45 protein-coding genes (1 of these 45 running past the window's edge) are annotated in these 57,671 nt (G+C 66.0%); 27 read left to right on the top strand and 18 right to left on the bottom strand.

Translation table 11 applies throughout. The annotated features are described in order from the left end of the window. From FVD38_RS18860 to FVD38_RS18850, 3 genes are all read right to left on the bottom strand, one after another. Positions 1-2,098 carry the 5' portion of a GH92 family glycosyl hydrolase gene (locus FVD38_RS18860; protein WP_147936249.1) on the bottom strand. 242 nt of this gene lie to the left of the window's left edge, so the window shows 2,098 of its 2,340 coding nt (coding positions 1-2,098); the start codon lies at positions 2,096-2,098; its stop codon lies beyond the left edge, outside the window. Between the two features lie 141 nt (positions 2,099-2,239). Beyond that, positions 2,240-2,641, bottom strand: coding sequence for a RidA family protein (locus FVD38_RS18855; RefSeq protein ID WP_147936248.1), 402 nt, complete (start codon positions 2,639-2,641; stop codon positions 2,240-2,242). Between the two features lie 56 nt (positions 2,642-2,697). After that, positions 2,698-3,600 carry a LysR family transcriptional regulator gene (locus tag FVD38_RS18850; RefSeq protein WP_147936247.1) on the bottom strand — a complete coding sequence of 301 codons (903 nt, stop codon included), beginning with the start codon at positions 3,598-3,600 and terminating at the stop codon, positions 2,698-2,700. Between the two features lie 138 nt (positions 3,601-3,738). Here FVD38_RS18850 and FVD38_RS18845 point away from each other — a divergent pair, with 138 nt between their 5' ends. After that, positions 3,739-5,349: a CehA/McbA family metallohydrolase gene (locus tag FVD38_RS18845; RefSeq protein WP_229493828.1), complete on the top strand. Its 1,611-nt coding sequence runs from the start codon at positions 3,739-3,741 to the stop codon at positions 5,347-5,349. Here the strand turns inward: FVD38_RS18845 and FVD38_RS18840 are convergent. After that, entirely contained in the window at positions 5,346-5,921 is a 576-nt protein-coding gene (locus tag FVD38_RS18840; protein WP_147936246.1) for a TMEM165/GDT1 family protein, read from the bottom strand. The genes FVD38_RS18845 and FVD38_RS18840 overlap by 4 nt on opposite strands. A gap of 184 nt (positions 5,922-6,105) precedes the next feature. On the opposite strand from FVD38_RS18840, the gene FVD38_RS18835 reads away from it, so the two are divergent. Then, complete coding sequence (locus FVD38_RS18835; RefSeq protein ID WP_147936245.1) at positions 6,106-7,962, top strand: M1 family metallopeptidase; 1,857 nt, start codon at positions 6,106-6,108, stop codon at positions 7,960-7,962. Then, on the top strand, positions 7,959-9,572 hold the full coding sequence (locus FVD38_RS18830; RefSeq protein ID WP_147936244.1) for a serine hydrolase: 1,614 nt from the start codon (positions 7,959-7,961) through the stop codon (positions 9,570-9,572). The genes FVD38_RS18835 and FVD38_RS18830 overlap by 4 nt, the downstream gene beginning before the upstream one ends. Positions 9,573-9,623: 51 nt before the next feature. Here the strand turns inward: FVD38_RS18830 and FVD38_RS18825 are convergent, their stop codons facing one another. Continuing rightward, a complete protein-coding gene (locus tag FVD38_RS18825) occupies positions 9,624-11,231 on the bottom strand; it encodes a S1C family serine protease (protein WP_147936243.1) in 1,608 nt (535 codons plus the stop codon). A gap of 120 nt (positions 11,232-11,351) precedes the next feature. Then, complete coding sequence (locus FVD38_RS18820) at positions 11,352-12,137, bottom strand: class I SAM-dependent methyltransferase (RefSeq protein ID WP_147936242.1); 786 nt, start codon at positions 12,135-12,137, stop codon at positions 11,352-11,354. A gap of 330 nt (positions 12,138-12,467) precedes the next feature. Between FVD38_RS18820 and FVD38_RS18815 the strand changes: the two genes are divergently transcribed. The 11 genes from FVD38_RS18815 to FVD38_RS18765 all read left to right on the top strand — a co-directional run bounded on the left by FVD38_RS18815 (position 12,468) and on the right by FVD38_RS18765 (position 26,831). Beyond that, on the top strand, positions 12,468-14,102 hold the full coding sequence (locus FVD38_RS18815) for a TldD/PmbA family protein (RefSeq protein ID WP_147936241.1): 1,635 nt from the start codon (positions 12,468-12,470) through the stop codon (positions 14,100-14,102). A 13-nt stretch (positions 14,103-14,115) separates the two neighbouring features. Continuing rightward, positions 14,116-15,450, top strand: a complete 1,335-nt coding sequence (locus FVD38_RS18810; protein ID WP_147936240.1) for a TldD/PmbA family protein — start codon at positions 14,116-14,118, stop codon at positions 15,448-15,450. Between the two features lie 148 nt (positions 15,451-15,598). Then, positions 15,599-17,236: a TldD/PmbA family protein gene (locus tag FVD38_RS18805; RefSeq protein ID WP_147936239.1), complete on the top strand. Its 1,638-nt coding sequence runs from the start codon at positions 15,599-15,601 to the stop codon at positions 17,234-17,236. Between the two features lie 10 nt (positions 17,237-17,246). Next, on the top strand, positions 17,247-18,584 hold the full coding sequence (locus tag FVD38_RS18800; RefSeq protein ID WP_147936238.1) for a TldD/PmbA family protein: 1,338 nt from the start codon (positions 17,247-17,249) through the stop codon (positions 18,582-18,584). A gap of 19 nt (positions 18,585-18,603) precedes the next feature. Next, positions 18,604-19,227 (top strand): DUF4159 domain-containing protein, encoded by a 624-nt coding sequence (locus FVD38_RS18795; RefSeq protein ID WP_109345447.1) that lies wholly within the window; start codon positions 18,604-18,606, stop codon positions 19,225-19,227. 3 nt (positions 19,228-19,230) lie between these two features. Next, positions 19,231-20,235 carry an AAA family ATPase gene (locus FVD38_RS18790; protein WP_147936237.1) on the top strand — a complete coding sequence of 335 codons (1,005 nt, stop codon included), beginning with the start codon at positions 19,231-19,233 and terminating at the stop codon, positions 20,233-20,235. A gap of 14 nt (positions 20,236-20,249) precedes the next feature. Then, positions 20,250-21,134, top strand: coding sequence for a DUF58 domain-containing protein (locus FVD38_RS18785; RefSeq protein ID WP_147936236.1), 885 nt, complete (start codon positions 20,250-20,252; stop codon positions 21,132-21,134). A 3-nt stretch (positions 21,135-21,137) separates the two neighbouring features. Beyond that, positions 21,138-22,121, top strand: coding sequence for a BatA domain-containing protein (locus tag FVD38_RS18780; RefSeq protein ID WP_147936235.1), 984 nt, complete (start codon positions 21,138-21,140; stop codon positions 22,119-22,121). Further along, a complete protein-coding gene (locus FVD38_RS18775) occupies positions 22,105-24,192 on the top strand; it encodes a DUF4175 domain-containing protein (RefSeq protein ID WP_147936234.1) in 2,088 nt (695 codons plus the stop codon). Before FVD38_RS18780 ends, FVD38_RS18775 begins: the two co-directional genes overlap by 17 nt. Further along, positions 24,189-25,736 (top strand): hypothetical protein, encoded by a 1,548-nt coding sequence (locus FVD38_RS18770; protein WP_147936233.1) that lies wholly within the window; start codon positions 24,189-24,191, stop codon positions 25,734-25,736. The genes FVD38_RS18775 and FVD38_RS18770 overlap by 4 nt, the downstream gene beginning before the upstream one ends. Before the next feature lie 156 nt (positions 25,737-25,892). Further along, positions 25,893-26,831, top strand: coding sequence for an AraC family transcriptional regulator (locus tag FVD38_RS18765; protein WP_147936232.1), 939 nt, complete (start codon positions 25,893-25,895; stop codon positions 26,829-26,831). Here the strand turns inward: FVD38_RS18765 and FVD38_RS18760 are convergent. Beyond that, positions 26,828-29,257: a TonB-dependent receptor plug domain-containing protein gene (locus tag FVD38_RS18760; RefSeq protein ID WP_229493826.1), complete on the bottom strand. Its 2,430-nt coding sequence runs from the start codon at positions 29,255-29,257 to the stop codon at positions 26,828-26,830. The two genes, FVD38_RS18765 and FVD38_RS18760, sit on opposite strands and share 4 nt — an antisense overlap. Before the next feature lie 355 nt (positions 29,258-29,612). Between FVD38_RS18760 and FVD38_RS18755 the strand changes: the two genes are divergently transcribed. Both FVD38_RS18755 and FVD38_RS18750 read left to right on the top strand, forming a co-directional pair. Next, entirely contained in the window at positions 29,613-29,810 is a 198-nt protein-coding gene (locus FVD38_RS18755; protein WP_147936230.1) for a hypothetical protein, read from the top strand. Beyond that, positions 29,811-30,320, top strand: coding sequence for a hypothetical protein (locus FVD38_RS18750; RefSeq protein WP_147936229.1), 510 nt, complete (start codon positions 29,811-29,813; stop codon positions 30,318-30,320). On the opposite strand, the gene FVD38_RS18745 is transcribed toward FVD38_RS18750, so the two are convergent. The 8 genes from FVD38_RS18745 to FVD38_RS18710 form a co-directional block, all read right to left on the bottom strand. Then, positions 30,283-31,053, bottom strand: a complete 771-nt coding sequence (locus FVD38_RS18745; RefSeq protein ID WP_147936228.1) for a spermine/spermidine synthase domain-containing protein — start codon at positions 31,051-31,053, stop codon at positions 30,283-30,285. The two genes, FVD38_RS18750 and FVD38_RS18745, sit on opposite strands and share 38 nt — an antisense overlap. Before the next feature lie 50 nt (positions 31,054-31,103). After that, a complete protein-coding gene (locus tag FVD38_RS18740) occupies positions 31,104-32,474 on the bottom strand; it encodes a sensor histidine kinase (protein ID WP_147936227.1) in 1,371 nt (456 codons plus the stop codon). Beyond that, on the bottom strand, positions 32,471-33,802 hold the full coding sequence (locus FVD38_RS18735; RefSeq protein ID WP_147936226.1) for a sigma-54-dependent transcriptional regulator: 1,332 nt from the start codon (positions 33,800-33,802) through the stop codon (positions 32,471-32,473). The genes FVD38_RS18740 and FVD38_RS18735 overlap by 4 nt, the downstream gene beginning before the upstream one ends. A gap of 25 nt (positions 33,803-33,827) precedes the next feature. Next, positions 33,828-35,060 (bottom strand): ABC transporter permease, encoded by a 1,233-nt coding sequence (locus tag FVD38_RS18730; RefSeq protein WP_147936225.1) that lies wholly within the window; start codon positions 35,058-35,060, stop codon positions 33,828-33,830. Between the two features lie 31 nt (positions 35,061-35,091). Beyond that, positions 35,092-36,399 carry an ABC transporter permease gene (locus tag FVD38_RS18725; protein ID WP_147936224.1) on the bottom strand — a complete coding sequence of 436 codons (1,308 nt, stop codon included), beginning with the start codon at positions 36,397-36,399 and terminating at the stop codon, positions 35,092-35,094. A gap of 9 nt (positions 36,400-36,408) precedes the next feature. Next, a complete protein-coding gene (locus FVD38_RS18720) occupies positions 36,409-37,122 on the bottom strand; it encodes an ABC transporter ATP-binding protein (protein WP_147936223.1) in 714 nt (237 codons plus the stop codon). 27 nt (positions 37,123-37,149) lie between these two features. Next, positions 37,150-38,418 carry an efflux RND transporter periplasmic adaptor subunit gene (locus FVD38_RS18715; RefSeq protein ID WP_147936222.1) on the bottom strand — a complete coding sequence of 423 codons (1,269 nt, stop codon included), beginning with the start codon at positions 38,416-38,418 and terminating at the stop codon, positions 37,150-37,152. A 171-nt stretch (positions 38,419-38,589) separates the two neighbouring features. Further along, positions 38,590-40,368, bottom strand: a complete 1,779-nt coding sequence (locus tag FVD38_RS18710) for a YbhB/YbcL family Raf kinase inhibitor-like protein (protein WP_147936221.1) — start codon at positions 40,366-40,368, stop codon at positions 38,590-38,592. Positions 40,369-40,590: 222 nt separating this feature from the next. On the opposite strand from FVD38_RS18710, the gene FVD38_RS18705 reads away from it, so the two are divergent. Beyond that, positions 40,591-42,189, top strand: coding sequence for a MutS-related protein (locus tag FVD38_RS18705; RefSeq protein WP_229493824.1), 1,599 nt, complete (start codon positions 40,591-40,593; stop codon positions 42,187-42,189). On the opposite strand, the gene FVD38_RS18700 is transcribed toward FVD38_RS18705, so the two are convergent. Together FVD38_RS18700 and FVD38_RS18695 are read right to left on the bottom strand one after the other, a co-directional pair. Further along, on the bottom strand, positions 42,135-43,964 hold the full coding sequence (locus tag FVD38_RS18700) for a phytase (RefSeq protein WP_147936219.1): 1,830 nt from the start codon (positions 43,962-43,964) through the stop codon (positions 42,135-42,137). The two genes, FVD38_RS18705 and FVD38_RS18700, sit on opposite strands and share 55 nt — an antisense overlap. Beyond that, positions 43,964-46,486, bottom strand: a complete 2,523-nt coding sequence (locus FVD38_RS18695) for a TonB-dependent receptor (protein ID WP_147936218.1) — start codon at positions 46,484-46,486, stop codon at positions 43,964-43,966. Before FVD38_RS18695 ends, FVD38_RS18700 begins: the two co-directional genes overlap by 1 nt. A gap of 290 nt (positions 46,487-46,776) precedes the next feature. Between FVD38_RS18695 and FVD38_RS18690 the strand changes: the two genes are divergently transcribed. The 5 genes from FVD38_RS18690 (at position 46,777) to FVD38_RS18670 (ending at position 50,476) form a co-directional block, all read left to right on the top strand. Beyond that, positions 46,777-47,640 carry a GGDEF domain-containing protein gene (locus tag FVD38_RS18690; RefSeq protein WP_147936217.1) on the top strand — a complete coding sequence of 288 codons (864 nt, stop codon included), beginning with the start codon at positions 46,777-46,779 and terminating at the stop codon, positions 47,638-47,640. Continuing rightward, positions 47,637-48,686, top strand: a complete 1,050-nt coding sequence (locus FVD38_RS18685) for an AraC family transcriptional regulator (RefSeq protein ID WP_147936216.1) — start codon at positions 47,637-47,639, stop codon at positions 48,684-48,686. The genes FVD38_RS18690 and FVD38_RS18685 overlap by 4 nt, the downstream gene beginning before the upstream one ends. 143 nt (positions 48,687-48,829) lie before the next feature. After that, positions 48,830-49,258, top strand: a complete 429-nt coding sequence (locus FVD38_RS18680) for a hypothetical protein (RefSeq protein WP_147936215.1) — start codon at positions 48,830-48,832, stop codon at positions 49,256-49,258. 22 nt (positions 49,259-49,280) lie between these two features. Beyond that, positions 49,281-49,517 (top strand): hypothetical protein, encoded by a 237-nt coding sequence (locus tag FVD38_RS18675; RefSeq protein WP_147936214.1) that lies wholly within the window; start codon positions 49,281-49,283, stop codon positions 49,515-49,517. Next, complete coding sequence (locus FVD38_RS18670) at positions 49,514-50,476, top strand: alpha/beta hydrolase (RefSeq protein ID WP_147936213.1); 963 nt, start codon at positions 49,514-49,516, stop codon at positions 50,474-50,476. Before FVD38_RS18675 ends, FVD38_RS18670 begins: the two co-directional genes overlap by 4 nt. A gap of 3 nt (positions 50,477-50,479) precedes the next feature. Here the strand turns inward: FVD38_RS18670 and metE are convergent, their stop codons facing one another. Then, positions 50,480-52,771 carry a 5-methyltetrahydropteroyltriglutamate--homocysteine S-methyltransferase gene (metE, locus tag FVD38_RS18665; RefSeq protein ID WP_147936212.1) on the bottom strand — a complete coding sequence of 764 codons (2,292 nt, stop codon included), beginning with the start codon at positions 52,769-52,771 and terminating at the stop codon, positions 50,480-50,482. A 104-nt stretch (positions 52,772-52,875) separates the two neighbouring features. Between metE and FVD38_RS18660 the strand changes: the two genes are divergently transcribed. The 5 genes from FVD38_RS18660 to FVD38_RS18640 form a co-directional block, all read left to right on the top strand. Further along, positions 52,876-53,757 carry a LysR family transcriptional regulator gene (locus FVD38_RS18660; protein WP_147936211.1) on the top strand — a complete coding sequence of 294 codons (882 nt, stop codon included), beginning with the start codon at positions 52,876-52,878 and terminating at the stop codon, positions 53,755-53,757. Positions 53,758-54,032: 275 nt separating this feature from the next. After that, positions 54,033-54,416: a 30S ribosomal protein S12 gene (gene rpsL / locus FVD38_RS18655; RefSeq protein WP_005663517.1), complete on the top strand. Its 384-nt coding sequence runs from the start codon at positions 54,033-54,035 to the stop codon at positions 54,414-54,416. Between the two features lie 136 nt (positions 54,417-54,552). Beyond that, complete coding sequence (gene rpsG / locus FVD38_RS18650) at positions 54,553-55,023, top strand: 30S ribosomal protein S7 (protein WP_137172371.1); 471 nt, start codon at positions 54,553-54,555, stop codon at positions 55,021-55,023. 129 nt (positions 55,024-55,152) lie between these two features. After that, positions 55,153-57,258 carry an elongation factor G gene (gene fusA, locus FVD38_RS18645; protein ID WP_147936210.1) on the top strand — a complete coding sequence of 702 codons (2,106 nt, stop codon included), beginning with the start codon at positions 55,153-55,155 and terminating at the stop codon, positions 57,256-57,258. Positions 57,259-57,333: 75 nt separating this feature from the next. Further along, the coding region (locus FVD38_RS18640) for a GTP-binding protein (protein WP_229493822.1) at positions 57,334-57,671 on the top strand (338 nt) is incomplete at its 3' end.

The raw sequence follows: 57,671 nt of genomic DNA, 5'->3' as shown, positions 1-57,671 counted from the left end.
GGAAGGGGCGGCCGATCACGTACTCGTTGCTGCCCGGCGCCACCGGATAGAAGCCGAGCGCGGTGAAGGCGTACCAGGCCGACATCTGGCCCAGGTCGTCGTTGCCCGACAGGCCGTCCGGCTTGTCGCTGTACTGGCTGGCCATGATGTTGGCCAGGCGTTCCTGGGTGCGCCATGGCGCGCCGGCGTAGTTGTACAGGTAGGCCACGTGGTGCGAAGGCTCGTTGCCGTGGGCGTAGTGGCCGATCAGGCCCGAGATGTCTTCCATGTGGGCGTACACGGTTTCGTCGACCTTGGCGTCGAACACCTGATCGATCTTGCTCACCAGGCCGGCGTCGCCGCCCAGCAGGGAGATCAGGCCGGCGTTATCGTGCGGCATATACCAGGAATACTGCCAGGCGCTGCCTTCGGTGTAATCGCTGCCGAAGTTCGACAGCTCCGGATTGAACGGGGTGCGGAATTCGCCGGTGGACTTACGGGCGCGGATGAAGCCGGTCTCCTTGTCGAACACGTTGCGGTAGTTCTGGGCGCGCTTGTAGTAGCGCGCCGCGATGTCCTTCTTGCCCATCTTCTCGGCCATGCGCGCGATGGTCCAGTCGTCGAAGGCGTATTCGACGGTCTTGGATGCGGCCTCTTTCTCGAGGTCGATCGGCACGTAGCCCAGCTTCATATAGTGTTCCAGGCCGCCGTAGGGACCGTATTCGGCGCTGGCCGTCATCGCCGCCAGGGCCTTGTCGGCGTCGAAGCCGCGGATGCCCTTCATATAGGCGTCGGCGATCACCGGCACCGCGTGGTAGCCGATCATGCACCAGGTTTCCAGGCCGTGGAACTGCCATACCGGCAGGATGCCGTAGGGGCTGTGCTGCTGCGAGGCGATCAGCGAATTGACGAAGTCGGCGTTGCGCTGCTCGGGCGCGACGATGGTGAGCAGCGGGTGCAGCGCACGGTAGGTGTCCCACAGCGAGAAGGTCGAGTGGAAGCGGAAGTTCTTCGCCTTGTGCACCTGGTTGTCCGGGCCGCGGTAGCTGCCGTCGATGTCCATGAACAGCGACGGCGCCAGCATGGTGTGGTACAGGGCGGTGTAGAACTTGGTGCGCATCGGGCCTTCTGCCTCGACCTTCACTGCGCCCAGCGCGTCGTTCCAGGCCTTGCCGGCGCGCTCGCGCTCCTGGTCGAAGTCCCAGCCCGGCATCTCGGCCAGGTTGGCGATCGCATTGTCTTCGCTCACCGCCGACAGGGCGACCTTGACCAGCAGCGTGCCGTCGTTCGGTACGCCGAAGTTGAAGTCGGCCATCAGCTGCTTGCCTTCGACCAGCGCTTTGTCTCCAGGCGTTTTACCCGGCGGGGCGAAGCCGCGGTAGGGGATCGCCTCTTCGCGGTTCAGGAGCTGGCGGGTATCGATCGGGCGCGAGAACTGGATCGCGAAGTGCACCTGGCGGCCGGGCGCCCAGCCGCGCGTCTCGCGCATGCCGGTGATGGTGGTGCTGTTGCGCACGCGCAGGCGCGCCCACAGGTTCTTCTCGTCGTAGTTATAGATGCTGGTGCGCAGGTCGAGCAGCACCTTGGCCGGCTCGCCGGCCTTGAATTTATAACGGTGCAGGCCCACGCGCTCGCTGGCGGTCAGCTCGACGTCGACCTCATGGTCCTTCAGGCGCACGGCGTAGTAGCCCGGTTCGGCCTTTTCCTGGTCGTGCGAGAAGCGCGAACGGTAGCCCGAGAACGGACGCTCGGGATAGCCCGGCTCCAGTTTGGTCTCGCCGCTGTAGGGCATCAGGAGCAAGTCGCCCAGGTCGGAGTGGCCGCTGCCCGAGAAGTGGGTGTGCGAGAAGCCGAGGATCGAGCTGTCGGTGTAGTTGTAGCCCGAGGCCCAGGGATAGCTCTGGCGGAAGTGGCGGTGCTGGGTGTCGGGGCTGAGCTGCACCATGCCGAAGGGGCGGCTGGCGCCGGGGAAGGTGTGGCCGTCGCCGCCGGTGCCGATGAAGACGTCCACGGCTTCGGCCGGGCTGCCCGGCGGGGCGGCCAGGGCGGGTGCCGCACTAAACAGGAATGCCGCACCGGCGGCGATCGAGAGTTGTCCGAAATTGAGTCTGGCCGTCATGAGGTCTCCACGCGTGGCGGCAGCGATGGGCGCCGCCTGTTTTTTTGCACTATACCCAAATGCAACTTATATGTGGAGACTGGTTTCCGGGCAATCCTTACCGTGTTTCAACCCATCTGTTTAGCCGGTTTACTAAACATTTTAAGCGCGGCGCCTGGCTACCGCCTCGATTTCGACCAGGGTGTCGGGCGACGCCAGCGAGGCCACGCCGATGCCGGTCAGGGCGGGGCGCGGCAGGCCGAGGTGACGCACCAGGATCGGCGCCACGGTCTCCAGGTGCTCGCCGATCTCGCCGCGCACGTAGACGCGCAGCTGCAGGATGTGCTCGACCGAGGACCCGGCGGCCTCCAGCACCGCGATCAGGTTGCGCGCCGCGCCTTCGGTCTGTTCGGCCAGGGTGGTGTGCCTGACCTGGTACTCGCGGTCCCAGTCGACCTGGCCCGACACGAATACCAGGCCGGTGTCATGGTCGATGGTCGCGTGGGACAGGCCATGCGGGGCGCCGTCGTACAGTGCGGGGGGATTGATGCGTTCGATGCTCATGCGGGTTCCTTTGCGTTGAAAGACGCCAGCTTAGGCATGCGCACCCGCCGCCGCAATCAAGCGCGGCTTGTAGCGGATACAAGGCCGGATTCGACCCGCTCCAGCACCCAGGTGATGAAAACATCGTTTTGCGCATTCGGATGGTGGGCGGCCACGACCTGGTAGCCGGGCGGGTACTTGGGCAGCGCGATCTCGAATAATCCCTCACAGGGCAGCAGGCGCGAAGGCATGAAGGCGACCAGGTCCGATCCCTTCAGGTATTCCAGCGCCATGAAGAAGGACGGCGCCGACGCCACCACCCGGCGCTGCAATCCCTGGCGCGCGAACCAGCCGTCGGCCGATCCCGTGAAACTGGCCATGCCCGGATTGGTGATGATGAAGTCGTGCTCCACCAGCTGCTCGAGCGGCATGACGCCGCCGCCGGCCAGTGCGCGGCTGCCGGTGACGCAGCGGTACTGCTCGAGGAATAGCGGCCGCGTCACCAGGCCGGGCGCGACGTAACCGTCCACCGTGAAAATCAGATCGATATCGCCCTGGTGCAGCTTGCGGGTGAGGGCGCTGACCTCGATGTCGACCACCGCCACCTTCACCTTCGGCGCCTCGCGCCGCAGCATGCGCACCAGGTCGGCCACGATCACCTTCTGGGTGTAGTCGGTACCCGAGACCACCAGCGTGCGCTCGGCCTGCTCGGGGCGGACCGCGAAGGGCAGGGGAATGGCGTTCAGCTGGGCCAGCACCTGGCCGATGTGGGGCGCGATCAGTTTCGCATAGGGCGTCGGCGCCATGCCCTGGCCGGTGCGCACGAACAGCGGGTCGCCCAGGATGGCGCGGATCTTCTTCAACTGCAGGCTGACCGCCTGTTGCGAGACGTCCAGGTGCTCGGCCGCCGCCGAGATGGTGTCGAAGCGGCTCAGGGCGTCGAGCGTGCGCAGGTGGGTAATTTCGAGCTTGTCGATCATGAGGCTGCCAACATAAACGGCTATCCCGTCCGTTGCAAGTTGTCATGATTGAAATCCATCAAAGCTAATGGACGAAATGACAATTTTTATGGGAGGCTGGTCAATATGAATGAGGCATGAAATTGCAAAAATTGCATCATGAAAACCTCACTCCTGCCCCCACTTCTAGCCCTGTCGCTGTGCTGCAGCCTGGCGCAAGCCGCCCCCGCAGAACACCAGGAATTCGAAGCCACCCTGCTCGCGCCGTTCCAGGCCGGCGCGGCCCAGGGGCGGACCTTCACGCTGCAGTTTGCCTATCCCGGCCTGGCGCGCGCGGACACCGTCGACTGGCGGGTGGAACTGGTCCGCCCCGACGGCCGCGTCGCCCTGCGCTGGCGCGGCGCGGCGCCGTTCACGGGCGATGAAACGACGGTCGCCGTGCCCTGGTCCGGCCGCCTGGGATTGTCCCCGGCGCCGAGCGGCATCTACCGCGTCCGGCTGCGCGCGACAGTGCGCGGCGATGCGCATGAGGAAATCGAGCAGGACTGGGAGATCGCGGTCGGTGCGCCGCTGCTGCCTGCCATGCCGGCATTCTCGCCGCTGCCGCGCGCCTTCGAGCCGGCGGCCGTCGCCGCGCCGGGCGCGCTGCCCTACACGGTCTATCTCGGCAACCTGCACAGCCAGACCAACCACAGCGACGGCGGCGCCGACATCGCCGAGTGCAAGGGCGCGCAGTCGCCCCTGAAGGCGCCGCACGGGCCGGACCACGCTTTCGCCTATGCGCGCGGCCGCGGCCTCGACATCCTGGTCGCCTCGGAACACAATCACATGTACGACGGATCGGAAGGCAGCGCGCCGGATGCCGACCCCGCCGCCGCCAAGGCCCTGTACCGCGCCGGCCTGGAGAGCGCCGCCGGCTTCTCCAAAAAGAACCCGGATTTCCTCGCCGTGTACGGCCTGGAATGGGGCGTCATCAACAACGGCGGCCATATCAATATCTTCAACAGCGACGAGTTGCTGGGCTGGGAGACCAATGCCAAAGGCGAGCTGATGGCCGACACGCGCACGCCCAAGGGCGACTACGCGGCCCTGTACACGCTGATGCGCGAGCGCGGCTGGGTGGGGCAGTTCAACCATCCGGCACACTCGGGCCAGTTCCAGGTCGATGGCGTGCCGCTTGCCTATACCGAGGATGGCGGCGAGGCGATGGCCTTGTGCGAAGTGATGAACAGCGCCGCGTTCTCGACCAACGTCAGCGAGACCGAAACTCGCCGCAGCAATTTCGAAGGCGCCTGCAACCGGCTGCTGGAGGCGGGCTATCGCCTGGCCTTCAGCACCAACCAGGACAACCACTGTGCCAACTGGGGCGCGTCGTTTACCAATCGCACCGGCGTGCTGCTGCCGAACGGCACGGCGCTGAACCGCGCATCGTTCGTCGAGGCGCTCAAGGCGCGCCGAGTGTTCGCGACGATGGACAAGGATTCGCAGCTGGTCCTGACCGCGAACGGCCGCCTGATGGGCGAGCGCTTCACCAATCGCGGGCCGCTCGCGCTAGTGGCCAACTTCGCCAGTTCAACCGGCAAAAAGGCGGCTTCGGTCGCGATCATGGAAGGCGTCCCTGGCCGCAAGGGCACGGTCACGCAGATGTCGGACCAGGCCGAGACGACCTTCATCCCGAGTCCGGGAGCCCACTTCTATTATGCGAAGGTGACCCAGGACGACGGCAACGTGCTGTGGTCGGCGCCGGTATGGGTTATGCAGGAAGATTAAAACCCCAGGCCTTCGCCCATCCCCAGCAGGGTGGCGATGCCGAGCACCGCGAAGATCAGCGCCGCGATGCCATGCACGAGCCTGAGCGGCACGCGGTTCGCGATGCGTTCGCCGAAGTACACGGCCGGCACGTTGGCCAGCATCATGCCGAAGGTGGTGCCGGCCACGATGGCGGCCATCGATTCATAGCGCGCGGCCAGCGCCACGGTGGCGACCTGCGTCTTGTCGCCCATCTCGGCAACGAAGAAGGCGATCAGGGTAGTCAGGAACACCCCGTATTTCGCCAGCTGCGCTTCCTCGGCGTCGATCTCGTCCGGGATCATCGTCCATGCGGCCATGGCGAGGAACGACAGGCCCAGCACCCAGCGCATTACGCCAGCGCCCAGCAGCTGGCTGACCAGCGCGCCGACGGCGGCGGCGAAGGCGTGGTTGGCCACCGTCGCGACGAAGATGCCGAGCACGATCGGCAGGGGACGGCGAAAGCGCGCGGCGAGCAGGAAGGCCAGCAACTGGGTCTTGTCGCCGATCTCGGCGAGGCCCACGATGCCGGTCGAGACGAGAAAGGCGTCCATCAGTCGGGTGTTTACACAGCAGGAGGAAGGCCGCGATCATAGCAGAGCCAGCCCCGTTTTCGCCGGTCCGCACGCGTATTTATCGGGCGTGGTGCCGGCGCCGGCCCGCTTTCGCTGCCCAGGCGTGCATGCTATCCTGCACCCGCCCCCGGCCTGCCGGGCACACCTTCCCCTGCGAGAGACCATGAACCAAAGCACCCTGCTGCGCGCGAGTACCGCCGCCTTCCTGAGCGCCTGGAGCGCCTACGCCTTCGCCCTCGATCCCCTCAGCTACGCCAAGTACGACCAGGTCAAGACCACGGCCCTGCACCTGGACCTGAAGGCCGATTTCGCGAAGAAAAGCCTGGACGGCTACGCCGAGCTGACCCTCGACTGGCTGGACAAGAAGGCCACCACGCTCGACCTGGACACGCGCGAGCTGACGATCTCGAAGATCGAGGCGCAGGATGCGAACGGCGCATGGCGCAAGGCCGACTACTCGCTCGGCAAGTTCGACGAAGAGAAGGGCCAGCCGCTGCACGTCAAGCTGCCGGGCCAGCAGAAGAAGGTACGCATCCACTACCGCACCGCGCCGACCGCCACCGCGCTGCAGTGGCTGCAGCCACTGCAGACGATGTCGGGCAAGTACCCGTTCATGTTCAGCCAGTCGCAGGCGATCAATGCCCGCTCCTGGGTGCCGATCCAGGATACGCCGGCGGTGCGCTTCACCTATAGCGCGCGCATCGAGGCGCCGCAAGGCCTGCGCGTGGTGATGAGCGCCGATAACGACATGAAGGCCACCGGCAAGGGTGGCTGGAAGTTCAATATGCCGCAGCCGATTCCTTCCTACCTGCTGGCGATCGGCATCGGCGAGCTCGAAGCCGCCACGCTGGGCGGGCGCACCGGCGTCTACGCCGAGCCGCAACGGATCAAGGCCGCCGAATACGAGCTGGCCGATACCGAGAAGATGGTCGAGGCGGCCGAGAAGCTGTACGGCCCGTATCGCTGGGGACGCTACGATATGCTGATCCTGCCGCCATCGTTCCCGATCGGCGGCATGGAAAACCCGCGCCTGACCTTCCTGACCCCGACCATGATCGCGGGCGACCGCAGCCTGGTCGACCTGATCGCCCACGAACTGGCGCACAGCTGGTCGGGCAACCTGGTGACCAACTCATCGTGGAAGCACTGGTGGCTCAACGAGGGTTTCACCACCTACGTCACCACCCGCATCCTGGAGGAGATCTACGGCAAGGAAGTCGCCCTGATGAACCTGCAGCTGGAGCAGGAAGAGGCGCTGGAGATGCTGAAGGACCTGCCGCCCGCCAAGCAGGCGCTCGTCTCGCGCCAGCCGGATACCTCGGCCGACTATTACCCGGACACCTCGCTGGCCTATCCGAAGGGCGCCTGGTTCCTGCACACGCTCGAGCAGCGCGCCGGCCGCGCCGCCTTCGACACCTTCCTGCGCGGCTGGTTCGACGGCCACGCCTTCCAGAGCGTGACCAACGACCAGTTCCTGGACTACCTGCGCAAGAACCTGCTGGCCAAGAATCCGAAGATCATGAGCGAGGCCGAGCTGGATGAGTGGATCTACGGTCCGGGCATCCCGCAAAGCGGGAAGCAGGCCGTGTCGCAGCGCCTGGCGCAGCTGAACGCCTCGATCGACGGTTGGGTCAACGGGTCGGTGTCGACCGAGCAGCTCAAGGCCAAGGACTGGAACGCCGCCGAGTGGATGAAGTTCCTGAACGATATCGACAACAAGGCCGATGCGAACAAGCTCGCAGAGCTGGACCGCGTCTATGACCTGGCCAACACGAAGAACAATGAAGTCGCGTTCCGCTTCTACCGCGCCTCGGTGCACGCCGGCTACCGCGCCGTGCGTCCGCAGCTCGAAGCCTTCCTGATGAGCGTGGGCCGCCAGAAGTTCGTGGTGCCGCTGTACGCCGCGCTACGCGAGAAACCGGAAGACCGCGCCTGGGCCGAAGGCATCTACAAGAAGGCGCGCGAGCGTTACCACCCGGAGACGCAATCGAGCGTCGACAAAGCAATGGGCAAGCAATGATGACTATGCATCGACTCGCCGGTGCAGTGCTGCTTGCGCTCTGCAGCATCGGCGCCGCAGTGGCGCAAACCGCCGCCGCACCAACGGCCAGCGCCGCCGCACCAGCGTATAACCTCGAAGCCGACGTCAACCGTGTGTTGAAAACCTTCGACGTTCCCGGCATCGCCATCGCCGTGGTCAAGGACGGCAAGGTCGTCGTGACCCAGGGCTTCGGCGTGCGCAAGCTGGGCGACCCGACGCCGGTCGATGGCAAGACCATCTTCGAGATCGCGTCCAACTCCAAGGCCTTCACGGCGGCGGGGCTGGCGATGCTGGTCGACCAGGGCAAGCTGGAGTGGGACGACCCGGTCATCAAGCACCTGCCGGACTTCCGCATGTACGATTCTTACGTGACGGCCGAGATGACGGTGCGCGACCTGCTCACCCACCGCAGCGGCCTGGGACTGGGCGCCGGTGACCTGATGTGGTGGCCGACCACCACCTTCAGCACCGACGAGATCATCCACAATCTCCGCTACATCAAGCCGGCGACGAGCTTCCGCAACAGCTACGCCTACGACAACCTGCTGTACATCGTGGCCGGAAAGATCATCGCCCAGAAGTCCGGCAAGGACTGGGGCACGACCATGCGCGAGTGGATCCTCGATCCGGTCGGCATGGGGGCCACCACCACCAGCCTGGACCAGCACAAGCCGGGCATGAACGTGTCGGCGCCGCACAGCAAGATCGACGGCAAGGCAGCGGTGGTGAAACCGATGCCGGTGGCGAACGCCATTGGCGCGGTGGGCATCAACACCAATGCCGAGGACATCGCGCGCTGGATGAACGTGCTGCTTGACCAGGGCCGCATCCCGCAGGCTGCGGGCGGCAAGGAAGTGCGCCTGTGGTCCGAGAAACAGGCGCGCGAGATGTGGACCGCGCAGACGCCGATGAAGATCAACGAACCGCGTCCGCCGCTGGCGGCGACCAAGCCGAATTTCTTCGCCTATGGCCTGGGCTTCCAGCTGCGCGACTACCAGGGCAAGCTGGTGGCGATGCACGGCGGCGCCCTGCAGGGCTTCTATTCGCGCGTGCTGCTGGTGCCGGAAGCGAAGCTGGGCATCGCGATCTTCACCAACGCCGAAAGCGGCCCGTCGCTCAATGCGCTGCAATACCGCCTGCTGGACCAGTACCTGGGCGTGGCGCCGACCGACTGGATCGGCCGCATCGCCGACGTCGCCGAAGAAGCGAGCCAGAAGGAAGCGGCGCGCGTGAAGACCGAGACCGCCAGCCGCGCCAAGGCCTCGAAGCCGTCGCTGCCGCTGTGGGACTACGAAGGCGAGTACGAGGACGCCTGGTATGGCAAGGCGATCGTCAAGCGCCAGGGCAGCAAGCTGGTGATGACGTTCTCGCGCACCCCCGACCTGACCGGCGAGATGGAGCACTTCCAGCACGACACCTTCATCGTGCGCTGGAAGGAGCGCAACTTCAACGCCGACGCCTATGCGACCTTCTCGCTGGACCATGACGGCTCGATCGAGCGGATGCGGATGAAGCCGGTGTCGACCGAGACCGACTTCAGCTACGACTTCCAGGACTTGCTGTTCACGCCCGTGAAAAAGGCGAAGTAAGACCAACGAAAAACGCCCGCATGTTCGCGGGCGTTTTTCATGGAGGGGAGCTTATTTGCGCTCCCACACCTTCATCATGTCTTCCGACCCCTGCGTCCTGATCCCGTTATCCGACAGGATCGACTCGGTCGCCGCCAGTGTCGCCTGGCGCGGCAGAATCATGGTCTCGCCGTAGCGCTGGTCGAAGCGCAGCACCACCTGCTCGTCCTTCAGGTCGCGCAGCAGTTCCACCAGGTGGCGCAGGCTGCGCACCGGTTGGCCGTTCACCGATTCGATCACCGAGCCGAAGCGGTTGTTGTAGCCGCTCACCAGCTTGTGCGGGAAAAACGGCGCGCTGATCACCACCAGCTCTTCGCGCTCCGGCGTCGGCGAATCGCCGCGCTGCGTGACCAGGGGGCTGGCGTTGAAGGCATAGGCGTTCATCCCGGGCGCGCTGCCGGCGACAAAGCTCATGAATTCGCTGGTAGCGCGCGAGAAGGTGATCGGGCCGTAGATGAAGTAGGACGGATAGCCGCCGTCCAGGTCCGAGATCAATAGCGGACGCGGACCGGTGGCCGGCACCTCGACCTTCATCTGCTTGCCGCCGCGGATGATCGTCATCGGCACCTTGCCGTTCTTCGCCACCTGCTGGATGCGGTACTGGAAGCGCACGCGCAGGTTCGAGCCCAGCTTGACCATGCCCTGGTTGTCGACCGCGTACTCGCCGATATGGGTGATCACGTCCCATTCCTTCAGCGGCCAGCTGGCGTCGACCCGGTAGGGGCGGTGCACCACCGCGCCTTCAACCGATTTGTCGAGCTTGAGGAACTGGCGCAACGCCGGGTTCTCCAGCGTCTGCACGCTGTCGTGCAGCAGCGGCTTGCCGTCGTAGCGGCCGTCGGCCACGTCGCGCAGGAACAGTTCGATTTCCTCGTTGGGGATCACATAGCCGATGTTCTGGGCGTTGGTCGCGCCGGCGAAGGCCAGGCCGACCATGCGCTCGCCCGAGATCACCGGGCCGCCGCTGTTGCCGGGATTGATCGGGGCGTCGATCTGGATCCGCAGGCCCGAGCTGAAGGCGCCGTAGTTGACGAACTCCACCCGCGAGACGATGCCGGTGGTGGTCGACAGCGAGTTGCCGCCGACCGGATAGCCGTAGGCGAACACCTGCTGGCGCACGTCGGGCAGCACGGGCGCCCTCGGCACCGGTGGACGCTTGTCGAAGAAGGACGGGTCTTCCAGTTCCAGCACGGCCAGGTCGATGCCGCGCGCCAGCGCGATCACCTTGGCCGCCACCTTGTCGCCCGACTGGCTGGCCTGCACCTCGACCTGGCTCGCATAGCCGACCACGTGGGCATTGGTCAGGATGCGCTTGCCCTCGATGATGACGCCGGAACCGGTGACCGAGGCTGGCGCCGCCTTGGTCCAGGGTTTATAGGGTTCGGGGCGGCGGATCGTGGCGAAGATCTTCACCACCGAGTTCTCGACCGCGGGCAGGACCGGCGCGGGCACGGCGCTCTTGGCGGCAGGGGGCGCAACCGCGGGAGCCACGGCGGGCGCCGGGGCCGGAGCGGGGGCCGGCATGGCCTGGGCTTCGGGCGGCACGGTATCCTGGGCGTGCGCGGCGCCGCAGACGGCTAGGGCGAGGGCGGCCAGGCGCAAAGTCGGCAGAGTCTTCATGGTTTCCTTCGGTGGACGATGCAGGATGCAACTGGAAGAATAACCACAGGCGGCGCAAAAGGAAATACAAGAATCGTCGCGGAGAGAGGCGTGGCCTTCCTCCGCGACCGGGGTTCCCCGTTACTGCTTGACGAACTTGAGCGTCATGCGGTCGCTCTCGCCGATGGCGAGGTACTTTTCGCGGTCCTTGTCCTTGTTGGTCAGTACCGGCGGCAGGCTCCACACGCCTTTTTCATGGTCGGCGGTGTCCTTCGGATTGGCGTTCACCTCCGACTTGGCGGCCAGCTTGAAGCCGGCGCGTTCGGCCATGCGGATCACATACGCCTCGTGCATATAGCCGCTCGAGGCCTTGGCATCCTGCTCCATCTTGGCCGGCAGGCGATGCTCGACCACGCCCAGCACGCCGCCCGGTTTCAAGACCTTGTGCGCTTCTTTCAGGACGGTGAGCACGGCGTCGTCGCCATTGCCCAGCCAGTTGTGCAGGTTGCGGAAGGTGACCACCATGTCGACGCTGTTCGGGGCGCCCAGCGCGATGCTGCCAGGTGGCGCGAACTGGACCGGGGTCACCTTGCCGTACACGGCGCCATTGGCCGCCAGCCTGTCGCGGAAGGCCTTGCCGCCGCGGCTCTCGGCGTCCGGCACGGCGCCATACAGCTTGCCCTGGTCGCGCAGGTAGGGCGCCAGGATCTCGGTGTACCAGCCGCCGCCCGGCGACAGCTCGATCACCGTCATGGTCGGCTTGATGCCGAAGAAGGTCAGGGTTTCGTAAGGATGGCGGTAGGTGTCGCGGGCCTTGTTGGCGGCGGCGCGGTGTTCGCCGGCGATGGCGGATTTGAGGGCGTCGTCGGCGTGCGCGGCGCCGGCAAGGCCGGTTGCCAGCATCGCGGCCAGGATCAGTCGTTTCATCGTGCGAGGTCTCCGTGGTAGGTCGGACGGCAGGCGGTTCGCCGCCGTCAACCCGAAGATGATCGAACAGGCAACGTCCATAGTCAAGCGTTCCCCGTATATGCATATACGAGGAATGTTCATCGTACAGACAGTGCCTTGCACAGGCAGAGAACGTTGCATTGAGGTGGCACAAAGATTGCCTATTCAAAACGTTAAGTCGATGCTATCGTTGAGAGGTTTGCCGCGTGGCACGCAGGCAAATCCACAACAATAGCGATGTACATACAAGAGCGGCGCCGAGCTGTTTTGCGGAACCGCTGCCCGGAAGTAGGTCATTCAGGAGAACACATGGAACGCCGTACCTTTCTCAATCTCAGCAGCCTGGCCGCCGCCTCGATGCTGCTGCCATTCGGTCGCGCGATCGCTGCTGAGGAACTGGTCAGCACGATGCCCGTCGCTGCCAAGAAGGCCCTGGCCGACGTCGCGCTGAACGCCGCCACCAAGGCTGGCGCCAGCTACGCCGACGTGCGCATCGGCCGCTATCTCAACCAGTTCATCACCACCCGCGACCTGAACGTCGAGAATGTGGCCAATACCGAATCGGCCGGCGTCGGCGTGCGCGTGATCGTGAACGGCGCCTACGGCTTCGCCGCCACCTCGGACATGTCGAGCGACGGCATCGCCAACGCGGCGCGCCAGGCCGTGGCGATCGCGAAAGCCAACGCCAGGCTGCAGACCGAACCGGTGCAGCTTGCACCAGTCAAGGGCGTCGGTGAGGTTTCGTGGAGCACGCCGTACACCAAGGACTGGCGCACGGTGCCGATCGCCGAGAAGACCGACATGCTGATCGCCGCCAACAAGGCGGGCATGGAAGGCGGCGCCAACTTCATGCGCACGATGCTGTTCCAGGTGAACCAGCAGAAGTACTTCGCATCGACCGACGGCTCGTATATCGATCAGGACGTGCATCGCCTGTGGGCGCCGCTGTCGGCCACCGCGGTCGACAAGGCCACCGGCAAGTTCCGCTCGCGCGACGGCCTGAGCTCCCCGGTGGGCAAGGGCTATGAATACTTCGACGCCCGCCCTGAGCACAAGATCAAGGCCGCCGGCGGCGTCGCCACCCTGTACACCGAGACCTACGACATCGTCGAGGACGCGCGCGCCGCGGGCCGCGACGCCAAGCGCAAGCTGACCGCCAAGTCGGTCCAGCCGGGCAAGTACGACCTGATGCTGTCGCCGGAACACCTGTGGCTGACCATCCACGAGAACGTCGGCCACCCGACCGAACTCGATCGCGTGCTGGGCTACGAGGCCAACTACGCCGGCACCAGCTTCGCCACGGTCGACAAGCTCAAGTCCAAGACCTTCAAGTACGGCGCCCCGATCGTCAACCTCTACGCCGACAAGACCACCCCGGGTTCGCTGGGCGCGATCGGCTTCGACGACGAAGGCGTCAAGACCAAGCGCTGGGACATCATCAAGGACGGCATCCTGGTCAACTTCCAGGCCACGCGCGACCAGGCCCACATCATCGGCGAGAAGGAATCGCACGGCTGCTCGTACGCGGACGGCTGGAACACGGTGCAATTCCAGCGCATGCCGAACGTGTCGCTGGCGCCGGGCAAGGCCAAGCTGACCCCGGACGAGATGGTCAAGGGCATCAAGAAGGGCATCTACATCATCGGCGACGGTTCGTTCTCGATCGACCAGCAGCGCTACAACTCGCAGTTCGGCGGCCAGCTGTTCTTCGAGATCAAGGACGGCAAGATCGGCCAGATGCTGGAAGACGTGGCCTACCAGTCGAACACCCAGGAATTCTGGGGCGGCTGCAGCGCCATCTGCGACGAGCGCGACTGGCGCATGGGCGGCTCCTTCTTCGACGGTAAGGGACAGCCGCCGCAGATCAGCATCGTCTCGCACGGTTCGTCGACCGCGCGCTTCAACGGCATCAACGTGATCAACACCGCTCGCAAGATCGGCTAAGGCAGGAACGCACATGAGCATCTTGACCCAGGAACAAACGAAAAAGATCAGCGACCGCGTGATGTCGCTGTCCAAGGCCGACGAGTGCATCGTCAACATCGAAGGCAGCCGCATCGGCAATATCCGCTTCGCCCGTAACGCCGTCTCGACCGCCGGCCTGGCCGACGACACCCGCGTGCAAGTGCAGGTCGCCTTCGGCAAGAAGCAGGGCACGGCCACCATCAACGAGTTCGACGACAAGTCGATCGAGCGCGCCGTGCGCCGCGCCGAAGACCTGGCCAAGCTGGCGCCGGACAATCCGGAGTTCATCCCGGCGATCGCCAAGACCGCCTATAAACCGTCGGACACCTTCGTCCAGAAGACCGCCGACATCGATCCGGAATACCGCGCGCAAGCCGCCGCCTACGCCATCGAAGGTTGCCGCAAGCGCGGCCTGGTCTCGGCCGGCTTCTTCACCGACCGCACCAGTTTCGAGACCATCGCCAACTCGAACGGCCTGTTCGGCCACCAGGATTCGAGCTCGCTCGACTTCACCCTGACCGTGCGTACCGAAGACGGCCGCGGTTCGGGCTGGGTCAAGCGTTCCGCGCGCGACGTCACCAAGTTCGATCCGCGCGAAGCAGCCGAGATCGCGATCGAGAAAGCACTGCGCTCGGTCGACGCCAAGGCGCTGGAGCCGGGCCGCTACACCGTGATCATGGAGCCGGCCGCGACCTCAGACCTGCTGTCCTTCATGCTGGGCGGCTTCGACGCGCGCCGCGCCGACGAGGGCCGCAGCTTCCTGTCCAAGGCAGGCGGCAAGAACCGCCTGGGCGACAAGCTGTTCGACAGCCAGGTCAATATCTGGTCCGACCCGTGGGACAAGGACGTCGCCGTGCTGCCGTGGGACGACAATATGCTGCCGCGCGAACGCGTCGAACTGGTCAAGGACGGCAAGATCAATGCCCTCGACTACTCGCGCTTCTGGGCGCAGCAAAAGAACCAGCGCGCGGTGGGCGCGGCCGGCAACATCATCATGGCCGGTACCAACAAGACCACCGAAGAGCTGATCGCCAACACCAAGAAGGGCGTGCTGGTCACCCGCACCTGGTACATCCGCATGGTGGACCCGCAATCGGTGCTGCTGACCGGCCTGACGCGCGACGGCACCTTCTACGTCGAAAACGGCAAGATCAAGCATCCGATCAAGAACTTCCGTTTCAACGAGAGCCCGGTCTCGATGCTGAACAATATCGAGGAAATCGGCAAGCCGGCAGTGATCGGGGCCGACGAAGCGCGTTACTCGATGCTGATCCCGGCGATGAAGATCCGCGACTTCAACTTCACGTCGCTGTCGGACGCCGTCTAAGACCGCGCCCTCGGCACACCGTCTTTCCCGCGCAGGCGGGAACCCAAGTTTCTCAGCGCAGTGGCCGCTCATGCAAACTTAGGTTCCCGCCTCCGCGGGAACGACGGGTACACGCTAACAATTAGTGTGAACGCAAACGGATAACATAATGGAACGTCGTAAATTCCTGCAGATCGGCGCCGGCACTGCCGGCGCCATGCTCATTCCGGTCTTCGGCAACGCGATCGCGGCCGAAGACCTGCTCAAACCAATGGCGGCAAGCGCCAAGAAGGTCCTGGCCGATACCGCGATGGGCGCGGCCACGCAAGCCGGCGCGTCGTACTGCGACGTGCGCATCGGCCGCTACCTGAACCAGTTCATCATCACGCGCGACCTGAACGTCGAGAGCATCAACAACACCGAATCGAGGGGTGTCGGCATCCGCGTGATCGCCGACGGCGCCTACGGTTTTGCTTCGACCAACAGCATGACCGCGGACGGCATCGCCCAGGCCGCGCGCCAGGCGGTGGCGATCGCCAAGGCCAACGCCAGGCTGCAGACCGAGCCGGTACGCCTGGCGCCGGTGAAGGGCGTCGGCGAAGTGGCGTGGGCCACGCCGATCAAGAAGGATTGGCGCACCTTGCCGGTCAAGGAAAAGGCCGACATGCTGATCGCCGCCAACAAGGCCGGCCTGGATGCGGGCGCGAACTTCATGACCGCCTCGCTGTTCCAGATCAACCAGCAAAAATACTTCGCATCGACCGACGGCTCCTACATCGACCAGGACGTGCACCGCCTGTGGGCCCCGATCAATGCCACCGCGGTCGACAAGGCCACCGGCAAGTTCCGCTCGCGCGGCGGCCTGGGCGCCCCGGCCTCGATGGGCTATGAATATTTCGACGCCCGCGCCGAGGACAAGGTGCGCGCCGCCGGCGGCGTCACCACGCTGTACACCAAGTCCTACGACATCATCGAGGATGCGCGCCTGGCCGGCAAGCAGGCACGCGAGAAGCTCAGCGCCAAGTCGGTCGAGCCGGGCAAGTACGACCTGGTGCTCTCGCCCGAACACCTGTTCCTGACCATTCACGAGAACGTCGGCCACCCGACGGAACTGGACCGCGTGCTCGGCTATGAGGCCAACTATGCCGGCACCAGCTTCGTGGGTCTCGACAAGTGGCAGAGCAAGAAATTCAAGTATGGCGCCGAGCGCGTCAACTTCGTGGCAGACCGCACCACGCCGGGCTCGCTGGGCCTGATCGGTTACGACGACGAGGGCGTGCCGGCCAAGCAGTGGGACATCATCCGCGACGGCATCCTGGTCAACTACCAGGCCACGCGCGACCAGGCCCACATCATCGGCGAGAAGGAATCGCACGGCTGCTCGTATGCCGACAGCTGGAGCACGGTGCAGTTCCAGCGCATGCCGAACGTGTCGCTGGAGCCGGGCAAAGCCAGGTTGACACCAGATGAGATGGTCAAGGACGTCAAGAAGGGCATCTACATCCTGGGCCGCGGCTCCTACTCGATCGACCAGCAGCGCTACAACTTCCAGTTCGGCGGTACGCTGTACTACGAGATCAAGAACGGCAAGATCACCGGCCCGCTCGAAGACGTGGCCTACCAGGCGAACACCCAGGAATTCTGGAACGCCTGCTCGGCCATCTGCGACGAGCGCGATTGGCGCATGGGCGGCTCCTTCTTCGACGGCAAGGGCCAGCCGAGCCAGGTGAGCGCGGTGTCGCACGGATCGAGCACCACCCGCTTCAACGGCATCAACGTCATCAATACCGCACGCAAGATCGGATAAGGAGACCAGGATGAAAACCCTGAACCAGGAACAAGCAAAGAAAATCACCGATCGCGTGCTGTCGCTGTCGAAAGCCGACGAGTGCACGGTGCAGATCGGCGGCAGCCGGGTTGGCAATGTGCGCTTCGCGCGCAATAGCGTGTCGACCGCCGGCCTGACCGAAGACATGCAGCTGGTGGTGCGCGTGGCCTTCGGCAAGCGCAGCGGCACTGCCGTGATCAACGAATTCGATGACAAGTCGCTCGAGCGGGCGGTACGCCGCGCCGAGGAGCTGGCCAAGCTGGCGCCGGAAAATCCGGAATTCATGCCGGCCATCGCCAAGCAGGAGTACCGCGCCACCAATACCTTCGTCACCAAGACCGCGGCTATCGATCCGGACTTCCGGGCCGATGTCGCGGCGACCGCCATCGAACTGGCGCGCAAGAACAAGCTCGTCACCGCGGGCTTCTTCACCGACCGCACGAGCTTTACGACCATCGCCAACTCGAACGGCGTGTTCGGCCACCAGGACTTCACCGACCTGTCGTTCAGCCTCACCGCGCGCACCGAAGACGGCCGCGGTTCGGGCTGGGTGACCCGCTCGGCGGTCGATGCGGCGCGTTTCGATGCGCGTGAAGCGTCGGAAGTCGCGATCGAGAAGGCGCTGCGTTCGGTCGAGGCGCGTGCGCTGGAACCGGGCCGCTACACCGTGATCCTGGAACCTGCGGCGACCTCGGAAATCCTCGGCAATATGTTCAGTGCCTTCGACGCGCGCTCGGCCGACGAGGGCCGCAGCTTCCTGTCGAAAGCGGGCGGCAAGAACCGCCTGGGCGACAAGCTGTTCGACAGCCAGGTAAATGTCTGGGCCGATCCGTGGGACAAGGACGTGCCGGTCTCGCCATGGGATGAGGAATCGCTGCTGGCGCGCGAGCGCACCCAGTTGATCAAGGATGGCCGCATCGCCTCGCTCGACTACTCGCGCTACTGGGCCCAGAAGATGGGCAAGCGCGCCACCGCGGGCCACGGCAATATGATCATGGAAGGCGGCACCAAGTCGCTGGAAGAGCTGATCGCGGGCACCAAGAAGGGCATCGTGGTCACTCGCACCTGGTATATCCGCATGGTCGATCCACAGTCGCTGCTGCTCACGGGCCTGACCCGCGACGGCACCTTCTATGTCGAGAACGGCAAGATCAAGTACCCGCTCAAGAACTTCCGCTTCAACGAGAGCCCGGTCACGATCCTGAACAATATCGACGAACTGGGCAAGCCGCAGATCATCGGTGGCGACGAAGTGCCGTTCCAGATGGTGCTGCCGCCGATGAAGGTGCGCGACTTCAACTTCACCTCGCTGTCCGACGCGGTCTAACGACCAAGCGTTTATTTACATGGCAAGTTACGACTTCTACTTCACACGCCTGATGTATGAATCGGGCAACTGGGACGTAGATATCCGCATGCCCAGCAACGTGCTGAACTCCCTGGTGGAGTACACCACGTTGCGGGTGGATACGACCGAGCGCATGGTGGCCCTGTCGGATCCGAAGATGCTGCAGGCCCCGTTCTGCTACCTGGCCGGTCACAAGCTGGTGCAGTTCACCCCGGCGGAACGGAGCAATTTCGAGAAGTACGTGCGCGGCGGCGGCTTCGTCTTCGTGGACGACTGCAACCACGACATCGACGGCCTGTTCGCCAAGTCGTTCGAGGCAGAGATGGCGAAGATCTTCGGCGCCCAGGCGCTCAAGAAGATCCCGAACAACCATCCGCTGTACTCGTGCTTCTTCAAGTTCGAGGATGGGCCACCGACGACGTCGATGGAACTCAACGGCTGGGGCGACGACCTGGTGCACGAGTACCTGAAGGCGATCGAGATCGGTGGCCGCGTGCGCGTGCTGTACTCGAACAAGGACTATGGCTGCGAGTGGGATTACGACTTCCGCAACAAGCGTTTTCTCGCGGTCGACAACACCCGCTTCGCGGTGAACATCATTCAATATGCGTTGGGAGCATGACCAGTGTCGCAACAAGATGCAGTAGCGTGGAATGAACAGGATATCGCCGCCCTGACGGCGAAAGTGGGTGCGCTGAAGGCCAGCATGGCGCGTGTGATCATCGGCCAGGAAGAGGTGGTCGACCTGCTCGTGACCTGCCTGCTGGCAGGCGGCCACGCGCTGGTCGAAGGCGTGCCGGGGCTGGGCAAGACCCTGCTCGTCAAGTCGCTGTCGCAAGCCACCGACATGCAGTTCCGCCGGGTGCAGTTCACGCCCGACCTGATGCCGTCGGATATCGTCGGCACCGAGATCCTGGAAGAAGACGCGAACACCCGCCAGCGCGTGTTCCGCTTCCAGCCCGGACCGGTATTCACCCAGGTGCTGCTGGCCGACGAGATCAACCGCGCCCCGCCCAAGACCCAGTCGGCGCTGCTGGAGGCGATGCAGGAACGCTCGGTGACCTTCGCCGGCCAGACCCACAAGCTGCCGCGCCCCTTCTTCGTGCTGGCGACGCAGAACCCGATCGAGCAGGCCGGCACCTATCCGCTGCCCGAGGCCCAGCTCGACCGCTTTTTGCTGCGCATCGACGTGGTCTATCCGACCGAGGACGAAGAAGTGCTGATGGTCTCGCGCACCACTCACGCGGGCCTCTCGGACGCCGAACCGGTGATGGACGTCGAGACGCTGCTGCGCCTGCAGCAGCTGGTGCGCGACATCGAGATCGGCGACCACCTGGTGCGCTATGCGACGCGCCTGGTACGCGCAACGCGCCCGAGCGAGACCACGGTCGACGCGGTGAAAAAGCACATCGGCTGGGGTGCCGGCCCGCGCGCCGGCCAGGCGCTGGTGCTGGCATCCAAGGCGCGCGCGCTGATGCAAGGCCGCCTGGCGGTGACCCGCGACGACATCGGGGCCATGCTGCTGCCGGTGCTGGCGCACCGCGTGCTGCGCAACTTCGAGGCCGAAGCCGACGGCATCGCCATCGCCGACGTGCTGCAGGCCCTGCGCAACGAAGTCAAGGTGCCGTAAGCGGCTTTCGTACCATGTCGCTTGCGAACACCGCGCTGATCGCGCATACAAGGAAGCTCGACCTCGTCATCCGCCACGTGCTGGCCGGCCTGGGCCACGGCATCCACGCCGGGCGCGAACGCGGGGCGGGTGTCGAGTTCTCGGAGTACCGCGCCTATGTGCCCGGCGACGAGTGGCGCCGCGTCGACTGGAAACTGGCAGGGCGCGCCGACCGCTACTTCGTGCGCGAGGCCGAGCGCGACAGCCATGTGGCGGTCTGGCTGGTGCTCGATGCCAGCGCTTCGATGGCCGAACCAAGCCGCAGCGCCCCCGGCCTCGACAAGCTCGCCTACGCGCGCATGCTGCTCGGCTGCGTCGCCGCGATCGCGCAGCGCCAGGGAGATGCCTTCGGCCTGGTGGTGCTCGGCGGCGGCAAAGCGGCGTTTACGCCGGCCCTGCGCGGACCGCGCCACCTGCAGCGCGTGCTGTCCCAACTCCAGCGCGCCGAACCGGATGGCGAGTTGCCGGACACCGCGACCCTGAAGGCGAGCCTGCACTTCGCCCAGTCGCCGAGCGCGATCTATGCGGCCAGTGATCTGCTCGACTGGCCGTCGCCGCTGTCGGTGGCCCTGACGCGGCTGCGCCAGATGCGCCACGACGTGCGCGTGCTGGGCCTGCAGACCCAGGCCGAGGTCGACGCCAGCTTTTCCAGCGAGCTGGCCTATCGCGACCCGGAACGTCAAGAGGGCGTGTTCCGCTTCGGCGCCGACCTGAAGGAAGGCTACCGCCGCAACCGCGAAGCCCACTTCGGCGCCGTCACGGCGCAGTGCCGCAAGAACGATATGCCGCTGACGCTGGCCGCGATCGAGCAGTCGCCGATCGAGGTGTTGCGGCGCTGGTTGCGGCGTCCCGGAAGGTAACTCATGAATGCACTCTGGTGGCTCGCGCTGCCTGTCCTCCTTTTGCCGATCTGGTGGCACCGCAAGAAGCGCGTGCAGAACCAGGCGGCGCCGATGGCGACCGCGCGCTTCCTGCCTCGCACCGAGCCGCGCCAGACCCGCGTCTGGCGTTGGAGCGATCCTCTGTTGCTGTTGCTTCGTTGTCTGTTGTTGGCCACTCTCATCGCCTGGCTGGCCGACCCGGTCTATCCGTGGCGCGGCGATACGGTCGTGGTGACGCAAGGCGCCGACCCGGCGTGGGTCGAGCGCGAAGCAACGCAAGCCGGCCTGGCGAACGCCGAGCGCGTCACGCTGCCCGCCGCACAGGCCCTGGGCTGGGTGCATACGCACGAGCGTGAGTGGCAGTCGGACGCGCGCCTGCTGGTGCTGGGCGACGTGCCGATGCCGGCGGCGAAGCCGGCGTTCGGCCGTGCGGTCGAGGTGCGTACCCAGGCCGCCGCGCCAGTCAAGATCGAACGCCACGTCTACATCGCCAGCGAGCGTGCGGCCGAGTGGCGCCGCATGTTCGCGGCGCAGGGTGGTCCCGAGACCGTCATCGTCGATGACGCGCCGGGCGCCGCAACCTCGCTGATCGTCTGGGACCGTGCCGAAGCGCCGCCCGCCGCGCTGCGCGCGCCGTTGTGGTGGGTGACGCAGCCGTCGGTCTTCCCCGAGCTGGCCAAGTCAGGCGCAGTCGACGGCCTGCGCTACGCCGACAGCGCGCGCGGCCGCTTGTGGCATCATGCCGATTGGCCCCCACATGACGCGGATGCCGCGCGTGCGCTGCTCGACGATTGGCAGCAGCTGCACCTAGGTCCGCGCCACTTTACGCTGGCGCCGCAGACGTTCGCGGCGGTCGATGGCGCCAACGCACCTGCACCGAGCGGCGCGCTGCGCAGTGTCCTGCTGGCCATCCTGGCCGCACTTTTTGTACTGGAAAGGAGTCTCACGCATGCACGGAGGCGTTGAGATCACCAAACGGGTATGGCGCGCAGCCCAGCTGCGCCGCCTGCCGCTGTGGATACTGGGCGCGCTGCCATGGCTGGCGATTCCTTCGGGACCGGGCCTGCTGGCCTGGGCCGGCTGGTGCGCGCTGGACTGGGTCAAGCTGCGCCGCCGCGTCACCTTCGAGTGGACCGCCTGGCTGGACGGCGCCGTGCCCGAGATGGAAGACAGCGCGGCCCTGCTCGAGGCGGCCGATTCCCCGATCGCCCGCCTGCAGCAGCAACGCCTGTTCGACCGCCTGGACGCCGTCATCTCGCCGGCCCAGCTGCGCCAGATTGTCGCGCGCTATGTGTCAAGCGGGTATCCGATCATCCTGGTCAGCGCGGTGCTGGCAGGGATGGTGTGGTATGCAACCACCAGGCCGTCGGATGGCTCGGCCCCTGTGGCGCCGAGCCCGGTCGGCAGCGCGACCGCGGCCACGCTGGCCGGGCTCACGATCAAGCTGGCGCCGCCGGCCTATACCGGCGTCAAACCATCCGAATCCAGCCCGGGCGACCTGCAGGCGCCGGAACAGACCGTCGTCAGCTGGTGCCTGAAGGACGGCACGGCGGGCAACAACAAGATTGAGCTGGGCAATGGCCAGGTTCTGGAACCGGGCAAGGAGTGCGCACGCTGGACCGCCACCGAGTCGGTGGTGTGGCGCTGGCGCGGAAATCGTCACACACTGCGAGTCGTCCCCGACCAGCCGCCCGAGATCACGATCGCTGCGCCAACCCAGATGATCCAGGACCTGCGCGAGAACGCGACCGGCACCGCGATGGCGATCCAGATCCGCGACGACTACGCGATCCGGCGCGCCACCCTGCACATGACGCTGGCGCGCGGCAGCGGCGAGAACGTCAAGTTCACCGACCGCGAGATGCCGCTGCCGGCCTCCAGCGATCCGAAGCGGCGCGACTGGTCGAAGCAGTGGTCGCTCACCGAACTGGAAATGGAACCGGGCGACGAGCTGTATTTCTTCGTGCGCGCGACCGACAACGCCGGCCGTCCCCAGACCGTGCAGTCGCCTACCTACACCGTGCGCCGGCCTGCGCCGGAACAGGAGGCGGAAGAAGAGAGCGCGGCGATGCCGTCGCTGGTCAAGCCGGCTTCGCTGCGCAGCCAGCGCCAGATCATCATCGACACCGAACAGCTGATCGCCGATATGCGCGGCACGAAGATGGCAGCCGATGACGTGCGCGACCGCAGCGAACGCATCGCCAACGACCAGGCGCAACTGCGCCGGCGCTATGGCCAGTTCCTGGGCGAGGAATCGTCGCTGTTCGCCGACAACGCCAGCTCCGGCATGGCCGGCGCGCAAAAAGCGGACGACCATGACGATCACGAAGGCCATGACCATGGCCCGGGCGAGCATCCGCACGAGGAAGGCCACGACCACGGCAGCGCCAACACCCGCAAGAGCGCGATCCGCAACGAAACCCAGCACATCCTGGAAACCTACGGCCACGCCCACGACGAGGCCGAGAACGCGACGATGTACGATGAAGGCACCAAGAAGGTGCTGCGCCGCGCGCTGGTGGCGATGTGGGATGCCGAGAAGTCGCTGCGCGCCATCGTACCGAAGACCGCCTTGCCGCCCGAGCACAAGGCACTGGAAGCGATCAAGGAGTTGCAGCAGGCCGAACGCATCTACCTGCACAAGACCGCCTTCATCCCGCCGCCGATCAAGGAAGAAAAACGCATGACCGGCGAGATGGTGGGCGCCGCCAGCTACCGCCGTGAACAGGCCGGGGAGGGTTCGCCGTTGCCGGAAGAGCTGCGCGCATTGGTGGCCACCCTGTCCGGCGAAGCCGCATTGCCGTCGCTGTGGATGCGCACCGCCAACGACTGGGTGCGTACGCGCCTGAAAGACGACGAACAGCGCCTGGCCGCCCAGCGCGCGATCCAGGACGTGGCCGACGGCTGCATCGCCTGCCGGCCGGTGCTGCGCGCCTGGCTGCGCACCGGCGCCGGCGAGGGCCAGGTGCTGCTGCAGGCCAGCAGCAAGGTGGAGACCCCGTTCGCGCGTCACTGGCGCGAGGCGGGCGCGCCATGAACCAGACCCTGCTCATTGACCCCATCATCGGCCTGATCGCCCTGGCCGGCATCGTCAGCGCCGCGCTCTACCTGCGCCGCAGCCAGTGGCTGGACGCGCTGCTGATCGTCGTCGCGGCCACCGCCCTAGGCCTGTTCGCGGCCGACCTGCGCGTGCCGGGCGAGGCCGGCCGCACGCTTGCTGTCGACCCGGCCGCACCACCGCGATCGCTGGAAGGGGTGAATGCCTTGCGCCTCGAAGGTGATGGCCTGCGCGCCGCCGCATGGAACGATCTGCCGGCCCTGCCGCTCGCCTGGCAGGCGCCGAAGGGCGGTGCGCTGCGCCTCGACTTCCCGAGCCAGGTGGCCCTGGGCCGCCTGTTCACCCTGACGGTCGAGCGCGAAGACAAGACCGAAGCCCGCCTGGAACTGCTGGCCGAGAACGGTCAGCCGATCGCGCGGGCGCGCGGTGCGGGCAAGCTGACCGTCGAGTGGATGCCGCCGGTGGCCGAGCGCGTCGTCCTCAGGGCGCGCCTGCTGGATGCGAAGGACAAGGTGATCGCCGAAGGCCCGGTGCCGTTCACCGTGCATGAGCCGGTCCAGTTGCAAGTCGTCGGCCGCTTCGGCGCGCCATCGTTCGACCTGCGCGTGCTGAACGACTTGATGGCCGGCAGCGGCGCGCTGCTCGACTGGCAGGTCACGCTGGGCCGCGACGTCACCCGCACCGAGGCGCCGCGCGAAGAGATGACTGCGCCGAACCTGATGGTGATCGATGCCGCCCGCTTCGAGCGCATGGGCGCCGGCGAACGCGCGTCCCTCCTCAAGCGCGTGGCCGACGGCATGCCGTTGCTGGTGCTGGGCGGGAATGCGAACGATCCGGGCGTCTGGTCGCGCACCCTGCAATTGCCGCTGCGCGTGCAGCCGCTGGGCGGCATGCTCGATGCGCCGCTGGAGATGCCGCTGGCGCCGATGCTGCCGACGGCGCGCGACGCCGGACCCTGGACCGGATCCGACGACAAGGTCTGGACCCGCGACTGGCAAAAGGGGCGCATCGCCTGGCTGGGCGTGAGCGAATGGCATCGCCACGCGATCGCCGAACCGCGCAAGCTGGCGCTGTGGTGGCAGGGTGTGCTTGACCGCGTCGGCGTCGAGCGCCGTCAGGAGACCGAATGGCTGGCTCCCGCCGAGATGCCACTGCCCGGACAGCGCCTGGAAGTCTGCGCCCGCGGCGTCGATGGCGAGGTCGCTTTCCCCCAACTGAAGCAGGCCTTGCGCTGGCAGGCCCGCGCCGATCGCATCGATGCTTCCTGCGTTGCACTGTGGCCGCAGAAGTCCGGCTGGCTACAGATCGCGGACCGCAAGGCGGGCGCGCATGCCGTCTACGTATATGCTGCGAACGACTGGCCGCAATGGCAGGCCATGCAACAGCGCGATGCGACGGCTCGTTACGCTGCCCGCACGCCGCTCACTGCCCAGGAAGGACCAACACGCCCGATGCCGGCCTGGCCGTTCGCCCTGGCCTTTGCCGTGGCGATGCTGTCGCTGTGGTGGCGCGAGCGCCGCTGATACGCCCTGGAGTCGCCCACGCGCGACTCCGTTGTTTCTCCTGCCAGGTTGGAGGATCAGGCAGGAACTCCAGAGGAACAGGCATTCGTGCCGGATCGGCCCACGTCTACCATCTGCGGAGCTCGATCCTGATTTTTTCGACTGGACCTGACTCCCATGCCCCGAACCCTGAACGCATTGCGGCAACAGCTGGTCGAGTGCCTGCTCCGCGCGACGTCCGGCGACGGCCTGCACGTGACAAAGGTGCCGAAACTGAAGCTGGTCCGCGTCTCCGGCCCGACCGCCCTGGGCCAGGTGCTGTACCAGCCCGGTTTGTGCCTGCTGGCGCAGGGATCGAAACAGCTGCTCGTGGGCGATACCCGCATCGTCCACGACAGCGCACGCCATATGGTGTTCGCGCACGACGTCCGGGTGTCGGGGCAGGTGGCCCAGGCGTCGCCCGAGAAACCGTATCTGTGCGTCTGGCTCGACATCGATCCCACGGTGATCGCGAGCCTGCTGCTGGAAGATGCGCAGCAGGCCGCGCCGTTGCCGGTGGGCGTGGATGCCACCTTCGGCATCCATACCGCCAGCACCGACGACGACCTGCTCGACGCCGTGCTGCGCTTGTGCCGGCTGCTCGAGACGCCGCGCCATATTCGCCAGCTGGCGCCCCTGGTCTACCGTGAAATCATGTATCGCCTCCTGATCGGCGAAGGGGGCTGGCAGCTGGCGCATTTCATGACGCCCGGCACCCAGCCGCACCGCATCCGGCTGGCGGCCCAGCAGATCACGCTGCGCTACAGGGAGCCGCTGCGCATGGAAGAGATCGCGCAGGCGGCGAATATGAGCCAGTCGTCGCTGCATCATCACTTCAAGCTGGCCACCAGGATGACGCCCCTGCAATACCAGAAGCAGCTGCGCCTGCAGGAGGCGCGCCGTTTACTGGTGTTCGAGGCGGCCACCGTGGCCAGCGCGGCGCACCGGGTCGGCTACGAAAGCGCCTCGCAATTCAGCCGCGAGTACACGCGCGCCTTCGGCATCAGTCCCTCGCAGGACGTGCGCGAGCTGCGTTCCTTCCTGTTGCAGCCCGCGTCCGGCGCGCCGGACGGCTAGAACGTATAGTCCGCCTTCACGTAGGCCGAGCGCCCGTTCATGCCGAACGGGCAGGTCTCCCAGCAGTGCGTGAAGCCCATCTGCGGGAAGGGCGCCGCGCGCTCGGGATTCCAGCGCGTCGGATAGGTGTCGAAAAGGTTGTTCAAGCCCGCCGACAGCGCCAGGTTCTTGTTGAAGGCATAGCGACCGGTCAGGTCGACGATCCACTTCGCTTCCCAGGTCTGCACGAACGGCGCAGTAAAGCCCTGGCCCTGCACCTCGCCGAAGTAGTTGGCGCGCGCCGTCAGGTTCCACGGTCCCGTGGTGTAGTCGGCCGACACCACGTGGTGCTTGCGCGGCTGGCCGCGTTCGATCAGCGTCACCTGGGCGTCGTCGAACAGCTGGGCGCCGGTGAGCACCGGCGACTGCGAGTGACGGTCGTCGACCTCGGTCTTGTTGAAGCCCAACTGGCCGGACAGCACCAGGGTCGAGCCCTGACCCTTGATGGTCTGCTGCGCCACCAGATCCAGGCCGGTGGTGGTGGTGTCGATCGCATTGGTGAAGAACTGGGCCTGGCCCACGCGTAGCGGGTCGAGGATGTTGCGGATCGGGCAGGCGGCCGGCGTCGCGCAGGGGCCGGACTCGGGCGCGATATTGCTGGAGAAGACGATGCGGTCGTCGATCCTGGTGCGATACACGTCGGCCGTGAGCGAGAAGCCCTGGGTCGGGCGCAGGATCATGCCGATGCTGGCGCTTTTCGAGGTTTCTTCCTGCAGCGGCGCGATGCCGAAGGCGCGCGTGACGGCACTGTCTTCGCGCGCGGTCAGGGTCTCGGTCAGCACGCCGGCGGCGTTCAGGTTGGTCGAGACCGAGCTGTAGAACTTCTGCTGCACGCCCGGCGCGCGAAAGCCGGTCGAGGCGCTGCCGCGGATGCCGACCGTACGGCTCGGATCCCAGCGCAGGCTCAGTTTGCCGATGGTGGTGTTGCCGAAGTCCGAGTAGCGTTCGTGGCGCGCCGCGGCGCCGAGCGTGACGTTGGCGCCGAACTTGCGCTCCAGGTCCAGGTAGTAGGCGGTGTTGTGGCGGCCCTCGTCGACCGCCGTGCTCGGGGTGTAGCCGGGGAAGCCCTGGATGCCCGAGGCGGCGATGCCGCCGTTCTGGTCGCGGATGATGATGGCGGGATTGTTGGTGCGGCCGTACTGGTACGAGACCGGATCGCCGGCCTCGATCTCGTAGTTATCGCGCCGCCATTCGAAGCCGGCGGCCACGAACAGCTCGCCGCCCAGCACGTTCACCGGGCCCTTGAAATCGAGGTTGAAGGTGGTCTGCTCGAACTTGAGCGTGCCGGTGTCGGCCGACGTCGGCGACTCGCCGTTCTCGTACCAGTAGCTGACGTTGATCGAGTTCCGTTCGTGGAACTTGAGCTGGCTGCGGCCGTGGTTGACGCTGGCGTCGGCGTTCCAGCCGTTCGGCAGGTCGTGGCGGTAGCCGACGGCGAGCGAGGCATCCTGCACCGTGGTCACGATATTCGGCAGGAAGCCGTTCGGATAGATCTCGGGCACGTTGCGCGAGTCTTCGGCCGGGCGGAAGAAGCCGCCCGAATCGCCCTTGCGCTTGGAGGCGCCGCCGAAGGCATACAGTTCGCCGCCGGCGGTCGGGATGGCCGAATTCAGCCACAGATAATAGTCTTTCGCGTTGCTGTCGCCGAGGCGCTGGGTCACGCGCGGCGGGCTGACGCGCAGGGTGTCCGGGCCGGCGCGATTGGTCTCGTCGCGCTTGCGCGCCTCGACCGACAGGTTCAGGTAGCCGCCGTCTGCCCCCAGCGCGAAACCGCGGTTGGCGCTGGCCGAATAGGTGTCGCCGTCGCCTTCGTCGGTGGTGCCGGCGCTAGCGCTCAGGGTGCCGTTGCCGGCGCCCTTCTTGAGGATAATGTTGATGACGCCTGCGATCGCGTCCGAGCCGTACTGCGCCGCGGCGCCGTCGCGCAGCACCTCGATCGACTGGATCGCCGACAGCGGGATCGCATTGATGTCGGTGCCGGCCGAGCCGCGGCCGATGGTCTGCTGCACGTTGACCAGGGCTTGCTGGTGGCGGCGCTTGCCGTTGATGAGCACCAGCAGCTGGTCCGGGCCCAGGCCGCGCAGGGTGGCGGGGCGGATGATGTCGGTGCCGTCGCTCACGAAGGTGCTGGTGAAGTTGAACGAGGGGTCGAGGTCTTGCAGCACCTTGCCCAGTTCGAGCGTGCCGGCGGACTGGATGTCCTTGCTGTTGATGAGGCCCACCGGGACCGCGGTATCGAGCGCGGTCTTGGCCTGGGTGCGCGAGCCGAGCACCACGACTTGCGACATGCTGCTGTCCGTCTCCTGGGCGCTAACGGGCGCCAGTGCCGCCATCAGTGCCGACGCCAGCAGGGCGCGTTGCCGCAGTATTTTCTTGTTCAACTTCATGGTCATCCTCTACCCCCTGCAATGAGTTTTGTCATGTCATCCGCTTGTTCGGATGTCATTTGATGTTAGCAATGGGATATGTCCGTACACTACGAAGATATTGAAATAAGTAAATACGAAGGTGAATAAGCGGGATGTCCGTGGTGCAAAAGAGACGTACTCCTGCAGTTCACGACATTTTCATGAGTGTCGGGTAATGCATTGAGAATAAAGAAGTTTTTGATGAGAAATGTTGTAGAAAAGAGTTTGCTGGATTGTTACGTTCTCTAACAAGATTTCCAGTGGTGTGCTGCCGAGGGGCTTTAGCATAGGTCTCAAGACGGCGCTTTCGCCGCACTTCGTAGGCAGCCACATCATGATCCAACGACGAATCGACGAGCGGTCCGCGCTCGCTACCGAATATGCGTTGTTCCTGGCCGAGACGCGTGGCGTGTCGGCGGGGCTGGTGTACCTCGAGAGCTGCAATGTCTCACAAGAGATCCTGCTGCGCGCCATGCAGGATCCCGCCGCCCGCCGCAACCGCGAGCGGCGCCAACGGCAACGGAACGACTAGATGAATATCACCCAGCTATGCAAGCGCTACGGCCTGGAACACCACGGCAGCCTCGAAAGCGCCTGGGACGCCCACGGGCCGACCGGCATCGTGCTGATGCAGCTCTGGCACGCTCCCAACCAGAAGATCGATGATCATCCACTGCCCGGCGCGCAACTGCGGGTGCGCTGCATGGATGCCGGCCAGGACGGGGAAGCGGATGAAGAGGCGCATGCCGCCCGCGTGCGCAGCATCGCGGCGGTCGAGAAGGGCGCGCGCGGCTTTGCCGCTATGTCGATCCCGCCGAGCCAGTCGCGTGGCGCCGGCGCCTGGGCCAAGTATGCCAACCTCGAACGGGTATTCCCGGTGCTGGGGCTGGAGCGCGAACCCTGTGGCGCGGTGTTCGCGGTGCTCGGCGCGCCGGTGCCGGCGTCCGAACTGGGCGTCAGCGGCCACCTGCCGGGCCGCCGCCCGCCCACGCCGCGCCACAAGATCACGAGTGGTCGCGCATCCACTCTTTCAGGCCGTTGACCCAGTCCTTGGCCGGCAGGTTCAGGCGTCGCTTGATCTCGCCGGCGCGCTCGTACAGGACCGCGAAGTCGATCTCGGGCGCATCCTTGAAGGCCAGCACCACCACATTGGCGTCGTGCACCTCGGGCAGCCAGGCGACGGCGTCGAAGACCTGCTCCATGTTGAGGAAGTTCTTGTCGTAGTTGCTGAAGTCGCCGAACACATTGGCGGTCATGAGGCCGCCCGGCGCCAGGCAATCGCGGCAGCCCTGGTAGAACTCGACCGAGTCGAGCACCGGGCCGCGCGCGTCCTGGTCGTACAGGTCGACCTGCAGCACGTCGAACTTGCCGTGGTTGCCGCGATCGAGCACGAAGTCCAGCGCATTCATTTCGCGCACGTCCAGGCGGGCATCGTTGTCGGGCAGGCCGAACAGCGCGCGGCAGATTGCGATCACATTGGGATTGAGTTCGACCGCCGTGACCTTCGCCTCGGGAATGCGCTGGTAGCAGAACTTGGTGAGCGCGGCGCTGCCCAGCCCGAGCTGGGCGATGCGGCGCGGTGCGCGCTGGAACAGCGTCCACATCATCATCATCTGCACGTATTCGAGCTCGATCGTGTCCGGCTTGGCGATGCGCATCGCGCCCTGCACCCAGGAGGTGCCGAGGTGCAGGAAGCGCACGCCTTCGAATTCGTCGATGGTGGCGGGCGGATGGCCGGGCTGGGCGAAGCGGGGATCGATGGTGGACGGCGGCATGGTCGAGCGGCTGGAAAATCAAAGCCGATCTTACCAGAGCGCGCCGGGCTTCAGCCGGATGGCGGGGCGGATAGCGCCGGCAGGAACAGTGTCACCGCCAGCCCGCCGCCGTCGCGGTTGGCGAGCAGGATGCGTCCGCCGTGCGCTTCGGCGATCTCGCGCGCCAGCGCCAGCCCCAGGCCGGTGCCGCTGCGCTTGGTCGAATAGAAGGGCACCAGGGCCTGAGTCAGGACCGCCTCGCTCATGCCGCTGCCGCGATCGAGCACGTCGATGCGCAGCTGGTCCTGCACGCGCCGCACCTGCAGCCCGACGTCTTCCGGCTTCGAGCCCGATTCATGCGCGTTCTTGAGCAGGTTCAGGAGCGCCTGTTCGAATTGGGCGGCATCGACCCAGGCAGGGTCTGGCGGCAGCTCGCCTTCGACCGAAAAATCGACCTGGCCGGCCAGGCGCGCGACCAGGTCCGGCCATGGGCAGGCTTCCAGGCGCGGCGTGGGCAGCTTGGCGAAGCGCGCATAGCCGAGGATGAAGCTCTCCAGGTGGCGGGTGCGCTCGCCGATGGTCGAGAGGATCTGCGGCAGGCGCTCGACCTGTCCGCGCCGTACCAGTTCGGCGCCGGAGTGGGCCAGCGAGGCGAGCGGCGCCAGCGAGTTGTTGAGTTCATGGCTGATCACGCGGATCACCTTCTTCCAGGTCTGCACTTCCTGGCGCCGCAGTTCGGCCGTCAGCTGGCGCAGCAGCAGCAGCTCGTGGCGGCGCCCGTTCAGGTTGAAGGTGCTGCGCGCCAGGTGATAGACCTCTTCGTCCTCGCCCTGGCCGGCGCTGAACAGGCCGTCGCCGCCGCGCGCCAGCGCTTCGCGCAGGGCCGGCGCCGCCTCGTCGAGCATGGCGCGCAGGGCGTTGCCCTCGAGCTTGCGGCCATGCGCCAGCAACTGGCGCGCGGCGACGTTGGCGTAGACGATGACACCTGCGTGCTCACCCGCGTGGGCGGAGGAATCGGCCACCAGCAGCATCGCCACCGGCGTGTTCTGCACCATCGAGTCGAGCAGCAGTTCGCGCTGCACCAGGCCCAGGCGCTGCTCGCGCAGCACGGCGCCCAGCCGGTTATGGGCCGCGATCAGGTCGCTCAGCTCGTCGTTGTGCGGCCAATGCAGGCTGAAGGAAAAGTCGCCGTCGCGGTAGCTGTCCACCGTGCCTTCCAGCGCGCGAAACAGCGACAGGATGGGCTGGACTTGCGCGCGCAGGGTGATGATCGCCACCGGCAGCAGTCCAAGCAGGCACAGGCCCGCGACCAGCAGCGGGCGGCCGGGGAACAGGGCGTCGAGGCCGAGCGCGGCCAGCATGGCCAGCACGAGCAGGGTGCCGACCAGCGCCGACAGGCGCGTGACCAGCGAAAACCTGGTCCGGGTCGGCGCCTGGCTCATGGCCGTGCGATTCCCAACCGTTCCATGCGGCGGTACAGCGCCTGGCGCGACAGGCCAAGTTCGTTCGCCGCCTGCGCCACCACGCCGCCGGCGCGCGCCAGCGCCCCCACGATGGCGTCGCGGTCGGGTTCCGTGTCCTGGGCCGGCAGGCTGGTCGCCGGCAGGCCGAGGTCCGCCACCGCGATGGTGTCGCCGCCCGACAGCAGGTTGGCGCGCGCCATCACGTTCTTCAGTTCGCGCACATTGCCGGGCCATGGATGGGCCAGCAGCGCCGCTTCGGCCGACGGATGCAGGGTCTTGCCATGCGCCAGGAAGGATTGCGCCAGCGGCAGGATGTCGCCCGGACGGCTCGCGAGCGGCGGCAGGCGCAGCTCGATCACGTTCAGGCGGTAGTACAGGTCTTCGCGGAAGGTCCCGGCGCGGATCATCGCGGAGAGATCGGCATTGGTGGCGCTGATCACGCGCACCTTCACCTGCCGCTCGTGGTTCGAGCCGAGCCGCTCGAAGCGGCCGGTTTCCAGCACCCGCAACAGTTTCATCTGCCCGGCCAGCGGCAGGTTGCCGATTTCGTCGAGGAACAGGGTGCCGCCGTCGGCGGCCTCGAACTTGCCTTCGCGCGCCTTCGAGGCGCCGGTATAGGCGCCGGCATCGGCGCCGAACAGCTCGGCCTCGATCAGTTCGGATGGCAGCGCGCCGCAGTTGAGCACCACGAAGGGGCCGTGGGCCACCGTCGAATTGGCCTTGATGATTTCGGCGATGCGCTCCTTGCCGGTGCCGTTGGGGCCCGTGATCAAGACCGGTACCTCCGCGCGCGCCACCTGGCAGGCCAGGTGCAGCACGCGTTCAGTGGCCGGATCCTGCCACACCAGGCCGCGCAGGTCGAAGTTCAGTTCGAGCTCGCGCTTGGCCTTGCGTTCGCGTTGCAGGCGGCCGCCGAGCGCGCGGTTGGCCTGGCCCAGTTCGATCAGGTTGCCGACCGTGGCCAGCAGGCGTTCGTCATTCCATGGTTTGGAAAGATAGTCGGCGGCGCCAAGCTTGACCAGGTCGACCGCCGCGTCCAGGTGGGTCCAGGCGGTGAGCAGGATCACCGGCAGGTCGGGATGGCGCAGGCGGATCTCGCGAAATAGGGCCACGCCTTCTTCGCCCGACGTGGTGTCGGCCGTGAAGTTCATGTCCTGGATCACCAGGTCGACCGGCTCACGGCCGAGGAGGTCCAGGCCCTCCTCGGGCGAGGCCGCGCGCAGCGCCGCGATGTCGTGCAGCGAGAACAGCACCTCGAGCGCCATGGCGACGGCGGCATTGTCGTCAATGATGAGAACTGTGGGCATGGCCGCCAGCATAGCACTCTCCGGCTTAGGTGCTGCGGGTGGCCAGCGCCGGCGAGGTGCTGGCTGCGCGCCACGCCGGACCGTAGGCTGCCAGGATGCCGATCGCCCAGAACAGCAGGGCGCCGGCGATCAGGTAGGGCAGCGGCAGGCGCGTCATTTCCAGCTTGCTCACCAGGAGCTGGTTCAGTCCCACGCCCAGCAGCACCCCGCCGAACACACCGGCGCTGGTGATCAGGACGTTCTCCAGGATGAAGTAGCGCAGGATGTCGATCTTGCGCGCGCCGAGGGCACGGCGCACGCCGATCTGCTTGCGGCGCTGGGTCACCCACAGGCTGGCCATGCCGACGATGCCGCTGCAGGTCACCAGCAGCAGCAGCGCGCTCACCGTCACCAGCATCCACGACAGCGCCACGTCGGCGCGATAGCGGTCCTTGCGATCGCCCTCGACCGTCTTGATGCGCAGGATCATCGGCGTGGCCGACGATTTGCGCAGCGCCTGTTCGGCTTCGCGCATCACGCGGTCGCGCTGGCCCGGCTCGGCGCGCATGGCGTACAGCGTGCCCGGACGGCCATACGAGAACTCGGGCATCACGACCGAATACTCGCCATCCATGCCCACCTCGGCATGCACGCTCTGCAGGCGCTCGACCACGCCGACCACCTGGGCCCCGCGCGCTTCGTTGCCGGTGCCGAAGTACATGATCTTGCCGACCGCTGGCGCGCCCGGCCACAGTTTCTCGGCCAGGTCACGGGTCATGAGGACGGTTTGCGGCGCCCTGTTCTCAGCCGCCTGGTTGACCTCGGGGATTTCATGCGGCAGGAAGTCGCGGCCCTCGACCAGCTTCAGGCCGAAGGTCTTGACCATCGCGCCATCCGTGGCGTAGATCGAGGCGTAGGCGCTCTCGCGCTCCTGGCGCGGATCGGCCGAGATGCTGGTGGTGCTGCCGCTTTGCGCCATCGGCATCTGGGACACCTGGCCCGCCGATACCATGCCCGGCACCGAGCGCAGCACCTCCAGCTCGCGCTTGATGGTGGCCAGCATCTGGTCCGGCGTGTTCTGGTTCAGGTTGCGCACCACGAAGTAGAAGGTCGCGGCTTCGTCGGCCAGGCCGGAAGGGCGCGCCGCCACTTCTCGCCGTTCGTTCACGATGTGCAGGGCATTGGCCAGGATCGCCAGGCTCAGGGCGACCTGCATCGCCACCAGGATCGGGCCGGTCTTGTTGCGCAACAGCGCGGACAGGATAGGTCGGATTTCCATATTCATTGCTCCCGGGTTGATACGCTGATGATCATTGCGATTTGAGCTGGATGGCCGGCGTCACCTGGCAGGCGCGCCAGGTCGGCAGCAGGCCGGCGATCAGCGAGGCGCAGATCGACAGCACGAAGGTCAAGGCCAGCATCTGCCAGTCCATGCGCGCCACGGCTGCCATGCTCTTGCTTTCCATGCCGATCAGGGCCAGGGCGCCGAAGGCCAGCGCCAGTCCCAGTACGCCGCCGGCCATGCCAACCACGCCGGTCTCGATCAGGAACTGGCGGAAGATGTCGCGCCGCGAGGCGCCCAGCGCGCGGCGGATGCCGACCTCGGAGGCGCGCACCGAGAACTTCGCCAGCAGCAGGCCGACAGTGTTGACCAGGCACAGGAGCAGGAAGCCGAACGCCAGCCAGGCCGACAGCCGGGTATCGTTGCCCACCACCTTCTGCTTTTCCATCCATTCCATCACGTTGTACAGCTCGACCGGGGCCTGGCGCTTCAGGCGGCCCAGCTTACGCTGCTCGCTCGCGTAGTTCTCGAGGAAGGCGTGCAGGTCGGCGCGGTCCATGCCCGAGCGGGTTTCGAGCCAGAGCTGGATCCAGGTGCATTCCGAGGCCAGCAGGGAGGCATAGCCGGAATCGCGCTGTTCGCTGCAGCTCACGCTGCCGTAGGCCGGCATCTCGCGCCGCACCGCGGTGGTGAAGGGAATCATGAAGTCCTCGCCGGTGGCCTGGCCGCTGCCGATCAGTTTGTAGTAGCGCGGCATCGGATTCCATTCGTCGAGCACGCCCACCACGGTGAACGGCTCGCCGCCCATGCGCAAGCGCTGGCCGACCGGGCTGGCGTCGCCGAACAGCTTCTCTGCCACCGTACGGCTCAGCACCACGACGTTGGCGCCGCCCGCCTCTTCCTCGGCGCTCCAGGCCTGGCCATGCAGGAAGGGCACGTCGAACATGGCGAAGAAATCGCGCGTCGGCGCCAGCCCATAGCCGCTGAAGGCCGGGATGTCGGTGCGCGGCGGCTCGATCGGCATGCCGGTGCCGAACATCGCCGTGCCGCGGTCGCCCGGCTTGGCGCGCAGCAGGTTCATCGCGTCCTTGTAGCTCATCTGCATGTCGATGTGCTCGGAACCCGGGATGTAGCCTTCGGGCTGGGCGTTGTCGATGAAGGGTACGAACAGGCGGTCGCTCTTGGAGGGGATCGGATCGCCCGACATCGCGTGCAGGATGGCGAGCGTCGAGACGCTGGCGGCCACGCCGATGGCCAGGGTCAGCACCATCAGGGAGGTCAGGTAGCGGTTGCGGCGCAGGCTGCGCACGCCGAGCTTGAAGTAATAGCCGAACATGACCACTCCTCAGGCTGGGACGGAGGCAGGGGTATCGACCAGCGACGGCCCGCGCCGCACCAGGTCGGATACCTGGCCGTCGATGATGTGCACATTGCGGTGGGTGCGCACCGCCAGCTCCGGATCGTGGGTCACCATCAGGATCGTGGTGCCGGCGGCGTTGATCTCTTCCAGCAGTTCCATCACGCCGCGCGCCATCTGCGTATCCAGGTTACCGGTCGGTTCATCAGCCAGCAGCAGCTTGGGCGAGCCGGCCAGCGCGCGCGCGATCGCCACGCGCTGCTGCTGGCCGCCCGACAGCTCGGCCGGGTAATGCTTCATGCGCGAGGCCAGGCCGACCTTGGCCAGCGCGTCCTCGATGCGCTCCTTGCGCTCGCGCGCATTGAAGCCGCGATAGCGCAGCGGCACGTCGACGTTGTCGAACAGGTTCAGGTCGGGGATCAGGTTGAAGCCCTGGAAGATGAAACCCAGCTTCTCGTTGCGCAGGCGCGAGCGCGCCGCGTCGTCCAGGCCTTTGACGTTGACGCCGTCCAGCACGTATTCGCCCGAGGTGAACTCCTCCAGCAGGCCGGCGATGTTCAAAAAGCTGGTCTTGCCGGAGCCGGACGGTCCGGTCACGGTGACGAATTCGCCCTGGCTGACGTGGATCTCGAAGCCGCGCAGCGCGTGGGTCTCGATCATGTGGGTGCGGTACACCTTGCTCAGGTTGGTCATGCGCAGCATGGTTGGCTCCTTGTTGGACGATGTTGTTTATTGGTTGATGGAGACGCTGGCGGCACTCTCGAAGGCGTCGGTGCCGGCCACGACGACCCGGTCGCCGGCCTTCAGGCCTGACACGATCTCGACCGCCGAGATGCTGGTGGCGCCGACCTGGATCGGGGTGCGCACGGCGATCCCGTCGCGCATCACGTAGGCATGGCGGCCGCCTTCGTTTTCCAGGAACGGGCCGCGCTGCACCATCAGGACGTTCTGCTTTTCTTCGATCAGCAGGCGCGCGCTGACGCGCTGGCTCTGGCGCAGGCCCTTGGGCTGCTCGCCGTCGAAGCGCACCCGCGCCAGCACCTGGTTCTTGACCACCTCGGGCGACAACGCCGACAGCTTGCCGGTGGCGCGGCCCGAGGGCAGGGTGATTTCGGCGCTCATGCCCAGGCCCAGGTCGCCGGCATAGGTCTCGGGCACCTCGACCTCGACTTCGAGCTTGGACAGGTCAACCAGCGTCATCAGCGGTGCATTGGCGATGACCACCATGCGGTTCTGCACGTTCAGGGTGCCGATGAAGCCGTCCACCGGCGCGCGCACGGTCAGCTCGTCGACCCTGCGCTGGGCGTTGGCCATCGACAGGCGCGCGCGCTCCATCTCGTTGGTCTTGGTGCGGATCGCCAGCTGGACGTCGTCGCCTTCGAGGTTGGCCGCCTGCGCCGCGTGCTTGGCGCGGATGCCTGCCGAGTTGAGGGCGTCCTGGGCCTTCTGGTAGTCGATCTTGGCGATGATGCCGACCACGCCCACGCTGTCGTAGCGCTCCACCGTGCGCTGGGCCGACAGGCGCTCGATCTCGGCGGTATCGGCTTCGCGCTTGGCCAGCAGTTGCTGCTTGCGCGCCAGGATCTGCTGGCGCGCCACTTCGGCCTTGAGCTGTTCGTAGGTCGAGACTTCGCGCTTGAGGGCGTCGCTCAGGTCGGGCGACTCCAGTACCGCCAGCACGTCGCCCTTCTTGACGGTGTCGCCGGCGGCGACCTTCAGGTTGACGGTGGCGGGGGCGGTGGAATACAGGGTGGGGCTGACGGCAGCGACCACGCGGCCGTTGACGGCGGCGTCGCGCACCAGGGTGCCGCGCTGGACTTCGGCGATGCGCACGCGGCTGCCTGAGACCGAATGTTCGCTGCCGCTCCAGGCGGCGAACACGGCGACGCTGGCGGCCAGCAGGGCGGCGGCGATACCGATCAGCAGCGCGGGGCGCTTGAACTTGTGGGACGCCGGCGTGGCGACGACGGCGTCTTGTTGGGATGTATCGCGGATCATGTTGTGTCCAGTAACGACGAGTTTCCTGTCGTTATTGCACGATCCGTGCCAGCGCTTATTTCATTGTTAAGTTATTGATTCATAAAGGAGTGGCCGGCGGACGCCGCTGTCCGCGGTGTCCGTCCGGCCTCTGCGCGGTCGTTCGCGGACAGAACCGTCCGCGCTGGCCGCTTACTTCTGCGGCTGCTGCTTCTGCCCGTACTTGCCCACGATCTCGCCCTTGGCCAGCACATGGCCCTTCATCGCCGCCAGCACCTGGTCGCGGTCGGCGCCGAATGGCACGTCGAGCATCTTGTCCAGTGCATAGACCTGGAAGTGGTAGCGATGCGCCGCCTCGCCGACCGGCGGCCTTGGCCCGTAATAGCCGGGCGCGCCGCGCGTGGTGCGGCCCTGCAGCACGCCGTCCGGGTCGGACAGGCGCGGCTGCTCCTGCACGCCTTCCGGCACGCTGGTGATGGTGGCCGGGATATTCCACATCACCCAGTGCACGAAGGGCGTGACCGGTTTGGCGTCCGGGTCTTCCATGATGACCGCGTACGATTTCGCGCCCGCCACGGCTTTCCAGGACAGCGCCGGCGAGACGCCGTCCGCATACTCGGTGTAGCGATCGTCCATCGTCCCGTTGGCGCTGAAGCTCGACGACGTCACGCTCAGTTGGCCCTTGGCCTCGGTCTCGGGGCGCTTGTTCGCCAGCGGGACCTTGTTGCCCTTGTTGACCTGCTGCTCCATGGGGCCGGCCGGCGCCTTCGGCGGCGTGGCCGCTGCCGCCTTGCCGCCGGTGTAAGCGATGCGGTAGATCACGCCGTTGGCGTCGTCCGCCATCAGCAGCGCGCCGTCCTTGGCCAGCGCCAGGCCGACCGGGCGCGCGATATGGGTCTTGCCGCCATCGGTCAGGAAGCCGGTGACGAAAGGCTCGACCGACTTCGGCTGGCCGTCCTGGTAGCGCACGCGCACGATCTCGTAGCCCGACGCCGGCACCCGGTTCCACGAACCGCGCATGGTGACGAAGGCGTCGCCCTGGTAGTCGGCCGGGAAGGCGCTGCCGGCGCCCCAGACCCACTGCATCGGCGCCGCGTGGGCGGTATAGCCCAGCACCATCGGCGTGCTGCGTTCCTTCCACTGTTCCTTGGTGATCTCGCCCTGCGGCGTGCTTTGCGGGTAGATCTCGCCGGCCCCGTAGACGTGCGGCCAGCCGTACTGCTTGCCCAGCTCGATCTTGTTGATCTCTTCTGGCTGGACGTCGTCGCCCAGGAAGTCGATGCCGTGGTCGAAGCCCCACAGCTCGCCCGTGGCCGGATGCCAGCCGAAGCCGATCAGGTTGCGCAGGCCGCTGGCAAAGATGGTGCGGCTCTTGCCGTCGGGGGAAACGCGCAGCAGGGTGGCGTTTTCCACATTGCTTTCGTTGCAGGTATTGCAGGTGCTGCCGACGCTCAGGTACAGCATGCCGTCCGGGCCGAAGGCCATGGTGCGGTTCGGGTGTTGGCCCGAATCGGGCAGGTCGCCGATCAGCATGGTGAGTTCGCCCAGGCGGCCGTCGGGCTTGATGTCGGCCACGAACAACTCCTTGACGGTGACCAGGTACAGCTTGTTGTCGCGGATCGCCAGGCCGTGGGCGCCGGCGCGGTTGGCCACCGTGACCGGCGCGCCGTCGGCGCGGCCGTCGCCGTTGGCGTCGCGCAGCAGCAGCACGTCGCCCTGGTCGCGCCGGCTCAGGTAGACGTCGCCGTTCGGCGCCACCGCAATGATGCGCGCGTTCTTGAGGCCGGTCGCGAAGGCGCTGACCGTGAAGCCCGGCGGCGCCTTCAGGGCAGCGATGCGCTCCGGCGTGGCCTCCACCTTATTGGGTTTCCAGACGTTGATCTTGGTGGAGAACATGGTGCCGTCGCCCTGCTGGGCGGTAGCGGAGCCGAACACCATGCACAGCGCGGCTGCGAGCGAAGCGCGTTTCATTGGGGCCTGCCTTTCTTGGTCGTTGTTGGTGGGAGCCTTGCGCCAATGATCGTGCCAGCGATTCGGAACGCGGTATGTTTGGAAACGTACATTGTCGGATTCAATGTTGAACATGCGCCACGGGTAATTTCAGCCCATAAATGTTTTCGATCTTGCAAGATGGCAATCGATCCGTATATTGGACTGGCACCCGGCGCCGCCGGTTCTCCAGAAAGTTCATCAGTGTCGTTGTTCGACCGCCTGCAAGACCTGTTGCGCAGCCTTGCGCTCGCCCCACCCGCCCCTCCGCAACGCCATTTCTTCATCCCGGACGAAGTCGAGCGCCTGTACCGCCTCGATGGCGCCGCCGGCATCGACGACCAGACCTGGAACGACTTGCTGCTCGAATCGTACGAAGAGAAACTGGCGCCCCGGGCCAGCATCTTCGCGCGCCAGGTGCTGCACCGGCGCCTGCGGGCCGGCATCGACGATGCGGCATGCGTCGCGCAGCGCGCGCGCCTGCAGGCGCTGATGGATGACCCGGCGCGGCTGGATGCGATCGACGCCAGCCTGTCTCCCTTGCGCCATGCCGATGCCGAGGTGGCCGGCCTGCTGTTCCAGGATACGGCGCCGACCATCCCGTGGTGGCCGCGCTGGCTATGGCTGCTGCCGCTCGCGCTGCTGCTGTCGCTGGCCGCCCTGGCGACCCTGCCGCTGGGCTGGATGTTGACCCTGGCGGCGCTGACGCCCCTGATGGCGCTGCAGATGCGCCTGCACCGCCCGCTCGAGGAATGGGCCGCCACCATCCGCGCGCTGCACGCGCTGCTGCGCGCGACCAGCCTGCTGGGTGGGCAGGGCGGGCAACTGCTGGAACCTTTCGTGGCTGCGCGCCCGCGAGCGGAACGCCTGCACCTGCGCCTGGCGCGCTCGCTGAGCCTGCGCATGATTCCGGGCGCGATCCAGTACGCCGACTGGTTCGCGGCGGCCAATGTGACGTTTTACTTCAAGACGCTGCGCATCGTGCACGCCGAGCGCGCCTTGCTGCGCGAATGCTACCTGGCCTGCGCCAACCTGGAGGCCGACGTGGCCCTGGTGCGCCACCTGGCATCGATCGGGCGCTGGTGCTGGGTCGAGCGCGGCGACGCGCGCACGTTGGTGCTGGAGGGCGGCATCCACCCGTTGATGGAAAGGCCGGTCGCGCTGTCGGTGGCCCTGGAGGGAAAAGGCGCCTTCGTCTCGGGCCAGAATGCCTCGGGCAAGAGCACCTTCCTGCGCATGGTGGGCCTGAACGCAATCGCAGCGCGCGCTTTCGGGTTTTGCTATGCCACGCGGGCCTGCCTGCCGGCGGTTCCGGTGCGCGCCAGCATGCAGAACGAGGATTCGCTGCTGGGCGGCGAGAGCCTGTATATGGCGGAACTGCGGAGGGCGAAGGAATTGCTGGATGCAGCCGGCCAGCCGCCGGGCATCTGCCTGATCGACGAGGTATTCCGCGGCACCAACCACCTGGAGTCGGTATCGGCGGCGTGCGCCGTGCTGGAACAGCTGGCCGGTCGCGACCTGGTGCTGGTGTCCTCGCACAACCTGGTGCTGGCGCCGCTGCTGCGCGAGCCGCTGGCGCCGTTCTTCATCGACACCGCCAGCGGCCAGCCGGTGCTGGCGCCGGGCGTGCTGCGCAACCCGAACGGCATCGCGCTGCTGGCGAGCCAGGGTTTTGGAGCGGAGATTGAAAGCAGGGCGGCCGAGGTGGCGCGCTGGTTGAGCAGCCACCTCGTGGAACCCGCCCCGCCTCAATCTTCCAGCTTCAAGGCCTTGGCGACGTCGTCCCAGGCCACCGCCTTGTAGTTCTGGGCTGCGTCCGGCATGCGCTTGAAGCCGTCGTGCACCACCAGCATGCCGCGCGCGTACGGACCACCGAAGTTGGCCGAGCTCACTTCCAGGCCGTCGGTCTCGGATGCACCGTCGATGCCGGCCACCGGGTCCATGCCGATGCGGAAGGCGCCACGCACCTTGAACGGCGGGGCCGCATCGAACACCACGTAGCTGCTATTGCCCTGGCTCGACACCACCAGGTAGCTCTGCTTGTCGCCGTGGTAGATGCCCATGCCTTCGATGTCGTCGTGCAGCCACTCGCCCACCGGCATCACCATCTTGAGCGTGGCCGGCTGGTCGGCCTTGGCCGACGTCACCCACAGCGCCTTGTCTTCTTCGCCCACGAACAGCAGGCCGCTGCGGTCGTCCGCCACGCAGCCTTCGGGTTGCGTGGCGACCTTGAACTGGCGCGCGAGCGTGGCGCCGAACTTGCCGCCCTTGCGGGTGATCTGCCAGTGCTCGTAGCGGCCGTCCTTGTCGTTGACGAAGGCATCCAGGCCGCCCGCCGCGGTGCGGTAGGTGCAGGTGCCGTAGATGTCATTCAGGCCGGTCGGCAGGCGCGCGGCTTCCGCCAGAGTGCCCCTGGCGTCGATCGTGAACAGCACCATCGCATTCTCGTCGCGCTGGGTGGCCAGGGCCAGGTCGAAGCGCTCGTCGCCGAAGCGCAGGTCCTGGCGCACATCGACGTTGTTCAGGCGGCCCGCCGGCAGGAACTGGGTTTCCTTGCCCTGCAGGTCGTACACCAGCATGCCCTGCTTCTTGTTGGTGCCGAGGATGCGCGACTGGGTCGCGTCCTTCGGGTTGACCCAGATCGCCGGATCGTCGGCGGCGTCACCCAGTTGCGCGACCGGCGCGGTCTGCATGCGCGGCATCACGATTGGCAGCGCGCGCGGCGGCGGGGTGCCGGCCTTCCATGCCAGCGCCGGCGCCTGCCAGCCTTTCTTCGTCTGCACCAGAAGCGAGGCGCCGTCCAGCGCCACCAGCTGCTTGCCGCCCAGCGCGCGCGCCGGCAGCGCAGTCCAGGCCGCGCCGGCGCGGCGCCAGCTCAGCAGGTCGCCCTTCTCGTCCAGGACGGCCACGCCGCCCGGCAGCACGGCCAGGCCCTCGATCTCGCCGGCCAGCTTGCCGTACGGCGCGCGCAGCGCCACCGGCACGCGCGCCGACGGACCTTCGGCATCGGCGCCATAGGCCCACAGGCCCATGCCTTCCTCGGCCACGAACAGCGTGGCGTGGGCGTCGTCGACGCGGCAATGGGTGACCGCGGTCGGCAGCGCCAGGCGGCGCACCAGGCGATAGCCGCCCTGCGCCTCGCTGCCCAGCAGCCACTGCTGCGCCTGGCCGTCCGGGCCGACCATGAACACATGGTCCAGGCCCTGGGCGTCGCGGTACATGCAGGCCGCTTCCAGGCCGAAGCCGGCTTCCGGCATCGGCGGCAAGGCTTTCAGTGCGCCGGCCGCAAGGTCGACCCGCACCGGTTGCACGCGCTCGGTGTTGGAATCCATGATCACGGCCAGCACGCCGCCTTCGACCGGGCGCAGGTCGAGCTGCTCGGCGCGGATGGCCAGGCTGGCGCGTTCGCTGCCGTCGGCGCCGACCAGGCGCAGGGCATTTTTGTCGAGCGCCAGCCAGGCGCCGCCCGGCAGCGCGGCCAGGGCTTCGGTCTTGGCCAGCGAGGCCGGTACTTGCGGCGCAGCGGCGGCCGCCGCATGCAGGGTGGCGAGGAGTACCAGGGATACGATTTTTTTCATTAGAAGATGCTCGCTTTCAGGCCGATCTTGAAGGTGCGGCCGTATTGTTCATGTTGCGCGTTGCGGGACTTGTCGCCCATGTACACGTAGTATTTTTCGTTGTTCAGGTTGCTGGCATCGAAGGTCAGCTGCCAGCGCTTGTCCAGCTTGAACGACATCGAGAAGTCCAGCTGCTTCTGGGCGTCGACGTAGCGGTCCTGGCTGGCATCGAGCACGTCCTCGCCCAGTTCGAGCAGGTAGGGCGATTTGTAGTTCATCGCCAGGCGGGCGCTGAACGGACCGGACTCGTAGCCGACCATCAGGTTGCCGATGCGGTTCGACTGGCCCGGCATGCGAATGCTGCGCGACGCCACGCCTCCATCGCCGTCGGCGCTGTCGATGTCGGCCCGCGAGTGGGTGATGGCGCCGTTGATGCCGATCAGCAGGCCGTTGAACGGCGCCGGCAGCATGCGCAGCGGCTGCTGCCAGGCCAGTTCGATGCCGCGCACGCGGGCTTTTTCGCCGTTGGCGTACGAGATCGCGCTATTGAAGTCGACCCAGTCTCCGCGCCCGGCCAGGTCGGTGGCGTAGGTGAAGTCCTTGATATCCTTGGTGAACACATAGGCCGACACCACGCCGTCGCCGCCGATGGTGCGCTCGATGCCCAGGTCCAGGTTGTGCGAGCGCAGCGGATTCAGGTCCGGGTTGCCGATCGTGGCTTCGTCGTCGCCATCCAGGCTGACGCCCGGCGCCAGCTGGGCGAAGTTGGCGCGCACCACCGAGTTGCTCCATGCCGCGCGCAGGCTGGTGTGCTGGTCCATGTCATAGCGCAGGTGCATGCCCGGCAGCCAGTTGGTGTAGGAGCGCGAAGCGCCGCGCGGCGTGATCTCGTCTTCGTCCGTCACCTGCGAGCCATCTGCCTTGAAGCGGGTGCGCTCGGCGCGCACGCCCGCCAGCAGCGACCAGGCGCCACTACGCAGGCTGGCCTGCACGTAGGCGGCGTCGATGTCTTCCTGCAGCTTGAAGTCGTCCAGCGCCGAGTCGACGATCGCGCGTGCGCCGTCGCGGTTCAGGCCGGCCAGGCGGGCGCGTACCAGGTTCGGGTCGAGCGTGTAGCCCAGGTTGCCGAACGGGTAGTCGATGCGGGTGCCATTGACGAAGGCGGCCATCGAGGTAGGGCCGGCGCCCCAGTAGTCGCCATCGCCGGGATCGTCGCTGCCGAATTCCCAGGCGTCGGTGTCGGTGCGCTTGTCGCGGCGGGTGGCCTTGGCGCCGAATTTGAACGCGCCGCTCCAGTCGCCGGCGTCGAATTCGCGCTGCAGGTCGAGGCGCAGCTGGTGGCTGGTGTCCTTGGCGTAGGCGCGTTCGATCGCGAACGAATCGAGTTCGTAGTTGGCAGCGTCGGCCACGCCGGCGGGGGCGATCAGGTGCGGAGCGCGGGTGTTGGTGAAGCCGACGCCCTCGAAGCTCTCGATGTTGGTGAAGCGCGCGTCGCTGATCGCGTTCGGCGTCTTGTCGGTGGCGCGGCTGGTGGCGGCCTCCAGGTGCATCTTCCAGGCGTCGCCGAAGCGGCGGTCCATCGAGCCGGTGAGCGAGCGGATCTCTTGCGTGTACTTGCGCTGGCGCAGGCGGCGTTCGACGGTGGCGGGAGCCAGTTCGCCCTCGGCCACGCTCTCGTCGTCGTTCTCGAAGTCGCCCACCGTCATGCGGTCGCGCGACTCTTCGTCCGAGAAGCGGCTCAAGAAGCCGCGCAGGGCGTAGCTGGTGCTGGCGTCCGGGCGGTAATCGAGGTTGAAGGCGCCGGCGCGGCGCTCGCGCGTGGGCAGGTAGTCGCGCATCTCGAAGCCTTCGAGGCGCTTGCCGTCCCATGCGCCGCCGGTTTCCACGTTGTCCGAGCCGAACTTGCGCTTCTCGCCCGACAGGCCGGCGGCGATGCCCAGCTTGCCGTCCATGAAGCGCTGGGCCCACAGCAGGTTGGCGCTGGGGCTGTTCTGGTCGGTATTGGTGTCGTGGCTGGCGGCCACGCCGACGCTGAGCAGCTTGCCCGGCAGGTCGAACGCCGACAGGGTCTTGACCTCGACCGTGCCGCCCAGCGAGTTGGCGTCCTGGTCGGGCGTGGCCGACTTGGTCACTTCCAGCGAGCGCACCAGGCCGGCCGGCAGCACGTCCAGCGCCACCGCGCGGCGCGTCGCTTCCGGCGAGGGCACCATGGCGCCGTTGATGGTCACGCTGTTGTAGTCGGCGTCCAGGCCGCGCACCACCACGTAGCGGCCTTCGCCCTGGTCGCGCTGGACCGAGATCCCCGGCACGCGCGCCAGCGCCTCGGCGGCGTTCTTGTCCGGCAGGTGGCCGATGTCGTCGCTGCTGATGACGCTGACGATGTTGTCGGCCTGTTCCTGGGCGGCGATGGCGCGCGCCAGGCTGGCGCGCTGGCCGGTGACGACCACGCTGGATTCGACGGCCGGCGCGGATGCAGGGGCAGCGTGGACGCCGGCAGCGGCCAGCAGGCTGGCAGTGATGGCGGGGAGGGCGAGATAGCGCATGGGGGCAAGGAGATAGTTGGAGTGGGGCGGATTCTGGTGCCTGAATGTGACGAAATGGTGACGACTTCCGGTCGGTCCGACGCCGTGGGCCCCGGGCCTGCTCCGGATGAGCCGAATTGACCCGGCGCCGGCCATGGGCTGCCTGCGACGGGCATGGCTGCGCACGGGGTGCGGCTGGATCGGCTGAGCCGTTCGGACCCTGTGCCGGGGCGAGACAGTTTTGCCATCCTGTCATCCTGCGGTCATCTGGCTGCGCTATGTTCCGGCGATCCACCTCGAACGCTGCCTCCATGTCCAACGTTATCCGCCATGCCTTGCTGATCGGTGCGCTGCTCGGCGCCTTCGCCTTCCTGTTTGTCGGCGCCGGGACGACGATCCCGATGGCCGAATGGGACTGGGTCGATATCGCGAGCGAGGGCGGCACCTCGCTGCTGGCGGTGCTGTGGTGCCTGACCGTGCTGTCCAGCCGGCCGGACGGATTGGTCACGCGGCTGCTGGCCGGCGGCCTGGCCTGCATCATGCTTGGCTCCTGGGCCGATTGCCTGGACGAGGTGGTCGACATCGACAAGGCGGCGCTGTGGGACAACGCGCTGGAGTCGCTGCTGCCGCTCGGGATGCTGATCCTTACCGTCGGCATGTATTACTGGAAGCTGGAGCAGGCCACGCTGTCCGACCACATGCGCAAGCGCGAGCGGCTGTTTCGCAATCACCGTCCGTTCGACCGCATCACCCAGCTGGCCGACGCCGTCTACCTGCGCGAGCAGCTGCGCCTGGAGAGCCGTCGCAATGAAGGCGAAGGCGTCAGCGCACTGGTGCTGTTCGACATCGACGAATTCCACCGCATTAACCGCGAACACGGCCAGGCGGAGGGCGACCGCGTGCTGCAGGCGGTGGCGCACATGCTGCTCCTGAACCTGCGCAACGAAGACCTGCTGTGCCGCTATGCCGGCGACCGCTTCGCGGTGCTGATGCCGGGCCTGACGGAGCTCGACGCGCGCGACGCCGCCCAGCATCTGTGCCGCATGGTGTCCTCGATGCGCCACCATGCGGCGGGCGGACGGGTGCGGATTTCCCTGCGCCATGGCTGCGCGCCCGCGCAGGGCGCGCCGGATGCGCTGCTGGCCGCCCTGTGCCGCCAGATGGACGCCGTGTGATCGCCTGGCAGCCAGCCGGAGAACCCTCGATCCCGGCGCGGCAGCAGCCCGCGCTGGCGCTGGAATACGGCCGCTCGCGCGACGCCGACGACGCCGACCTGTTGCGCGACACCGGGCTGGTGGCCGGCCTGGATGCAGATGGACTGGTCGCGCCGGCGCAATACCTGCAGCAGTTGGCGAACACCCTGCACACGCTGGACAGCCCCGACACCAGCTTCATGCTGGGCCAGCTGCTGCTGCCCGGCCACGACGGCGCCGCCAGCCATGCGCTGGTGCAGGCGCCGAACCTGCGCGCGCTGCTGCAGACGCTGTGCCGCTTCCACGCGCGCCTGACGCCGCTGTTGCGGCCGCGCTTCGAGACCTGGGGCGACGTGGCGCTGCTGTACTGGGTCGACGCCTATGGTGCGCCAGGCATCCGGCCGGCCCTGGTCGAGATGCACATGACGGCGGTGGTGGCCTTGTGCCGCTGGCTGGGCGGCGAACGCCTGCCGTGGCGCTTCTGCTTCAACCGCGGCGCGCCGCGCCACGTCGAACAGCATCATGTCCACCTGGGCACCGAGCTGCGCTTCGGTTGCCAGCTCGATGCCATGCTGCTGCCCGCCGGCTGGCTCGACCGGCCGTGGCCGCGCGCCAGCGAGATGGCGGCGCGCCTCGCGCTGCAGGCGGCCGAGCAGGAACAATCGCGCGCGCCGGGCATCCTGACCGCGCTCTACGACTACCTCCTGGAAAATGTGCGCATGGCGCCGACGCTGGAGCGCACGGCGGCCGATTTCGGCGTCAGCCCGGCGACCTTCAAGCGCCAGCTGCTGCGCCACCACACCCACTTCCAGGGTGAGCTCGACGGGGTGCGCACCCATGTGGCGCTGTGGCTGTTCCAGGTCGAACGGGCCGACAACGAACAGGTCGCGCGCTACCTGGGCTTTCATGACGCCGCCAATTTCCGGCGCTCGTTCAAGCGCTGGACCGGCCTCACGCCGGGACCGATCCGGGCCGCGCTGGACGGGGAGCTGGGCTGGTTCACGGGTGCGCTGGAGCCCGGAATATAAGGTCAGGAGATAATTCGCGCATCTTCCATTCTTCGAGAAGTGGTATCTTTCACAATCAAGGCCGTTTTCGAAGAAGAGGAATGAGCGCCAGCCTGGTCCTGCATATCGTCTGTCCAACCCAAAAGCGTGGCTTTGCCGCGTGCATGTCCTTTTGCTTCGTCTGCCTGCTGGCCTATGGCCTGGCAAGCGGCGCGCGGCGCGACCTGTCGCTCGGCGTGGTGATCTTCACCGCCTGCGCGCTGTCCATCGTCAGCGTGGCCGCCTGGGCGCTGTATCGCAACTTCGTGTTCCGGGATGAGCTGTACATCGCGCCTGCGGGCGAGCTGCCGCCGATCGAGCTGGCCTTCCGGCCCGACGAGATCCGCGCGGTGCGGCTGCTGCCGGCGCCGGAGGCGTGGACGCCCGAGGCAAAATGGGATGCCCTGGGCTTCGGTCATGGCCGGATCGAGATCGAGACCGCGACCCATCGCTACCATTTCGGGGCGGGGCTGGACCAGCGTGAAGCCGAGGCGGCGCTGGAGCGCATCCAGGGCTTCTGCCTGGCGCAGCGCGGCATGCCCGTCGCAGCGTGAATGATATTGAATGAGGAATGCTATGTCTGAGCTTGAAAGAAAGTGGTGGTTTTCCGCACCCGTGGCCATACTCACGGTGATCTCGACGATCGGCTTGCTGCACGCGGTCGGAATCCAGTACGAGCCGGTCCAGTTCAGCGCCGCGCAGTGGGCTGTCTGGTTCCTGTGTTTCGTGGGCTTGCAGCGCTGCTTTACCTTCCTGGGCTGGCTGGCGGTCCTTGTGGTCTCGCCCAAGACGATTACCGCGAGGCGCGCATGAAATCCTCCACCAGCTTCATCGCCGCCCTGCTGCTGTTCCTGGCCGCCGGCATTGCCTCGGCCCAAACGAGCGAAGAACACATCAATCTCGACACGCCGACCGGCTCCATCGCCGGCACCCTGCAATTGCCGGCCGCCCTCGAGGGCAAGCCGCGGGTCGCCTTGATCATCGCCGGTTCCGGCCCCACCGACCGCGATGGCAACAACCCCCTGATCCCCGGTCGCAACGACAGCCTCAGGATGCTGGCGATGGCGCTGGCGGAGGAGGGCATCGCCACGCTGCGCTACGACAAGCGCGGCGTTGGCGCCAGCCTGCCGGCCGGTCCGACCGAATCCGAGCTGCGTTTCGAGAACTATGTGGACGACGCCGCGGCCTGGGTCGCCCGGCTGAAGGCCGATCCGCGCTTCGGCCCGGTGGCCGTGATCGGCCACAGCGAAGGTTCCCTGATCGGCATGCTGGCGGCGCAGCAGGCCGGCGCCGCGGCCTTCGTCTCGATCGCCGGCATCGCCGATGGTCCGTCCACCGTCCTGCGCAAGCAGTTGGCCGGCAAGCTGCCGCCCGAACTGGACAAGGAGAGCGAACGCATCCTGGCATCGCTCGAGAAAGGCACGACGGTCGACCAGGTGCCGCCTGCGCTGCTGACCCTGTACCGGCCGAGTGTCCAGCCCTATATGATCTCGTGGTTCAAGTATGTGCCATCGGAGTGCATCGCCGCCCTGACCATGCCGGTGCTGATCGTCCAGGGCAATACCGATATCCAGGTGGCGGTCGCCCAGGCCAATGGCCTGTATCGCGCCAAGCCGGATGCGACCCTGGCCATCATCCCCGGCATGAACCATATCTTCAAGCACGTGCGGGCCGACCCGGCGCTGCAGGCCGCGGCCTACAGCGATCCGTCGTTGCCGGTCTCGCCGTTGCTGGTGAAGGCGGTGAGCGATTTCCTGAAAAAGGTCGACTAGACCTCAGGCGGCGCGCAAGGTGTGCGCCGCCGCCACCATATTGCGCAGCGCCGGCAGCACTTCTTCCCAGTTGCGGGTCTTGAGGCCGCAGTCCGGATTGATCCACAGGCGCTCGGCCGGGATGCGGGTGGCGGCCTTGCGCATCAGGTCCACGATGTGGTCCTGGCTCGGGATGTTCGGCGAGTGGATGTCGTAGACGCCCGGCCCGATCTCGTTCGGATAGCTGAAGTCATCGAAGGCGTCCAGCAGCTCCATGCTTGACCGCGAGGTCTCGATCGTGATCACGTCGGCATCCATGGCGGCGATCGCGGCGATGATGTCGTTGAACTCCGAATAGCACATATGGGTGTGGATCTGGGTCTCGTCGGCCACGCCGTTGGCCGTGATGCGGAACGATTCGACCGCCCAGTCCAGGTAGTTCTTCCACTCGCCGCGCCGTAGCGGCAAGCCTTCGCGCAGGGCCGCCTCGTCGATCTGGATCACGCGCACGCCGGCGCGCTCCAGGTCCAGCACTTCCTCGCGGATGGCCAGGGCCAGCTGGCGGCAGCTCGCGGACCTGGGCTGGTCGTCGCGCACGAACGACCAGTTCAGGATCGTCACCGGGCCGGTCAGCATGCCCTTCATCGGTTTGTCGGTCAGCGATTGCGCATAGGTGGTCCACTTGACCGTCATCGCCTGCGGCCGGCGCACGTCGCCGAACAGGATCGGCGGCTTCACGCAGCGCGAACCATAGGATTGCACCCAGCCGTTCTGACTGAAGGCATAACCGTCGAGCTGCTCGCCGAAGTATTCGACCATGTCGTTACGTTCGGCCTCGCCGTGCACGAACACGTCCAGCCCCAGCGCTTCTTGCTCGCGCACGCAGCGCGCGATCTCGCCGCGCATCGCTTCTTCGTACGCCGCCGCATCCAGTTCGCCTTTTTTATGGGCATTGCGGGCCTGGCGGATCGCCGCCGTCTGCGGGAAGGAACCGATGGTGGTGGTCGGATAGCTAGGCAGCTGGAGCAGGGCGGCCTGTTTCAGGCTGCGTTCGGCGTGGCTGCTGGCGCGCTGCCCCAACTGAGGGGTAATCGCGGCCAGGGCCCGCGCCACTTCCGGGTTCGACACGCGTTTCGAGGCACGCCGGCGGTCGATCGCGGCGGCATTCTCGACCAGTTCGAGCTGCACCTGCGAGCGGCCATGGTCGAGCGCATGGGCCAGGATGCGTAGTTCTTCCAGCTTTTGCACGGCGAACGCCAGCCAGGAGCGGATTTCGGGATCGAGCGCGGTCTCGTTCTGCAGATCGACCGGCACATGCAGCAGCGAGCACGATGGCGCGATCCACAGGCGCTGGCCCAGCTGGCGCTGCACCGGCTCGAGCCATTCGAGCGTCGCGTGCAGGTCGGTCTTCCAGATATTGCGGCCGTCGATCACGCCCAGCGACAGCACCTTGTCCTGGCCCAGCGCGGCTATCACCGGCGCGATCTCGGCGCGGGCATTGATCGCGTCCAGGTGCAGGCCATCGACCGGCAGCGCGCAGGCCAGCGCCAGGTTATTTTCCAGACGGCCGAAATAGGTCGCCAGCAGCAGTTTGGCGCCGCTGTGCTGGAGCGTGTCGTAGGCGCTCGCATAAGCGGCCTGCCAGCGCGCATCGAGTTCGGTAACCAGCGCCGGCTCGTCGACCTGCACCCATTCGATGCCTTGGGTGACGAACCAGGCCAGCAGCTCGGCATACACCGGCAGCAGGCGTGGCAGCAGGTCGAGCCGGTCGCTGCCGTCCTTGGTCTTGCCCAGCCACAGATAAGTCAGGGGGCCGACGATGACCGGCTTGGCCTTGACGCCCAGCGTGCGCGCCTGGGCCAGCTGTTCGTCGAGGCGCGCGGTGTCGAGCCTGAAACTGGTGTCGGCGCCGAACTCGGGGACGATGTAGTGGTAGTTGGTGTCGAACCACTTGGTCATTTCGCCGGCGTGGACGCCGCCGCAGGCGTGGTCATGGTCGCCCTGGCTGCGTCCGCGCGCGACGCGGAAATAGGAGTGAAGCGAAGCATCCAGCGCATCGCCATGGTGGCTGTGAGCGCGCTCCGGCACGTTCCCGAGCGTGAAGCTCATGTCGAGCACCTGGTCGTACAGCGAAAAGTCGCCGACCGGGGCGAAGTCGAGCTTCGATTGCTGCTGCCAGTGGCGCTGGCGCAGTTGTGCCGCCTGGGCGCCGAGTTCCTGGGCCGTCGCTTCGCCCTTCCAGAAGCGTTCGAGGGCGAATTTCAGTTCGCGGCGCGCGCCGATGCGCGGAAAGCCGAGGGTGTGGGTGGTCGTCATGATGGTGTCAGCCTGGTGAAGAATGGATGAGTTCATCATAGGCCGCTTGATTCATGAATGAAATTGATATGATTTCATCCATCCATTAATTCTGCTCATGTGACATGATCGAACGCATCCACCTCTCCTTAATCCGCGAGGTCGACCGGCGCGGCTCGCTGACCGCCGCCGCCGACGTGCTGTGCCTGACGCAGTCGGCCCTGAGCCATACGGTGAAAAAGCTCGAGCAGCAGCTCGGCACGCCGGTCTGGACGCGCGAGGGCCGCTCATTGCGCCTGACCCAGGCCGGGCGCTATCTATTGGCGCTATCCGAGCGGGTGTTGCCGCAGCTCGAGCATGCCGAGCGCCTGATGCACGAATACGCGCGCGGCGAACGCGGCACCCTGCGTATCGGGATGGAGTGCCATCCCTGCTACCAGTGGCTGCTGAAGGTGGTGGATCCCTATCTGGCGGCGTGGCCCGAGGTCGACGTCGACGTCAAGCAGCGCTTCCAGTTCGGCGGCCTCAAGGCCTTGCACGGCTACGAGATCGATCTGTTGGTCACGCCCGACCCGCTGTTCAAGCCGGGCCTGAACTTCGTGCCGGTATTCGACTACGAGCAGGTGCTGGTGGTAGGGAGCGGCCACCGGCTGGCCGGGCGCGCGCATGTGCTGCCGGCCGACCTGTCGGACGACGTCTTGATCACCTACCCGGTCGACATCGAGCGGCTCGACATCTACAACCAGTTCTTCCTGCCGGCCGGCTGCGCACCGCGCCAGCGCAAACCGATCGAGACCACCGACATCATGCTGCAGATGGTGGCCAGCGGTCGCGGCGTGGCGGCGCTGCCGCGCTGGCTGGTGGACGAGTACGCGGGCCGGATGCCAGTGGCGCCGGTGCGGCTCGGGACCGAGGGCGTGTTCAAGCAGATATTCCTGGGCACGCGTGAGGTCGATGCCGGCACCGCCTACCTGGAGGCCTTCGTCGACATCGCTCGTCGTACATAGGCAACGCTGGCATATTCGCCACGGTTTACCGGCCGCGCGGCCGGTAACGACTTAACAGGGCAGCAAATAGGTTGACCCGTCGTCACATTCGGCGTATATTCGCGAGTTCTCGTTTTTATTCTGCACATCGTATACGCATTCGCAGCCGCTCCTTTCGTTGAGTGGCTTTCGTCGCCTCCGCTGTCAGTTCTTACGGGACTAGGTTTAGTCCCCGGGCCAGCATGTTCGCCGTCCCGGGTCGTCAATTCAGTAGCAATTTTGTTGGATTAGGAACGATGCCAACCATCAATCAACTGATTCGCAAGCCGCGTGAAGCCGCGGTTGTGAAGAGCAAGTCGCCGGCACTGGAAAACTGCCCGCAAAAACGTGGCGTGTGCACCCGTGTGTACACCACCACCCCGAAGAAGCCTAACTCGGCACTTCGTAAAGTCGCTAAAGTGCGTCTGACCAACGGTTTCGAAGTCATTTCGTACATCGGCGGTGAAGGCCACAACCTGCAAGAACACAGTGTCGTGCTGCTGCGCGGCGGTCGTGTGAAAGACTTGCCAGGTGTGCGTTACCACATGGTTCGCGGTGCACTGGATACCCAGGGCGTCAAAGACCGTAAGCAAGCGCGCTCGAAGTACGGCGCCAAGCGTGCCAAGGCTGCGAAGAAGTAATATCTTCGGTCGTGTCACCGACACGTCACATTAATTAGATAAGTTGAGCCGGCCGCAAGGCCGAGTAAGTGAAGGGTCATGAGGGCCTTTCGCGAGTGCGGTCACCGCACTCAACTGAAGACAGGAAGGAATTGAAATGCCACGTCGTCGTGAAGTACCCAAGCGCGAGATCCTGCCGGATCCAAAATTCGGCAACACCGATGTCGCCAAATTCGTCAACGTTCTGATGCTGTCCGGCAAGAAGTCGGTTGCAGAAAACATCATCTACGGTGCATTCGAACACATTCAATCCAAGTCGGGCAAAGACCCGCTGGAAGTGTTCACGACCGCGATCAACAACGCTAAGCCGCTGGTGGAAGTCAAGTCCCGCCGTGTCGGTGGCGCCAACTACCAGGTGCCAGTGGAAGTTCGTCCGGTTCGTCGTATGGCGCTGTCCATGCGTTGGTTGCGCGAAGCCGCAAACAAGCGCAGCGAAAAATCCATGCCGCAACGTCTGGGTGGTGAACTGCTGGAAGCGGCTGAAGGCCGCGGCGGCGCAATGAAGCGTCGTGACGAAGTCCACCGCATGGCAGAAGCGAACAAGGCGTTCTCGCACTTCCGCTTCTAAGCATCAGGACTTGGCTTGGGGCTTTTTGTCCCAATCTAAGGCCCCTGCAGTATCTGTTGTTCAGGCCGAGCTCATTTTGATCGTCAAGATGTTGCTCGGTTTTGTCCATTCAAAGATTTAGGAAAAATTATGGCACGCAAGACCCCCATCGAGCGCTACCGCAATATCGGTATTTCGGCTCACATCGATGCTGGTAAAACTACCACCACCGAACGCGTCCTGTTCTACACGGGCGTCAACCACAAGCTCGGCGAAGTGCACGACGGTGCTGCGACGATGGACTGGATGGAGCAAGAGCAAGAGCGCGGCATTACCATTACCTCGGCAGCGACGACCTGCTTCTGGAGCGGTATGGCCAAGAACTTCCAGCCTCACCACATCAACATCATCGACACCCCGGGCCACGTTGACTTCACCATTGAAGTCGAGCGTTCGATGCGCGTGCTCGACGGCGCTTGCATGGTCTACTGTGCAGTCGGTGGCGTGCAGCCACAGTCGGAAACCGTGTGGCGTCAAGCTAACAAGTACAAAGTCCCACGTCTGGCATTCGTCAACAAGATGGACCGTACCGGTGCGAACTTCTTCAAAGTGTACGAGCAGATGCGCGCACGCCTGAAGGCGAACCCAGTCCCGGTCGTGATCCCAATCGGCGCCGAAGACAACTTCCAAGGCGTGGTCGATCTGGTCAAGATGAAAGCAATCATCTGGGACGAGGCTTCGCAAGGCATGAAATTCGAATACGCTGACATCCCAGAGCACCTGGTCGAGCAAGCGAACGAATGGCGTGAAAAACTGGTCGAGACCGCTGCTGAAGCGAACGAAGACCTGATGAACAAGTACCTGGAAGAAGGCGATCTGTCGGAAGAAGAGATCAAGACCGCCCTGCGCCAGCGCACCATTGCATCGGAAATCGTGCCGATGTTGTGCGGTACCGCGTTCAAGAACAAGGGCGTGCAAGCCATGCTCGACGCCGTGATCGAATACCTGCCATCGCCAGTCGACATTCCACCAGTGGCCGGTACCGATGAGGACGACCAGCCGGTCACCCGTAAGGCTGACGACAGCGAAAAGTTCGCGGCACTGGCGTTCAAGATCATGACCGACCCGTTCGTCGGCCAGCTGATCTTCTTCCGCGTCTACTCGGGCATGATCAATTCGGGCGATACCGTCTACAACCCGATCAAGGGCAAGAAGGAACGCCTGGGTCGTATCCTGCAGATGCACGCCAACCAGCGCGAAGAAATCAAGGAAGTCCGCGCCGGCGACATCGCCGCAGCAGTCGGCCTGAAAGAAGCGACCACCGGCGAAACCCTGTGCGATCCTTCGGCTGTCATCACCCTGGAAAAGATGGTCTTCCCTGAGCCGGTCATCCAGCAGGCTGTCGAGCCAAAGACCAAGGCCGACCAGGAAAAAATGGGCCTGGCGCTGAACCGCCTGGCACAGGAAGATCCGTCGTTCCGCGTGCGTACCGACGAAGAATCGGGCCAGACCATCATCGGTGGTATGGGCGAGCTGCACCTGGAAATTATCGTTGACCGCATGAAGCGTGAATTCGGCGTGGAAGCAACCGTCGGCAAGCCACAGGTTGCCTACCGCGAAACCATCCGCAAGGCAGTCACCGACGTCGAAGGCAAGTTCGTCAAGCAGTCGGGCGGTCGTGGTCAGTACGGTCACGCAGTCCTGTCGATCGAGCCGCAAGAGCCAGGCAAGGGCTTCGAGTTCATCGACGCGATCAAGGGCGGTGTGGTTCCACGCGAATACATCCCTGCAGTCGAGAAGGGTGTGCGCGAAACCCTGACCACCGGCGTGCTGGCTGGTTACCCAGTGGTCGACGTCAAAGTCACCCTGACCTTCGGTTCGTACCACGACGTCGACTCGAACGAAAACGCGTTCCGCATGGCGGGCTCGATGGCGTTCAAGGACGGCTGCCGTAAAGCTAGCCCGGTCATCCTCGAGCCGATGATGTCGGTCGAAGTGGAAACGCCGGAAGACTACGCTGGTAACGTGATGGGCGATCTGTCGTCGCGTCGCGGCATGGTGCAGGGCATGGACGAAATCCCAGGCGGCGGCGGCAAGATCATTAAAGCCGAAGTGCCACTGTCGGAAATGTTCGGTTACTCGACCTCGCTGCGTTCGGCGACCCAGGGCCGCGCGACCTACACGATGGAATTCAAGCACTATTCGGAAGCTCCGAAGCACGTGATTGACGCCATCGTCACCGCGAAGTCCAAGTAATAGATAATGGAGGGATGGGACGTCCCGTCCCTCCAGTTCAACAAAATATATCGTTTCTCTTAAAGGAATTTGGAAATGGCAAAAGGTAAATTCGAACGGACCAAGCCGCACGTCAACGTCGGCACCATCGGTCACGTTGACCACGGCAAAACCACCCTGACGGCTGCAATCGCTACCGTCCTGTCGAAGAAATTCGGCGGCGAAGCCAAGGCCTACGACCAGATCGATGCGGCTCCAGAAGAAAAAGCACGCGGCATCACCATCAACACCGCGCACGTCGAGTACGAGACCGAAAACCGTCACTACGCGCACGTTGACTGCCCAGGCCACGCCGACTACATCAAGAACATGATTACCGGTGCTGCGCAGATGGACGGCGCGATCCTGGTGTGCTCGGCCGCTGACGGCCCAAT

The sequence above is a fragment of the Massilia arenae genome (assembly GCF_008014745.1).
In the GTDB taxonomy this organism is placed as follows: Bacteria; Pseudomonadota; Gammaproteobacteria; order Burkholderiales; family Burkholderiaceae_D; genus Telluria; species Telluria arenae.
This window is presented reverse-complemented; position numbering and strand designations above follow the sequence as displayed.

Coding starts and splice junctions, on each gene's coding strand:
- FVD38_RS18855 (WP_147936248.1), bottom strand. CDS start 2,641: ATGAGCATCGAACGCATCAATCCCCCCGCACTGTACGACGGCGCCCCG.
- FVD38_RS18850 (WP_147936247.1), bottom strand. CDS start 3,600: ATGATCGACAAGCTCGAAATTACCCACCTGCGCACGCTCGACGCCCTG.
- FVD38_RS18845 (WP_229493828.1), top strand. CDS start 3,739: ATGAAAACCTCACTCCTGCCCCCACTTCTAGCCCTGTCGCTGTGCTGC.
- FVD38_RS18840 (WP_147936246.1), bottom strand. CDS start 5,921: ATGGACGCCTTTCTCGTCTCGACCGGCATCGTGGGCCTCGCCGAGATC.
- FVD38_RS18835 (WP_147936245.1), top strand. CDS start 6,106: ATGAACCAAAGCACCCTGCTGCGCGCGAGTACCGCCGCCTTCCTGAGC.
- FVD38_RS18830 (WP_147936244.1), top strand. CDS start 7,959: ATGATGACTATGCATCGACTCGCCGGTGCAGTGCTGCTTGCGCTCTGC.
- FVD38_RS18825 (WP_147936243.1), bottom strand. CDS start 11,231: ATGAAGACTCTGCCGACTTTGCGCCTGGCCGCCCTCGCCCTAGCCGTC.
- FVD38_RS18820 (WP_147936242.1), bottom strand. CDS start 12,137: ATGAAACGACTGATCCTGGCCGCGATGCTGGCAACCGGCCTTGCCGGC.
- FVD38_RS18815 (WP_147936241.1), top strand. CDS start 12,468: ATGGAACGCCGTACCTTTCTCAATCTCAGCAGCCTGGCCGCCGCCTCG.
- FVD38_RS18810 (WP_147936240.1), top strand. CDS start 14,116: ATGAGCATCTTGACCCAGGAACAAACGAAAAAGATCAGCGACCGCGTG.
- FVD38_RS18805 (WP_147936239.1), top strand. CDS start 15,599: ATGGAACGTCGTAAATTCCTGCAGATCGGCGCCGGCACTGCCGGCGCC.
- FVD38_RS18800 (WP_147936238.1), top strand. CDS start 17,247: ATGAAAACCCTGAACCAGGAACAAGCAAAGAAAATCACCGATCGCGTG.
- FVD38_RS18795 (WP_109345447.1), top strand. CDS start 18,604: ATGGCAAGTTACGACTTCTACTTCACACGCCTGATGTATGAATCGGGC.
- FVD38_RS18785 (WP_147936236.1), top strand. CDS start 20,250: ATGTCGCTTGCGAACACCGCGCTGATCGCGCATACAAGGAAGCTCGAC.
- FVD38_RS18780 (WP_147936235.1), top strand. CDS start 21,138: ATGAATGCACTCTGGTGGCTCGCGCTGCCTGTCCTCCTTTTGCCGATC.
- FVD38_RS18775 (WP_147936234.1), top strand. CDS start 22,105: ATGCACGGAGGCGTTGAGATCACCAAACGGGTATGGCGCGCAGCCCAG.
- FVD38_RS18770 (WP_147936233.1), top strand. CDS start 24,189: ATGAACCAGACCCTGCTCATTGACCCCATCATCGGCCTGATCGCCCTG.
- FVD38_RS18765 (WP_147936232.1), top strand. CDS start 25,893: ATGCCCCGAACCCTGAACGCATTGCGGCAACAGCTGGTCGAGTGCCTG.
- FVD38_RS18760 (WP_229493826.1), bottom strand. CDS start 29,257: ATGAAGTTGAACAAGAAAATACTGCGGCAACGCGCCCTGCTGGCGTCG.
- FVD38_RS18755 (WP_147936230.1), top strand. CDS start 29,613: ATGATCCAACGACGAATCGACGAGCGGTCCGCGCTCGCTACCGAATAT.
- FVD38_RS18750 (WP_147936229.1), top strand. CDS start 29,811: ATGAATATCACCCAGCTATGCAAGCGCTACGGCCTGGAACACCACGGC.
- FVD38_RS18745 (WP_147936228.1), bottom strand. CDS start 31,053: ATGCCGCCGTCCACCATCGATCCCCGCTTCGCCCAGCCCGGCCATCCG.
- FVD38_RS18740 (WP_147936227.1), bottom strand. CDS start 32,474: ATGAGCCAGGCGCCGACCCGGACCAGGTTTTCGCTGGTCACGCGCCTG.
- FVD38_RS18735 (WP_147936226.1), bottom strand. CDS start 33,802: ATGCCCACAGTTCTCATCATTGACGACAATGCCGCCGTCGCCATGGCG.
- FVD38_RS18730 (WP_147936225.1), bottom strand. CDS start 35,060: ATGGAAATCCGACCTATCCTGTCCGCGCTGTTGCGCAACAAGACCGGC.
- FVD38_RS18725 (WP_147936224.1), bottom strand. CDS start 36,399: ATGTTCGGCTATTACTTCAAGCTCGGCGTGCGCAGCCTGCGCCGCAAC.
- FVD38_RS18720 (WP_147936223.1), bottom strand. CDS start 37,122: ATGCTGCGCATGACCAACCTGAGCAAGGTGTACCGCACCCACATGATC.
- FVD38_RS18715 (WP_147936222.1), bottom strand. CDS start 38,418: ATGATCCGCGATACATCCCAACAAGACGCCGTCGTCGCCACGCCGGCG.
- FVD38_RS18710 (WP_147936221.1), bottom strand. CDS start 40,368: ATGAAACGCGCTTCGCTCGCAGCCGCGCTGTGCATGGTGTTCGGCTCC.
- FVD38_RS18700 (WP_147936219.1), bottom strand. CDS start 43,964: ATGAAAAAAATCGTATCCCTGGTACTCCTCGCCACCCTGCATGCGGCG.
- FVD38_RS18695 (WP_147936218.1), bottom strand. CDS start 46,486: ATGCGCTATCTCGCCCTCCCCGCCATCACTGCCAGCCTGCTGGCCGCT.
- FVD38_RS18690 (WP_147936217.1), top strand. CDS start 46,777: ATGTCCAACGTTATCCGCCATGCCTTGCTGATCGGTGCGCTGCTCGGC.
- FVD38_RS18680 (WP_147936215.1), top strand. CDS start 48,830: ATGTCCTTTTGCTTCGTCTGCCTGCTGGCCTATGGCCTGGCAAGCGGC.
- FVD38_RS18675 (WP_147936214.1), top strand. CDS start 49,281: ATGTCTGAGCTTGAAAGAAAGTGGTGGTTTTCCGCACCCGTGGCCATA.
- FVD38_RS18670 (WP_147936213.1), top strand. CDS start 49,514: ATGAAATCCTCCACCAGCTTCATCGCCGCCCTGCTGCTGTTCCTGGCC.
- metE (WP_147936212.1), bottom strand. CDS start 52,771: ATGACGACCACCCACACCCTCGGCTTTCCGCGCATCGGCGCGCGCCGC.
- FVD38_RS18660 (WP_147936211.1), top strand. CDS start 52,876: ATGATCGAACGCATCCACCTCTCCTTAATCCGCGAGGTCGACCGGCGC.
- rpsL (WP_005663517.1), top strand. CDS start 54,033: ATGCCAACCATCAATCAACTGATTCGCAAGCCGCGTGAAGCCGCGGTT.
- rpsG (WP_137172371.1), top strand. CDS start 54,553: ATGCCACGTCGTCGTGAAGTACCCAAGCGCGAGATCCTGCCGGATCCA.
- fusA (WP_147936210.1), top strand. CDS start 55,153: ATGGCACGCAAGACCCCCATCGAGCGCTACCGCAATATCGGTATTTCG.